Origin of the sequence: Haemophilus haemolyticus (assembly GCF_003493605.1) — a bacterium.
GTDB lineage: Bacteria > Pseudomonadota > Gammaproteobacteria > Enterobacterales > Pasteurellaceae > Haemophilus > Haemophilus haemolyticus_J.
Genome location: NZ_QQKA01000009.1, coordinates 1 through 57,204, shown reverse-complemented (window position 1 = coordinate 57,204; position 57,204 = coordinate 1). Strand labels below are relative to the sequence as shown.

61 protein-coding genes, 2 pseudogenes and 1 riboswitch (1 of these 64 only partly in view) are annotated in these 57,204 nt (G+C 38.9%); of the genes and pseudogenes, 34 read left to right on the top strand and 29 right to left on the bottom strand.

Going from position 1 to position 57,204, the window contains the following annotated elements; genetic code table 11:
* The 13 genes from DV424_RS07105 to glmS form a co-directional block, all read left to right on the top strand.
* Window positions 1-721, top strand: the 3' portion of a protein-coding gene (locus DV424_RS07105; protein WP_118859556.1) for a type IV pilus biogenesis protein PilM. Its footprint begins 77 nt before the window's first position; the window shows 721 of its 798 coding nt (coding positions 78-798); its start codon lies beyond the left edge, outside the window; the stop codon is at window positions 719-721.
* A complete protein-coding gene (locus DV424_RS07100) occupies window positions 722-1,228 on the top strand; it encodes a competence protein B (RefSeq protein ID WP_118859555.1) in 507 nt (168 codons plus the stop codon). It abuts the gene before it with no gap.
* Window positions 1,225-1,746 (top strand): competence protein ComC, encoded by a 522-nt coding sequence (gene comC, locus DV424_RS07095; RefSeq protein WP_118859554.1) that lies wholly within the window; start codon window positions 1,225-1,227, stop codon window positions 1,744-1,746. The genes DV424_RS07100 and comC overlap by 4 nt, the downstream gene beginning before the upstream one ends.
* Complete coding sequence (locus DV424_RS07090) at window positions 1,743-2,156, top strand: competence protein (protein WP_118859553.1); 414 nt, start codon at window positions 1,743-1,745, stop codon at window positions 2,154-2,156. The genes comC and DV424_RS07090 overlap by 4 nt, the downstream gene beginning before the upstream one ends.
* Window positions 2,157-2,165: 9 nt before the next feature.
* Window positions 2,166-3,509 (top strand): type IV pilus secretin PilQ family protein, encoded by a 1,344-nt coding sequence (locus DV424_RS07085; protein ID WP_118859552.1) that lies wholly within the window; start codon window positions 2,166-2,168, stop codon window positions 3,507-3,509.
* Window positions 3,506-3,961, top strand: a complete 456-nt coding sequence (gene tnpA / locus DV424_RS07080; protein ID WP_065245617.1) for an IS200/IS605 family transposase — start codon at window positions 3,506-3,508, stop codon at window positions 3,959-3,961. Before DV424_RS07085 ends, tnpA begins: the two co-directional genes overlap by 4 nt.
* Before the next feature lie 307 nt (window positions 3,962-4,268).
* Window positions 4,269-4,955: a ComF family protein gene (locus DV424_RS07075; protein WP_118859551.1), complete on the top strand. Its 687-nt coding sequence runs from the start codon at window positions 4,269-4,271 to the stop codon at window positions 4,953-4,955.
* Between the two features lie 75 nt (window positions 4,956-5,030).
* Window positions 5,031-5,627 (top strand): Fe-S biogenesis protein NfuA, encoded by a 597-nt coding sequence (nfuA, locus tag DV424_RS07070; protein ID WP_046939969.1) that lies wholly within the window; start codon window positions 5,031-5,033, stop codon window positions 5,625-5,627.
* Window positions 5,628-5,694: 67 nt separating this feature from the next.
* A complete protein-coding gene (nudC, locus tag DV424_RS07065) occupies window positions 5,695-6,489 on the top strand; it encodes an NAD(+) diphosphatase (RefSeq protein WP_118859550.1) in 795 nt (264 codons plus the stop codon).
* A 35-nt stretch (window positions 6,490-6,524) separates the two neighbouring features.
* Window positions 6,525-7,115 (top strand): YjaG family protein, encoded by a 591-nt coding sequence (locus tag DV424_RS07060; RefSeq protein WP_118859549.1) that lies wholly within the window; start codon window positions 6,525-6,527, stop codon window positions 7,113-7,115.
* A gap of 137 nt (window positions 7,116-7,252) precedes the next feature.
* The gene (locus DV424_RS07055; protein ID WP_005634530.1) at window positions 7,253-7,525 is read left to right on the top strand and encodes an HU family DNA-binding protein; all 273 of its coding nucleotides are present in this window, start codon (window positions 7,253-7,255) and stop codon (window positions 7,523-7,525) included.
* A 128-nt stretch (window positions 7,526-7,653) separates the two neighbouring features.
* Window positions 7,654-8,427, top strand: a complete 774-nt coding sequence (locus DV424_RS07050; RefSeq protein WP_118859548.1) for a DeoR/GlpR family DNA-binding transcription regulator — start codon at window positions 7,654-7,656, stop codon at window positions 8,425-8,427.
* Between the two features lie 55 nt (window positions 8,428-8,482).
* The gene (glmS, locus tag DV424_RS07045) at window positions 8,483-10,315 is read left to right on the top strand and encodes a glutamine--fructose-6-phosphate transaminase (isomerizing) (protein ID WP_118859547.1); all 1,833 of its coding nucleotides are present in this window, start codon (window positions 8,483-8,485) and stop codon (window positions 10,313-10,315) included.
* Between the two features lie 117 nt (window positions 10,316-10,432).
* Here glmS and fis read toward each other — a convergent pair whose 3' ends face one another.
* The 11 genes from fis to menB all read right to left on the bottom strand — a co-directional run bounded on the left by fis (window position 10,433) and on the right by menB (window position 20,259).
* Complete coding sequence (gene fis, locus DV424_RS07040; RefSeq protein ID WP_005646807.1) at window positions 10,433-10,732, bottom strand: DNA-binding transcriptional regulator Fis; 300 nt, start codon at window positions 10,730-10,732, stop codon at window positions 10,433-10,435.
* Window positions 10,726-11,706 (bottom strand): tRNA dihydrouridine synthase DusB, encoded by a 981-nt coding sequence (dusB, locus tag DV424_RS07035; protein WP_118789968.1) that lies wholly within the window; start codon window positions 11,704-11,706, stop codon window positions 10,726-10,728. Before dusB ends, fis begins: the two co-directional genes overlap by 7 nt.
* A gap of 146 nt (window positions 11,707-11,852) precedes the next feature.
* Window positions 11,853-12,740 carry a 50S ribosomal protein L11 methyltransferase gene (gene prmA, locus DV424_RS07030; RefSeq protein WP_118859546.1) on the bottom strand — a complete coding sequence of 296 codons (888 nt, stop codon included), beginning with the start codon at window positions 12,738-12,740 and terminating at the stop codon, window positions 11,853-11,855.
* A gap of 34 nt (window positions 12,741-12,774) precedes the next feature.
* Entirely contained in the window at window positions 12,775-13,647 is an 873-nt protein-coding gene (locus DV424_RS07025; protein ID WP_105899118.1) for a DMT family transporter, read from the bottom strand.
* A 135-nt stretch (window positions 13,648-13,782) separates the two neighbouring features.
* Complete coding sequence (gene panF / locus DV424_RS07020; RefSeq protein WP_105899045.1) at window positions 13,783-15,237, bottom strand: sodium/pantothenate symporter; 1,455 nt, start codon at window positions 15,235-15,237, stop codon at window positions 13,783-13,785.
* Window positions 15,234-15,491 carry a YhdT family protein gene (locus DV424_RS07015; RefSeq protein WP_118859545.1) on the bottom strand — a complete coding sequence of 86 codons (258 nt, stop codon included), beginning with the start codon at window positions 15,489-15,491 and terminating at the stop codon, window positions 15,234-15,236. The genes panF and DV424_RS07015 overlap by 4 nt, the downstream gene beginning before the upstream one ends.
* 203 nt (window positions 15,492-15,694) lie before the next feature.
* Window positions 15,695-17,041, bottom strand: coding sequence for an acetyl-CoA carboxylase biotin carboxylase subunit (gene accC, locus DV424_RS07010; RefSeq protein WP_118859544.1), 1,347 nt, complete (start codon window positions 17,039-17,041; stop codon window positions 15,695-15,697).
* 176 nt (window positions 17,042-17,217) lie between these two features.
* A complete protein-coding gene (gene accB / locus DV424_RS07005) occupies window positions 17,218-17,685 on the bottom strand; it encodes an acetyl-CoA carboxylase biotin carboxyl carrier protein (RefSeq protein ID WP_118789965.1) in 468 nt (155 codons plus the stop codon).
* Window positions 17,686-17,837: 152 nt separating this feature from the next.
* Entirely contained in the window at window positions 17,838-18,287 is a 450-nt protein-coding gene (aroQ, locus tag DV424_RS07000; protein WP_118859543.1) for a type II 3-dehydroquinate dehydratase, read from the bottom strand.
* Between the two features lie 56 nt (window positions 18,288-18,343).
* Entirely contained in the window at window positions 18,344-19,333 is a 990-nt protein-coding gene (gene menC / locus DV424_RS06995) for an o-succinylbenzoate synthase (protein WP_192880665.1), read from the bottom strand.
* A 68-nt stretch (window positions 19,334-19,401) separates the two neighbouring features.
* Window positions 19,402-20,259: a 1,4-dihydroxy-2-naphthoyl-CoA synthase gene (menB, locus tag DV424_RS06990; RefSeq protein ID WP_005630980.1), complete on the bottom strand. Its 858-nt coding sequence runs from the start codon at window positions 20,257-20,259 to the stop codon at window positions 19,402-19,404.
* Between the two features lie 145 nt (window positions 20,260-20,404).
* Between menB and DV424_RS06980 the strand changes: the two genes are divergently transcribed.
* On the top strand, window positions 20,405-20,971 hold the full coding sequence (locus DV424_RS06980; protein ID WP_114892411.1) for a DUF5358 domain-containing protein: 567 nt from the start codon (window positions 20,405-20,407) through the stop codon (window positions 20,969-20,971).
* 71 nt (window positions 20,972-21,042) lie between these two features.
* Here DV424_RS06980 and rpsT read toward each other — a convergent pair whose 3' ends face one another.
* Window positions 21,043-21,306 carry a 30S ribosomal protein S20 gene (gene rpsT / locus DV424_RS06975; RefSeq protein WP_005548279.1) on the bottom strand — a complete coding sequence of 88 codons (264 nt, stop codon included), beginning with the start codon at window positions 21,304-21,306 and terminating at the stop codon, window positions 21,043-21,045.
* Between the two features lie 266 nt (window positions 21,307-21,572).
* On the opposite strand from rpsT, the gene murJ reads away from it, so the two are divergent.
* The 9 genes from murJ to DV424_RS06925 all read left to right on the top strand — a co-directional run bounded on the left by murJ (window position 21,573) and on the right by DV424_RS06925 (window position 31,128).
* The gene (gene murJ / locus DV424_RS06965; RefSeq protein ID WP_118859541.1) at window positions 21,573-23,147 is read left to right on the top strand and encodes a murein biosynthesis integral membrane protein MurJ; all 1,575 of its coding nucleotides are present in this window, start codon (window positions 21,573-21,575) and stop codon (window positions 23,145-23,147) included.
* 46 nt (window positions 23,148-23,193) lie between these two features.
* Window positions 23,194-24,120 carry a bifunctional riboflavin kinase/FAD synthetase gene (gene ribF, locus DV424_RS06960; RefSeq protein WP_192880664.1) on the top strand — a complete coding sequence of 309 codons (927 nt, stop codon included), beginning with the start codon at window positions 23,194-23,196 and terminating at the stop codon, window positions 24,118-24,120.
* 85 nt (window positions 24,121-24,205) lie between these two features.
* Entirely contained in the window at window positions 24,206-24,364 is a 159-nt protein-coding gene (locus tag DV424_RS06955; RefSeq protein ID WP_239989742.1) for a DUF4160 domain-containing protein, read from the top strand.
* The gene (locus tag DV424_RS06950) at window positions 24,348-24,596 is read left to right on the top strand and encodes a DUF2442 domain-containing protein (RefSeq protein WP_005639170.1); all 249 of its coding nucleotides are present in this window, start codon (window positions 24,348-24,350) and stop codon (window positions 24,594-24,596) included. Before DV424_RS06955 ends, DV424_RS06950 begins: the two co-directional genes overlap by 17 nt.
* Before the next feature lie 26 nt (window positions 24,597-24,622).
* Window positions 24,623-27,448 carry an isoleucine--tRNA ligase gene (ileS, locus tag DV424_RS06945; protein ID WP_118859539.1) on the top strand — a complete coding sequence of 942 codons (2,826 nt, stop codon included), beginning with the start codon at window positions 24,623-24,625 and terminating at the stop codon, window positions 27,446-27,448.
* A 79-nt stretch (window positions 27,449-27,527) separates the two neighbouring features.
* Window positions 27,528-29,084 carry a phosphoethanolamine transferase gene (locus DV424_RS06940; RefSeq protein WP_192880663.1) on the top strand — a complete coding sequence of 519 codons (1,557 nt, stop codon included), beginning with the start codon at window positions 27,528-27,530 and terminating at the stop codon, window positions 29,082-29,084.
* A gap of 68 nt (window positions 29,085-29,152) precedes the next feature.
* Entirely contained in the window at window positions 29,153-29,668 is a 516-nt protein-coding gene (gene lspA / locus DV424_RS06935) for a signal peptidase II (protein ID WP_005639176.1), read from the top strand.
* Window positions 29,665-30,609, top strand: coding sequence for a 4-hydroxy-3-methylbut-2-enyl diphosphate reductase (ispH, locus tag DV424_RS06930; RefSeq protein WP_005634483.1), 945 nt, complete (start codon window positions 29,665-29,667; stop codon window positions 30,607-30,609). The genes lspA and ispH overlap by 4 nt, the downstream gene beginning before the upstream one ends.
* Window positions 30,610-30,780: 171 nt before the next feature.
* A complete protein-coding gene (locus DV424_RS06925; RefSeq protein WP_065250343.1) occupies window positions 30,781-31,128 on the top strand; it encodes a ComEA family DNA-binding protein in 348 nt (115 codons plus the stop codon).
* Between the two features lie 28 nt (window positions 31,129-31,156).
* Here the strand turns inward: DV424_RS06925 and copM are convergent, their stop codons facing one another.
* A complete protein-coding gene (gene copM / locus DV424_RS06920) occupies window positions 31,157-31,534 on the bottom strand; it encodes a CopM family metallochaperone (RefSeq protein WP_053465274.1) in 378 nt (125 codons plus the stop codon).
* Between the two features lie 107 nt (window positions 31,535-31,641).
* Here copM and DV424_RS06915 point away from each other — a divergent pair, with 107 nt between their 5' ends.
* The 5 genes from DV424_RS06915 to bioB all read left to right on the top strand — a co-directional run bounded on the left by DV424_RS06915 (window position 31,642) and on the right by bioB (window position 36,435).
* The gene (locus DV424_RS06915; RefSeq protein ID WP_118859537.1) at window positions 31,642-31,866 is read left to right on the top strand and encodes a hypothetical protein; all 225 of its coding nucleotides are present in this window, start codon (window positions 31,642-31,644) and stop codon (window positions 31,864-31,866) included.
* Window positions 31,867-31,920: 54 nt separating this feature from the next.
* Window positions 31,921-32,008: riboswitch (TPP riboswitch) on the top strand.
* Between the two features lie 51 nt (window positions 32,009-32,059).
* Window positions 32,060-33,058 carry a thiamine ABC transporter substrate binding subunit gene (gene thiB / locus DV424_RS06910; protein WP_118859536.1) on the top strand — a complete coding sequence of 333 codons (999 nt, stop codon included), beginning with the start codon at window positions 32,060-32,062 and terminating at the stop codon, window positions 33,056-33,058.
* A 4-nt stretch (window positions 33,059-33,062) separates the two neighbouring features.
* The gene (thiP, locus tag DV424_RS06905; RefSeq protein WP_118859535.1) at window positions 33,063-34,679 is read left to right on the top strand and encodes a thiamine/thiamine pyrophosphate ABC transporter permease; all 1,617 of its coding nucleotides are present in this window, start codon (window positions 33,063-33,065) and stop codon (window positions 34,677-34,679) included.
* Window positions 34,663-35,310, top strand: coding sequence for a thiamine ABC transporter ATP-binding protein (gene thiQ / locus DV424_RS06900; protein WP_118859534.1), 648 nt, complete (start codon window positions 34,663-34,665; stop codon window positions 35,308-35,310). Before thiP ends, thiQ begins: the two co-directional genes overlap by 17 nt.
* Window positions 35,311-35,430: 120 nt before the next feature.
* Window positions 35,431-36,435: a biotin synthase BioB gene (gene bioB / locus DV424_RS06895; RefSeq protein ID WP_118859533.1), complete on the top strand. Its 1,005-nt coding sequence runs from the start codon at window positions 35,431-35,433 to the stop codon at window positions 36,433-36,435.
* A gap of 53 nt (window positions 36,436-36,488) precedes the next feature.
* Here the strand turns inward: bioB and DV424_RS06890 are convergent, their stop codons facing one another.
* The 5 genes from DV424_RS06890 to DV424_RS06870 all read right to left on the bottom strand — a co-directional run bounded on the left by DV424_RS06890 (window position 36,489) and on the right by DV424_RS06870 (window position 41,062).
* Window positions 36,489-37,166, bottom strand: coding sequence for a DUF799 domain-containing protein (locus tag DV424_RS06890; RefSeq protein WP_118782045.1), 678 nt, complete (start codon window positions 37,164-37,166; stop codon window positions 36,489-36,491).
* A complete protein-coding gene (locus DV424_RS06885; protein WP_065250336.1) occupies window positions 37,163-37,573 on the bottom strand; it encodes a DUF4810 domain-containing protein in 411 nt (136 codons plus the stop codon). The genes DV424_RS06890 and DV424_RS06885 overlap by 4 nt, the downstream gene beginning before the upstream one ends.
* A 10-nt stretch (window positions 37,574-37,583) precedes the next feature.
* Window positions 37,584-38,252, bottom strand: a complete 669-nt coding sequence (locus tag DV424_RS06880; protein ID WP_118859532.1) for a CsgG/HfaB family protein — start codon at window positions 38,250-38,252, stop codon at window positions 37,584-37,586.
* A 62-nt stretch (window positions 38,253-38,314) separates the two neighbouring features.
* Window positions 38,315-40,312, bottom strand: coding sequence for a transketolase (tkt, locus tag DV424_RS06875; RefSeq protein ID WP_118859531.1), 1,998 nt, complete (start codon window positions 40,310-40,312; stop codon window positions 38,315-38,317).
* A gap of 111 nt (window positions 40,313-40,423) precedes the next feature.
* Window positions 40,424-41,062 carry a YtjB family periplasmic protein gene (locus DV424_RS06870; protein WP_118859530.1) on the bottom strand — a complete coding sequence of 213 codons (639 nt, stop codon included), beginning with the start codon at window positions 41,060-41,062 and terminating at the stop codon, window positions 40,424-40,426.
* Window positions 41,063-41,118: 56 nt separating this feature from the next.
* Between DV424_RS06870 and serB the strand changes: the two genes are divergently transcribed.
* From serB to DV424_RS06850, 4 genes are all read left to right on the top strand, one after another.
* A complete protein-coding gene (gene serB, locus DV424_RS06865; protein ID WP_118859529.1) occupies window positions 41,119-42,063 on the top strand; it encodes a phosphoserine phosphatase in 945 nt (314 codons plus the stop codon).
* Window positions 42,064-42,080: 17 nt separating this feature from the next.
* A complete protein-coding gene (locus tag DV424_RS06860) occupies window positions 42,081-42,572 on the top strand; it encodes a YajQ family cyclic di-GMP-binding protein (RefSeq protein ID WP_118859528.1) in 492 nt (163 codons plus the stop codon).
* A 295-nt stretch (window positions 42,573-42,867) separates the two neighbouring features.
* Window positions 42,868-43,815 carry a magnesium/cobalt transporter CorA gene (corA, locus tag DV424_RS06855; protein ID WP_118859527.1) on the top strand — a complete coding sequence of 316 codons (948 nt, stop codon included), beginning with the start codon at window positions 42,868-42,870 and terminating at the stop codon, window positions 43,813-43,815.
* Complete coding sequence (locus DV424_RS06850; protein ID WP_118859526.1) at window positions 43,815-44,360, top strand: YggT family protein; 546 nt, start codon at window positions 43,815-43,817, stop codon at window positions 44,358-44,360. Before corA ends, DV424_RS06850 begins: the two co-directional genes overlap by 1 nt.
* A gap of 73 nt (window positions 44,361-44,433) precedes the next feature.
* On the opposite strand, the gene nrfD is transcribed toward DV424_RS06850, so the two are convergent.
* The 5 genes and pseudogenes from nrfD to DV424_RS09065 all read right to left on the bottom strand — a co-directional run.
* Window positions 44,434-45,399 carry a cytochrome c nitrite reductase subunit NrfD gene (gene nrfD, locus DV424_RS06845; RefSeq protein WP_118859525.1) on the bottom strand — a complete coding sequence of 322 codons (966 nt, stop codon included), beginning with the start codon at window positions 45,397-45,399 and terminating at the stop codon, window positions 44,434-44,436.
* Complete coding sequence (gene nrfC / locus DV424_RS06840; RefSeq protein ID WP_118859524.1) at window positions 45,396-46,073, bottom strand: cytochrome c nitrite reductase Fe-S protein; 678 nt, start codon at window positions 46,071-46,073, stop codon at window positions 45,396-45,398. The genes nrfD and nrfC overlap by 4 nt, the downstream gene beginning before the upstream one ends.
* Window positions 46,070-46,720, bottom strand: a complete 651-nt coding sequence (gene nrfB, locus DV424_RS06835) for a cytochrome c nitrite reductase pentaheme subunit (protein WP_118859523.1) — start codon at window positions 46,718-46,720, stop codon at window positions 46,070-46,072. Before nrfB ends, nrfC begins: the two co-directional genes overlap by 4 nt.
* Before the next feature lie 76 nt (window positions 46,721-46,796).
* Complete coding sequence (gene nrfA, locus DV424_RS06830; protein WP_118859522.1) at window positions 46,797-48,323, bottom strand: ammonia-forming nitrite reductase cytochrome c552 subunit; 1,527 nt, start codon at window positions 48,321-48,323, stop codon at window positions 46,797-46,799.
* Between the two features lie 255 nt (window positions 48,324-48,578).
* A pseudogene (locus tag DV424_RS09065) lies at window positions 48,579-48,677 on the bottom strand (DUF3418 domain-containing protein); the annotation flags it as partial.
* A 20-nt stretch (window positions 48,678-48,697) separates the two neighbouring features.
* On the opposite strand from DV424_RS09065, the gene DV424_RS09060 reads away from it, so the two are divergent.
* Window positions 48,698-48,868, top strand: coding sequence for a helix-turn-helix domain-containing protein (locus DV424_RS09060; protein ID WP_118859569.1), 171 nt, complete (start codon window positions 48,698-48,700; stop codon window positions 48,866-48,868).
* Between the two features lie 160 nt (window positions 48,869-49,028).
* On the opposite strand, the gene DV424_RS06815 is transcribed toward DV424_RS09060, so the two are convergent.
* The 5 genes from DV424_RS06815 to DV424_RS06795 are packed head-to-tail and all read right to left on the bottom strand — an operon-like array spanning window position 49,029 to window position 54,988.
* The gene (locus DV424_RS06815; RefSeq protein WP_192880662.1) at window positions 49,029-49,637 is read right to left on the bottom strand and encodes a transglycosylase domain-containing protein; all 609 of its coding nucleotides are present in this window, start codon (window positions 49,635-49,637) and stop codon (window positions 49,029-49,031) included.
* A 16-nt stretch (window positions 49,638-49,653) separates the two neighbouring features.
* On the bottom strand, window positions 49,654-50,220 hold the full coding sequence (locus tag DV424_RS06810; RefSeq protein ID WP_118859519.1) for a hypothetical protein: 567 nt from the start codon (window positions 50,218-50,220) through the stop codon (window positions 49,654-49,656).
* Between the two features lie 32 nt (window positions 50,221-50,252).
* Window positions 50,253-54,164, bottom strand: a complete 3,912-nt coding sequence (gene hrpA, locus DV424_RS06805; RefSeq protein ID WP_118859518.1) for an ATP-dependent RNA helicase HrpA — start codon at window positions 54,162-54,164, stop codon at window positions 50,253-50,255.
* Entirely contained in the window at window positions 54,161-54,535 is a 375-nt protein-coding gene (locus DV424_RS06800; protein WP_118859517.1) for a DUF423 domain-containing protein, read from the bottom strand. The genes hrpA and DV424_RS06800 overlap by 4 nt, the downstream gene beginning before the upstream one ends.
* A complete protein-coding gene (locus DV424_RS06795) occupies window positions 54,536-54,988 on the bottom strand; it encodes a DUF441 domain-containing protein (protein ID WP_118859516.1) in 453 nt (150 codons plus the stop codon).
* Between the two features lie 122 nt (window positions 54,989-55,110).
* Here DV424_RS06795 and DV424_RS06790 point away from each other — a divergent pair, with 122 nt between their 5' ends.
* Window positions 55,111-56,973 carry a monovalent cation:proton antiporter-2 (CPA2) family protein gene (locus tag DV424_RS06790; protein WP_118859515.1) on the top strand — a complete coding sequence of 621 codons (1,863 nt, stop codon included), beginning with the start codon at window positions 55,111-55,113 and terminating at the stop codon, window positions 56,971-56,973.
* 66 nt (window positions 56,974-57,039) lie between these two features.
* On the opposite strand, the pseudogene DV424_RS06785 reads toward DV424_RS06790, so the two are convergent.
* Window positions 57,040-57,204: pseudogene (locus DV424_RS06785) on the bottom strand (IS3 family transposase); the annotation flags it as partial.

The following is a 57,204-nucleotide window of genomic DNA, read 5'->3' as shown; positions in this document are numbered from 1 at the left end:
GCTTGATGAACTTGAACAGCCACAATGTTATCAAGCCTCTATCAATGATAGCGATTTAAAAAATCGTTTTTTGCGATATTTAAAAACACAATTTCAAGGGAAAACCTTTTCTTTGCGGTTTGTGGCAAGTATTTCTGCTCACTTGACTTGGTCGAAAGTATTAATGTTGCCACAAGTGTTAAATGCACAAGAATGTCATCAACAATGTAAATTTGTGATTGAGAAAGAGTTGCCCATTCCTTTAGAGGAATTGTGGTTTGATTATATTTCTACTCCGTTAAAGCAAGGTTTTCGTTTAGAGATTACAGCAATTCGAGAGGCAAGTGCTCAAACTTACTTGCAAGATTTTCAGCCATTTAAAATTAGTGTGTTAGATGTTGTTCCTCATACCATCTTGCGTGCATTTCAATATTTGTTAAATGAACAAGTGCGGTCAGAAAATACCTTATTTTTATTTCAAGAAGATGACTATTGTTTGGCGATTTGTGAAAGATCTCAGCAATCGCAAATTTTACAGTCTCACGAAAATTTGACCGCACTTTATGAGCAATTTACCGAACGTTTTGAAGGGCAAATTGAAAAAGTTTTTGTGTATCAAATTCCCTCAAGTCATACGCCATTACCAGAAAACTGGCAGCGAGTAGAAACGGATTTACCTTTTATCGCACTTGGCAATGCGCTGTGGCAAAAAGATTCACATCAACAAAAAGTGAGTAGCTAAATGTCGATGAATTTATTGCCTTGGCGTACTAATCAACATCAAAAGCGTTTGCGTCGTTTAGCTTTTTATATCGCTTTATTTATCTTGCTTGCTATTAATTTAATGTTGGCTTTTAGCAATTTGATTGAACAACAGAAACAAAATTTGCAGGCACAGCAAAAGTCGTTTGAACAACTTAATCAACAGCTTCATAAAACTACCATGCAAATTGATCAGTTACGCAGTGCGGTGAAAGTTGGTGAAGTTTTGCAATCTCTCACGAATGGGCAAGTCCAAAATAGTTTGCTGCGATTAAGTGAATTGCCTCTTCAGACAGGCGAATTAAACCGATTTAAACAAGATGCCCATAACTTAAGTTTGGAAGGTCGAGCGCAAGATCAAACGGAATTTGAGTCGGTACATCAATTTTTAAAGAAACATTTTCCCAATGTGAAATTAAGTCAGGTTCAGCCTGAACAACATACATTGTTTTTTCGCTTTGATATGGAACAAGGAGAGGAAAAGTGAAAGCCTTTTTTAACGATCCTTTTACACCTTTTGGAAAATGGCTAAGCCAGCCTTTTTATGTTCATGGCTTAACCTTTTTATTGTTATTAAGTGCGGTGATTTTTCGCCCTATTTTAGATTATATCGAGGGGAACTCGCGTTTCCATGAAATCGAAAGTGAATTAGCAGGGAAAAGATCAGAATTGTTGCATCAACAGAAAATTTTAACTTCTTTACAGCAGCAATCGCAAAGCAGAAAACTTTCTCCAGAACTGGCTGCACAAATTATGCCGTTGAATAAACAAATTCAACGTTTAGCTGCGCGTAACGGATTATCTCAGAATTTACGTTGGGAAATGGGGCAACAGCCTATTTTGCATTTACAGCTTACTGGGCATTTTGAAAAAACGAAGACATTTTTAACCACACTTTTGGCTAATACGTCACAGCTTTCAGTGAGTCGATTGCAGTTTATCAAACCCGAAGACAGCCCATTGCAAACCGAGATCATTTTTCAGCTAGATAAGGAGGCAAAATGAAGTATTGGTTTTTCCTAGTTGCATTATTTTTTATGAATTGCAGTTGGGGACAAGATCCTTTCGATAAAACACAGCGCACCCATTCTCAGTTTGATAACGCACAAACAGTAATGGAGCAGACAGAAATAATTTCCTCAGATGTACCTAATAATCTATGCGGAGTGGATGAAAATCGCCAAGCGGCTGAAATTCCTTTGAACGCTTTAAAATTGGTGGGCATAGTGATTTCTAAAGATAAAGCGTTTGCGTTATTGCTGGATCAGGATTTGCAAATTTACAGCGTTTTAGAGGGCGTTGATGTGGCTAAAGAGGGTTATCTAGTGGAAAAAATTCATCAAAATAAAGTGAAGTTTATGCGTAAGCTCGGTGAGCAATGTGATAGCGCTGAACAGAAAGAATTAAGTTTTTAAAGGAAGATTATGAAGAAATATCTTTTTAAGTGCGGTTGTTTTTTAATGTGTTTTTGGTTGCCATTAATCGTTTTTGCTAATCCCAAAACTGATAACGAACGTTTTTTTATTCGTTTATCGCAAGCGCCTTTAGCTCAAACACTGGATCAATTAGCTTTTCAACATGATGTCAATTTAGTGATGGATGAGACGTTAGAAGGCAATATTTCGTTGAAATTAGACAATATTGATATGCCACGTTTACTACAAATAATCGCTAAAAGTAAGAAGCTTACTTTGAATAAAGATGAGGGTATTTACTATCTGAATGGAGGGCTATCAGGCAAAGGTCAAGTTGCAGGAAATCTTGCTACAAATGAACCGCACTTAGTGAGTCATACGGTAAAACTCCATTTTGCTAAAGCCTCTGAATTAATGAAATCCTTAACGACAGGAAGTGGCTCTTTGCTTTCTCCTGCTGGGAGTATTACCTTTGATGATCGCAGTAATTTACTGGTTATTCAGGATGAGCCTCGTTCTGTGCAAAATATCAAAAAACTAATTTCTGAAATGGATAAACCTATTGAGCAGATTGCTATTGAAGCACGTATTGTGACAATTACGGATGAGAGTTTGAAAGAACTTGGCGTTCGGTGGGGGATTTTTAATCCAACGGAAAATGCGGGGCGTGTAGCAGGTAGCCTCGCAGGCAATGGCTTTGAAAATATTGCGGATAATCTTAATGTAAATTTTGCGACAACGGCGACACCTGCTGGCTCGATAGCATTACAAGTCGCGAAAATTAATGGGCGATTGCTTGATTTAGAATTGAGCGCTTTGGAGCGTGAAAATAATGTAGAAATTATTGCAAGTCCCCGCTTACTCACTACGAATAAGAAAAGTGCGAGCATTAAACAGGGGACAGAAATTCCTTATGTTGTGAGCAATACTCGTAACGATACGCAATCTGTCGAATTTCGTGAGGCAGTACTTGGTTTGGAAGTGACGCCACATATTTCTAAAGATAACAATATTTTGCTTGATTTATTAGTGAGCCAAAACTCACCAGGTTCTCGTGTCGCTTATGGACAAAACGAGGTGGTGTCTATTGATAAGCAAGAAATTAATACTCAGGTTTTTGCCAAAGATGGGGAAACCATTGTGCTTGGCGGAGTGTTCCACGATACGATCACGAAAAGCGAAGATAAAGTGCCATTACTTGGCGATATACCTGGCATTAAACGATTGTTTGGTAAAGAAAGTGAACGACATCAAAAACGTGAGCTAGTGATTTTCGTGACGCCGCATATTTTAAAAGCAGGAGAAACGTTAGAGGCGTTGAAGCAAAAAAGTGCAGGGAAAAAGTTACAATGAGTTACTGCCGTTTATTTTATCACATTGTTTTTAGGACAAAAGACAGTGTTTATGCCATTAATGAAGAAAATGAGAAAATTCTCTATGATTACATTTGGGGATTTGTTAAATCACACCATTCTATACTTCATCGAATTAATGGTATGCCAGATCATCTACATTTATTTGTTGAATTACACCAAACGATTTCAGTAGCTGAATTTGTGCGTAAATTAAAAAAATCGACACACCGTTTTTTAGATGAAAATAAATCATTATTTCCAGAATTTACGGCTTGGTCAGTAGGATATTGCGCATTAACTTATAGCGACAGGGATAAATATCAACTTATTAATTATATTAAGAATCAAAAACAGCATCACAAAGAAACCCATTTCAATGATGAAATGAAGAGCCTATTTCAACGTGAAGGAATTGATTTTAACGTAGAATGGCTTGAGAGAAATGTTTAGTTGTTTTTGGGGAACACTTACACCTACCCTAGGTTTGTAAGCCGTGGGTAGGTATACCCACGGTTAGTGATGATAATCGTGGTTCCCCTTTGGGGAACGTTTACATCTACCCCAGCGGGGTAGCATTGTGATTAGCCTAGGGTAAACCTACCCTAGGCTTGTAAGCCGCGGGTAAGTATACCCACGGTTAGTGATGGTAATCGTAGTTCCCCTTTGGGGTACTCTTATGTCTACCCCAACGGGGTAGCATTACAATTAGCCTAGGGTATACCTACCCTAGGTTGCAGTAATCACTAATAAGGATCAAATGAACTTCTTCAATTTTCGCTGTATCCACTGCCGTGGTAATCTTCATATCGCAAAAAATGGGCTATGTTCAGGTTGCCAAAAACAAATTAAATCTTTTCCTTATTGCGGTCATTGTGGTGTGGAATTGCAATATTATGCAAAGCATTGTGGTAATTGTCTTAAACAAGAACCTAGCTGGGATAAGATGGTCATTATAGGGCATTATGTTGAGCCACTTTCAGTGTTAATTCATCGTTTTAAATTTCAAAATCAATTTTGGATTGACCGCACTTTAGCTCGGCTTTTATATCTTGCGGTGCGTGATGCTAAGCGAACACATCAACTTAAATTGCCAGAAGCAATCATTCCCGTGCCTTTATATCATTTTCGTCAGTGGCGACGGGGTTATAATCAGGCTGATTTATTATCTCGGCAATTAAGTCGTTGGCTGGATATTCCTAATTTGAACAATATCGTAAAACGTGTGAGACATACCCATACTCAACGTGGTCTGAGTGCAAAAGATCGTCGTCAGAATTTAAAAAATGCCTTTTCTCTTGCGGTTTCAAAAAATACATTTCCTTATCGTCGCATAGCATTAGTGGATGATGTGATTACTACTGGTTCTACACTCAATGAAATCTCAAAATTATTGAGAAAATTAGGAGTGGAGGAGATCCAAGTTTGGGGGCTGGCGCGGGCTTAATATAAAGCACTGGAAAAAAAAGCGCGATGAGCGTATTATTCCCGATACTTTCTCTCAAGTATTTAGGACATAATTATGGAACAAGCAACCCAGCAAATCGCTATTTCTGATGCCGCACAAGCGCATTTTCGAAAACTTTTAGACACCCAAGAAGAAGGAACGAATATTCGTATTTTCGTGGTTAATCCTGGCACACCTAATGCGGAATGTGGTGTATCTTATTGCCCACCGAATGCCGTGGAAGAAAGCGATGTTGAAATGAAATACGACACTTTTTCTGCATTTATTGATGAGGTCAGTCTGCCTTTCTTAGAAGAAGCAGAAATTGATTATGTTACCGAAGAGCTTGGTGCACAACTTACCTTAAAAGCACCAAATGCTAAAATGCGTAAGGTGGCTGATGATGCGCCATTAATTGAACGTGTTGAATATGTGATTCAAACTCAAATTAATCCACAGCTTGCAAGTCATGGTGGACGCATAACCTTAATTGAAATTACTGAAGATGGTTACGCAATTTTACAATTCGGTGGTGGCTGTAATGGTTGCTCAATGGTGGATGTTACGTTAAAAGATGGCGTAGAAAAACAACTTATTAGCCTATTCCCGAATGAATTAAAAGGTGCAAAAGATGTAACCGAACATCAGCGTGGAGAGCACTCTTATTATTAGTGAGTGGTAAAAAGAAGATTTATAATAGCCGCACTTTGAAAGTGCGGTTATTTTTATGGAGTAAAAGATGAAAGCACTTCACCCCGATGATTTTGGTTATTGGTTGTTTACTCAAGGTTCGAATCTTTATTTACTGAATAATGAGTTGCCTTGTGGTACGGCTAAAACCCTTGGAATGGAAGGATTGCAGGCAATACAAATCGGTGAATGGAAAAATCATCCATTGTGGCTTGTGGCTGAGCAAGAAAGTGATGAACGAGAATATGTAAGTTTACGTGGATTACTTTCATTGCCAGAGGATGAATTCCATGTATTAAGCCGAGGTGTGGAAATTAATCATTTCCTGAAAACTCATAAATTTTGTGGAAAGTGCGGTCATAAAACACAACAAATTCAAGAAGAGCTCGCCGTGCAATGTACTCACTGCGGGTATCGAACTTATCCTGTAATCTGTCCATCTATTATTGTAGCGGTTCGACGTGGCAAAGAAATATTGCTTGCTAATCACAAACGTCATTATCACCCGAATGGAGGAATGTATACCACTCTTGCAGGTTTTGTAGAGGTCGGTGAAACATTTGAACAAGCAGTGCGTAGAGAGGTTTTTGAGGAAACAGGGATTTTGATAAAAAATATTCGTTATTTTGGTAGCCAGCCTTGGGCATTTCCGAATTCTCAAATGGTCGGTTTTCTGGCTGATTATGAGAGCGGTGAAATTACGTTGCAGGAAAGTGAAATTCATGATGCGCAGTGGTTTTCTTATGATCAACCCTTGCCAGAATTGCCGCCAACAGGTACTATCGCTCGCAAATTAATTCATGCGACGCTTGAACTTTGTAAAGCGGAACATAAATGCGATTAATAAATACTCCAACCCTTACGAATTAAGGAAATAAGATGCGAAATCCGATTCATAAACGCTTAGAAAACTTAGAAAGTTGGCAACATCTGACTTTTATGGCTGCTTTATGTGAACGTATGGCACCAAATTTTAAATTGTTCTGTCAAATGAACGAGCTTAGCGTTGAAGCTAAAACGTATCAAAATATTCTCAATTTGGTGTGGGAATATTTAACGGTTAAAGATGCCAAGATCAACTTTGAAAATCAGTTGGAGAAATTGGAAACGATTATTCCTGATGTGAATGATTATGAGAGTTTTGGTGTTGTACCAGCGTTAGATGCTTGCCAGGCTTTAGCTGAAATTTTACACGCTATTATCGCGGGTGAAACATTAGAAAGAGCGGTGGAAATTAGCTTAATTTCTTTAGGAACGGTAACGAGTTTATTGGAAACGGAAACGGGGCGAGATTGGTCGGACAGCGAACTTAAAGAAAGTGAAGATATTCAAGCTGAACTTGATGTGCAATGGCAGATTTATCGTTTACTTAAAGAATGTGAAAAACGTGATATTGAATTAATTTTAGATTTAAAAAATGAGATCCGAGCCGAGGGGATATCTAATATTGGTATAGAATTTCATCAATAACGTGAGATTTGTCACAAATTTTAAAAATCTTGCTTTTAATTCATCGTAAGTTAGATTATCCTTTGCACAGCTTTTGTGGTTCGTCCGCAGGCATATTTTGAAGAGTCAAATTTTTATTTAACAGAAGGTACAAATTTATGAACAAAACAGATTTAATTGATGCAATTGCAAGCGCTGCAGAATTAAACAAAAAACAAGCTAAAGCTGCGTTAGAAGCGACTTTAGAAGCGATTACTGCAAGCCTCAAAAAAGGTGAACCTGTACAATTAATCGGTTTCGGTACATTCAAAGTAAATGCACGTGCTGCACGTACTGGTCGTAACCCACAAACTGGTGCTGAAATTAAAATCGCAGCATCTAAAGTACCAGCGTTTGTATCTGGTAAAGCATTAAAAGATGCAATCAAATAATTAATATTTGGATGATTTTAAACCCTGCCAATGAGCAGGGTTTTTTTGTTGCTTAAAATTTACTTTACAAAACAATATTGTTTACATAAACTTTCGAACCGAAATTTATTGCATTTAAGGATAGCTTTATGAAAAAAAGTAGCCAGCCTCGTAATACTAAACAACGTCGCCATACTATTATGCAACTTTTGCAAGAACAAGGTGAGGTGAGTGTAGAACAGCTCGTGCAGCTTTTTGATATATCTGAAGTGACTATTCGTAAAGACTTAAGTGCGCTAGAAACAAATGGTTTTTTATTGCGTAAATATGGCGGCGCAATTTTAATGCCAAAAGAAATTATAGATGAAAACGAAAATGATGAACTTACGAAACGAAAGTTTGTCATAGCGAAAGCCGCCGCCGAACGTATTCGTGATCATAACCGTATTATCGTAGATAGCGGTAGTACTACGGCGGCTTTGATTAAACAACTTAATTTAAAACAAGGCTTAGTTGTAATGACGAACTCACTTTCGGTGGCAACAGAATTGAGAGCATTAGAAAATGAGCCAACGTTGCTGATGACTGGTGGCACTTGGGATACTCGTTCGGAATCGTTTCAAGGGAAAGTAGCAGAGCAGGTGCTACGTTCTTACGATTTTGACCAACTTTTTATTGGCGCCGATGGCATTGATTTAGCGCGAGGTTCTACGACTTTTAATGAACTTGTAGGGTTAAGCCAGGTGATGGCGGAAGTTTCTCGTGAAGTTGTTGTGATGGTGGAATCTCAGAAAATTGGTCGGAAAATGCCCAATTTAGAATTAACTTGGCAACAAATTGATGTGCTTATTACTGATACAGGATTATCAGAACAAGATAAACAAGCCATTTGGGCTCATGGCGTAGAAGTAATTTGCGTATAAAGTGCGGTTAAAAAAATAGACGTATTTTTTATTTAATTAACAATAAGGAAAGCTTATGTGTGGTATTGTCGGCGCGGTAGCGCAACGTGATGTAGCGGAAATCTTAATTAATGGTTTACATCGTTTGGAATATCGTGGTTATGATTCAGCAGGAGTTGCGGTGGTAAATGAACATCATGAATTACAACGCGTGCGCTGTTTAGGTAAAGTTAAAGCTTTAGATGAGGCGGTATCGGAAAAACCATTGATTGGTGGTACAGGGATTGCGCATACGCGTTGGGCAACGCATGGTGAACCATCAGAAACCAATGCGCACCCCCATGCGTCAGGCACTTTTGCCGTAGTACATAATGGTATTATTGAAAATCATGAAGAACTTCGAGAATTATTAAAATCTCGTGGTTATGTATTTTTATCACAAACAGATACTGAAGTGATCGCTCATCTGGTTGAATGGGAAATGCGTAGCACGGATTCACTTTTAGACGCTGTGAAAAAAGCAGTAAAACAACTCACGGGCGCATATGGTATGGTGGTAATGGACAGCCGTCATCCTGAACATTTAGTGGCAGCTCGTTCTGGTAGTCCGCTAGTGATTGGCTTAGGTATTGGTGAAAATTTCTTAGCTTCAGATCAACTTGCGCTATTAAGTGTTACTCGCCGTTTTATCTTTTTAGAAGAAGGGGATATTGCAGAAATTACACGTCGTACAGTTGATATTTATGATACTCACGGTAACAAGGCTAAACGTGAAATTCACGAATCTAATCTTGAAAATGACGCGGCAGAGAAAGGTAAATTCCGCCATTTTATGCAGAAAGAAATTTACGAACAGCCAACCGCACTTATCAATACAATGGAAGGGCGTATCAATCATGAAAATGTGATTGTCGATTCAATTGGTAATAGTGCAAAAGGCATTTTAGAAAAAGTTGAGCATATTCAAATTGTTGCTTGTGGCACATCTTATAATGCAGGTATGGTGGCGCGTTATTGGTTTGAATCTTTGGCTGGCGTGAGCTGTGATGTTGAAATTGCATCAGAATTTCGTTATCGCAAATTTGTTACCCGTCCAAATAGCTTATTAATTACCCTTTCTCAATCTGGCGAAACAGCAGATACTTTAGCTGCACTTCGTTTAGCGAAAGAAAAGGGTTATATGGCGGCATTAACAATTTGTAATGTTGCTGGATCTTCGCTAGTACGCGAATCAGATCTTGCATTTATGACGCGTGCTGGTGTTGAAGTTGGGGTGGCATCAACAAAAGCATTTACGACACAGCTCGCTGCGTTATTAATGTTGGTGACGGCACTTGGTAAAGTTAAAGGTCATATTTCTGCAGAAAAAGAGCATGAGATTATCAAAGCAATGCAATCTTTACCTGCAGAAATTGAAAAAGCATTAGCATTTGATACAGAAATTGAAGCATTGGCTGAGGATTTTGCTGAAAAACATCATGCACTTTTCTTAGGTCGTGGTGCGTTTTATCCAATTGCCGTAGAGGCCTCTTTAAAATTGAAAGAGATTTCTTATATTCATGCTGAAGCGTATGCGGCTGGAGAATTAAAACATGGTCCATTAGCGTTGATTGATGCCGATATGCCGGTAATTGTTGTGGCGCCAAATAATGAATTATTAGAGAAAGTAAAATCGAACATTGAAGAGGTTCGTGCGCGTGGTGGCCAATTATATGTATTTGCCGATAAAGAAGCGGGCTTTACACCAAGTGAAGGAATGAAAATCATCACGATGCCAAAAGTCAATGATATCGTTGCACCGATTTTTTATACTATCCCAATGCAATTGCTTTCTTATCATGTGGCTTTAATTAAAGGTACTGACGTAGATCAACCTCGTAACTTAGCGAAGTCTGTTACCGTAGAATAAAGTGCGGTTGATTTTAAGATAAATTTAAAGCACAGGTTATAGTTTGTGCTTTATCTGATTGAATGAAAAGGGCGAACATTAAAATGTTCGCCCTTTGCTATCTAAAAAAAGTATAACTTAGCCCATACCATATTTTTTTAGTTTTTTACGTAATGTACCACGGTTGATACCAAGCATATTTGCTGCACGGGTTTGATTACCACGAGTATATTGCATAATCATATCTAACATCGGGTGTTCAACTTCCGCTAATACTAATTCGTAAAGATCATTCACATCTTGACCATCTAATTGCGCTAAATAATTACGCAATGCTTGTTTTACTGAATCGCGTAATGGTTTATTGGTCACTTGTGATTGCGCATTTAATACTGATACCGTTAAAGCATCAGCAGGACTACGTTGTTGTTCTAACATTTTTCTTTATCCAAAATTAAATTGAAAAAATCTTCCAATACAATGAGTTGCTCTTTCGGATCACTAATTGCATTAAAAGTCTGTTTAAAAACGGAATCAGGTTGAATTCCCTGTAAATACCAAGCCACGTGTTTACGCGCAATGCGATAGCCTTTTTGTTCGCCATAGAATTGATGTAATTCTTGAATATGACGCAAAATTTGACCGCACTTTTCGTTTAAACTTGGCATTTGGCTTATCGAGTCATGCTCAATTAGGTTTTCCACAGCTTGAAATAGCCAAGGGTTACCTAGCGCAGCACGACCGATCATAATGGCATCCGCTCCAGTATAATCGAGAACGAATTTTGCTTTCCGAGCAGAATCAATATCACCATTGGCTATAACCGGTATGGCAATCGCTTGTTTAACGGCTTTGATGTTGTCATATTCCGCTTCGCCTTCAAAAAGACAAGCACGTGTACGACCATGCACCGTTAATGCTTGTATGCCACATTGTTCTGCAATTTTGCCGATTTGAACGCAGTTTCGATTAGATTTATCCCAGCCTGTACGAATTTTTAAGGTCACTGGCACATTGACGGCTGCCACTACTTCTCGCAAGATTTTTTCCACCAAATCTGGAAATTGCAACAACGCAGAGCCTGCGAGTTTGCGATTTACTTTTTTGGCGGGGCATCCCATATTAATGTCAATGATTTGTGCGCCATATTCCACGTTAATAGCCGCAGCTTGCGCCATCTCGAGTGGATCACTACCTGCAATTTGCACGGCATTGAGACCTAAATCTTCGCTATGTGCCAAACGCAATTTGGATTTTTCGGTATGCCAAACTTGCGGATTTGTGGACATCATTTCTGAAAATGTGAGTCCAGCACCATAATATGCACAAAGACGACGGAAAGGCTGGTCGGTAATACCCGCCATTGGTGCAAGTAAAACACGATTTCTTAATTGGTGTGAACCGATTCGCATTTTACATTACCTTCCTAGCAAGCCTAAATCTAATTAGTGTCGAACTGGTCGACGACCGACAAGGCTGGCTATAATACGCATTTTGCCTTACTTTGCAAAGTGAAATTTGTTTAAAAAATACACTTTTTTTGATTGACAAAAAGAAATTAAAGCGTTTTTAGCTTACCCGTAATTCGGCACCATTCTTCTCTGACCGAGACTGGCTCTAACGCAAATGTTTGCGTATAGGCATCGCATACCGATTGAGCTTGCGTTTCTAAAATGCCCGATAAACCAAGATCGCCATTCGGTTTAACAAGTTGGCTAATGATTGGGTAAAGTTCTTTGAGAGGGCCAGCAAGAATATTTGCCACCACGACGTCCGCTTTTAAATCAGAGGGTTTTTCATCAGATAAGAACAGTTGTAGGCGATCTGCAACGCCATTTTGCTCGGCATTATTGCGACTGGCTAGAATGGCTTGTGGATCGATATCAATTCCCACCGCACTTTTCGCACCAAGTTTTAATGCAGAAATGGCTAAAATGCCTGAGCCACAACCAAAATCAATGACGGTTTTATCTTTTAAATCTAGACCATCTAACCATTCTAAACATAACGCAGTTGTAGGATGCGTGCCTGTCCCAAACGCTAAACCTGGGTCAAGCATAACATTGACGGCATTTTCATCAGGCACATCACGCCAACTTGGACAAATCCATAAACGCTTACCAAATTGCATTGGGTGGAAGTTATCCATCCATTCGCGTTCCCAGTCTTTATCTTCTATTTGTTCAATTTTGTATGCCGTATTGCTATCTAAATGCCCTGCACCTTGCAATAACGCGACAATTTCCGCCATATCTGTTTCTGCATCAAATAGCGCAATTACATCCGTATTGCCCCACAAACGCGTTTCGCCCGGTAAAGGCTCAAAAATCGGGGTATCTTGACTATCCATAAAAGTCACAGAAAGGGATCCGATTTCTTCTAAAAAATCACTAATGTGTTCTGCTTTTTCATTGGTACTATTCAGGCGAATTTGAATCCAAGCCATTTGTTTTTTCCTTTATTTCATAAAATGGGGCGTATTATACCGATTTTTTTAAAAGTTTCGGCAGTAAAGTCGAGCCAAGTGTGGCTAACATAATAATTGTTATGCCAAGTACGGCTGAAAATGACAGCGTTTCGCTAAGTAATGATACGGCAAATAAGATTCCGAATAATGGTTCAAGTGCAAGTAAAATACCAGAGATATTAGCATCAACGGTATTGAGTCCTTTATGCCATAACCAATAAGCAAGCCAGCTACAACCAAGGGCAAGATATAATAAACCTACAATTCCCGTGGAATTTAATGATATTTGCCAGTTTTCTGTGAGTAATAAGGTAAAAGGTAATGTTGTGATAGCACCAAGAACAATACTGATGGCTGTGTAAACTTGCGTTGAAACTTTGGCAACAACTCGCCGCGTCCAACGTAACACAGTCGCGAAAATAATCCCTGCGCTTAGCACTAATAAGCAACCTAATAAACTAACATTATCAATGCCTTCATTATTTTTTCCACCATTGATTAAAATTGCAACGCCAATAAATGCCATTGCACCGAATAGCCAGTGAAACCATTTTGCTTTGTCTTTAAAAAAGAAATGTCCAACAAATATAACAAGTAGCGGTTCTAGCCCAATCATCGTAACGGCACTAGACGCAGAGGTGTATTTCAGACCAATAAATTGTAATAAAAAGACCGCGGTATAATTAAAGAATGCCAACCACCAAAGCTGTTTACGCATTGGTTTATCGATTTTTTTCCAACGACGTAAAAAAAGTGGCATTACCAAAATCATTGCAATAATTAACCGCACTTGCACAACAAGCACAGGATCCATCATCGAATAAGTGAGCTTACCGACGATTAATGAACTGCTCCAAATAAGCAGGGCGAGTATTTGATAAATCATTTCTTTTTCTCGTTTATTATCTTGGCTCCCTGCATTTACGGGAGCTACCGAAAGCTGAGGGGACAACGCACCCTCTGCCCTTATAGAATTTTCCCCTACACGAGCAGGGGAAAGGGCTGTTCCGTTAATTAATATTTAAAGTGCGGTAACTTTTAATTGAGTTTTTTCGATTCGACGTTCGCCCAATTTATTCCCCACTAAAAATGCGATCAATCCAAATACTAATGATGGTACGATTTGATGGAAGTTAAATAATTTGACGCCTAGTTGAGTGAGTAAGATATAACTTCCCAAGCCGATAATCATTGAGCTTAACGCACCATAAGCATTTGCTTTGTCCCAATAAATACCCAGTACAATTACCCACAAAAATGCAGCTTCTAATCCGCCAAAGGCAAATAGGTTTAACCAAATAATCATATCTGGTGGATTAAGTGCGGCAAAGATTAAAAGTGCGGTCAAAATTAGCGTAATAATAGATGAAAAATAACTCACTTTTTTCTCATTTTTTGCGGCTTCTGGTTTCGTAGAAAGGTATAAATCTTTGACAAAAATAGAAGAGGATTGAATAAGTTGCGCATCAATTGTAGACATAATTGCAGACATCGGTGCAGCTAAGAAAATCCCTGCAACAATAGGCGGCAATACTTTTATCATTAATGTTGGAATTACTTGATCTGATACCGTTAAATTTGGAATAACCGCTCTGCCAAGCGCACCAGCTAAATGCATACCTAACATAATTATAGAAAGTACAATGGTTCCAATCAGCATGCCGCGATGTAAGGCTTTACTGTCTTTAAATGCCATACATCGAACTGCGGTATGTGGAAGACCAACCACCCCGAAACAGACAAGTATCCAGAAAGAAGCCATAAATTGGAAATCTAACATTCCATTTGGCCCGTAAGGCGTGACTAAGTCAGGATCAATTTCAGTCAATTTATTGACCGCACTTTCTACACCACCGAGGGCATAAATAGTGCCAACAAGGAGGATTATAGTCCCAAAAATCATTACGGTACCTTGAATGGTATCCGTCAGTACGACGGCACGGAAGCCCCCGATAAAAGTATAGATTCCCACCGTTAAAGCAAATAAGAGTAATGCTTGCGTATAAGAAATACCGATGGTTGTTTCTAATAAACGCGCCCCACCAATAAATTGCACCGTCATCGCAGCAAAAAATGCGAGAAGAAGAGCAAGGCTTGATAGCCAAACTAAATATTTGTTTTTATAACGATAAAAGAAAAGATCATTAATGGTTAAAGCATTGGTTTCTCTTGATAATAGTGCGAATTTTTTACCTAATGCACCTAATGCAAGCCATACAGCTGGGACTTGAATCATCGCAAGTAATACCCAACCTAAGCCGTATTTATAAGCAGCCCCTGGCCCGCCCACAAAAGAACTTGCACTGGCATAAGTAGAGGCTGTGGTCATTGCGAGTACAAACCCTGTCATAGAACGATTTCCTACATAATATTCTGTTAAAAAATCGCCTTTTGTACGTTTTACATAGGCAAAAATTGCCGCACCAAAAACAAAAGTGAGATAAATAATTAAAGGAAGAATAATACCTAAATTCATTTTTGCTTCTCCTGATCGTTAATTTCAAGAGAAATATCCTGAAAAATAATTTTGATAATCCAATAACCAATCACGATGAATAAAATAGGTAAGTAAATACAGGAAAGTTCAAACCAGAGAGGGAAACCAATCGGCCCTTGGGTTCCTTTGGGTAAATAAGCACATAAGCACCAACCTATCACATATAAAATAGATAGGCCTAATGCCCAACTGGCTTCTTTACCAGCTTGTTGATAACGTTGTTTTAATGTCATATTTCTTCCTTAAAATTTTTTATAAGTGAAAGTATATTTTTTGAATGGTATAAGGGGCGCATATATCCTACGCCCCTTATACTTATTCATATTACAACTTTTTTGAATAATTCAAAATGTTTTGCTAGTTTTAATTCTTATTATTAAATAAATGTCAGCATATATAAAAAATGGCTAACCTTTGTTAGCCATTTAAAATTTGATTATTCATTCATACCTAATTTTTTCTCCAAATAGTGGATGTTTGTTCCGCCTTTTTGGAAATTTTCATCTTCAAGAATTAATTCATGAAGTGGGATATTGGTTTTTATACCATCAATAATTGTTTCAGATAAGGCATTTTGCATACGACGGATTGCAACTTCACGTGTATCGCCATAAGTGATAAGTTTTGCGATCATTGAGTCGTAATGTGGAGGCACCGTATAACCGCCATAAACGTGAGAATCCCAACGAACGCCCAAACCGCCCGGTGAATGTAAGTGATTTACTTTACCCGGAGACGGTAAGAATGTTTTTGGATCTTCTGCGTTAATGCGGCATTCCATTGCATGGCCTTTAACTTTGATATCTTCTTGTTTAAAGGAAATAGGCAAGCCTGCTGCAATGCGTAATTGCTCTTTCACTAAATCTACACCTGTAATCATTTCAGTTACTGGGTGTTCCACTTGGATACGCGTATTCATTTCAATGAAATAGAATTCGCCATTTTCATATAAGAATTCAAACGTACCTGCTCCGCGATAGCCGATTTCTACACAAGCTTTTGCACAGCGTGAGCCAATATCGCGGCGAACTTCTTCTGTGATACCTGGCGCTGGTGCTTCTTCCACCACTTTTTGGTGACGACGCTGCATTGAGCAGTCACGTTCAGCTAAATAAACTGCATTGCCATGGGTATCTGCTAATACTTGAATTTCCACGTGACGTGGATTTTCTAAGTATTTTTCCATATAGACCATATCATTATTGAATGCTGCTTTCGCTTCTGCTTTTGTCATCGCAATAGATTCTTCTAATGTGTCTTCACTACGAACAACACGCATTCCTCGGCCGCCACCACCGCCTGATGCTTTGATGATGATTGGATAGCCAATACGTTTAGCAATTTCTTTATTTTTAGCAATGTCGTTACCTACAGGGCCATCAGAACCCGGTACACAAGGCACGCCTGCTTTTTTCATCGCTTTAATAGCTGAAACTTTATCACCCATTAAACGGATGACATCTGCAGTTGGGCCGATGAAAGTGAAACCTGAACGTTCAACTTGTTCAGCAAAGTCAGCATTTTCAGATAAGAAACCGTATCCTGGATGAATTGCATCCGCACCTGTGACTTCGGCTGCAGCAATGATAGCTGGAATATTTAAATAACTTTTTGCGGAAGGTGCTGGACCGATACAAATGGTTTCATCAGCGAGCAAAACGTGTTTTAAATCACGATCAGCGGTGGAGTGAACCGCCACAGTTTTAATACCTAATTCTTTACAAGCACGTAAAATGCGTAGTGCAATTTCACCGCGGTTAGCAATCACAACTTTTTCTAACATAAAAGAGTCCGTTTAGTCAGATAGACGTGAATTTTTATGTAGGTTCTTGAAATATTGTTCTCCCTATAAAATTTGGTGTGAACAGATTTCAATTTATATTGCCTACGATAAATTCGCTCTAATTGTTTGTATATGAAATAGGCGGACTAAAGTCCGCCCGACGAAAATATTGGAAATTATTCAATAACGATTAATGGTTCGTCGAATTCAACAGCATCACCGTCGTTGATAAGAATTGCTTTTACTACGCCAGCTTTGTCCGCTTCAATGCGGTTCATCATTTTCATTGCTTCAACGATACAAAGCGCGTCGCCAACTTTCACAGATTGACCGACTTCAACAAATGCTTTTGCTTCTGGGCTCGGACTGCGATAGAACGTTCCCACCATTGGAGAGCGTACAAGATGACCTGATAATTCATCAGATGCGACTGGCGCTGGTGTTGCAGCTGCTGGCGCTTGAGCTGGTGTAGCGGCAGGAGTAGGTGCTACTACTGGTGCAGCAGCGTATTGAACTGCTGCTGGAGCAACTGCTGGCGCTGCACGGCTAATACGTACCGTACCTTCTTCTTCTTGCACTTCTAATTCAGTAATGCCAGATTCTTCTACTAATTCGATTAATTTTTTGATTTTACGAATGTCCATACGTTCTTCCTAAAAAGATTGAAATTTTAACCGCACTTTTAAAGGAAAAAGTGCGGTTATGAATAAACTTATTTTTGTGTTGCAAAGATTACCTTAAATTTTGCAAATTTGCGATAAAATTCTGTGAATTTCGCCAAAAATGCTCGATTTTCTTATTTTTTAGCAAGGCAATCGATGGCAAATAAAAAGGCAAACTCGTAACCTTTTGCGCCCAAACCGCAAATAACGCCTTCAGCCACATCGCTAAAATAAGAATGATGACGAAATGGTTCACGTTTATGTACGTTGGATAAATGAATCTCCACAAAAGGAATTGAAACAGCTAAAAGTGCATCGCGCAATGCTACACTGGTATGGGTGTAAGCAGCAGGATTAATTAAAATAAAATCGACTTGTTGGAAACTTTCGTGGATCTTATTAATTAATTTTTCTTCACTATTGGCTTGAAAACATTCCACTTTTACATTGTGCTGAGTGGCTAAAGTTTGTATTTTCTCTTCAATGGATGCAAGAGAAATACTGCCATAATGTTTTGGCTCGCGAGCCCCTAACATATTTAAGTTCGGGCCATTTAACAGCAAAATTCTGTGTGTTTGCGACATTTTTAATCCTTTTTGTGTGGCGCATTATACTGGTTTTTCGATTTTTGGTGGTCGAATCAGATAATTTTAGTGATAAATTCAGATTCTAAATCCACAATAGGTAAATCAGAACCAGGCCAAGCGCGTAGCACTTGATATTCCATCAAATCTAATGTGTCTAAACCTGGAGTTACATTCGGGGTGTATTGTTGTGCAATTCGCGCAAGCTGAGAGAGCCCTAAACTGCTTTCGATACTTGAACTAATAACCGCTTTTAGACCTAACGAATGTGCTTGGTTAATGAGCTCAGCACAACGTTGAATTGAACCAATTAAAGTGGGTTTGATTACGACAGCCGATAAGTGCGGTTCTTTTTCCAAGCAAAAATTAGGCTCTCGCACGGATTCATCCCATGCAATAGCAATGTCGGTTTGAGCTGCAAATTCACGGCTGAGTTCTTGTGTTTTACAAGGTTCTTCTAAAAATTGAATACGTTTTCTATGTTGCGGTTTGACTTTAGCGGCAAATTGCAACGCTTTTTCTAACGACCAATGGCGGTTTGCATCTAGTCGTAATTGTAAATCGGGAATCGCTTCTAAAAACATATCGGCAATTAATCCATCGCGATTGGCTTCGTATATGCCCACTTTCATCTTTGCCACTTTTTCGCCTTTCATGCTCGCAAGTTTGGCGTACAGTTCATCTGGATCGCCATAACAAAGTGGTGCCGTATGATAATTGCCTTCAGCTTGTAAATAACCTTTCATTTCATCCATTGCGCAACTGATACCAAAAGCAACGGAGGGATAGGTGCCATCTAATGGTACGCGAGGTGCGTCACAGCTTGCATTGCACCATGTCGTTAGCCATTCAATTGTTTGTTCTTGAGCTTGGTCTAAGGTTTCTTCGCTAAAACCAGGTAGCGGGGCGATTTCTCCCCAACCATCTCGGCTGCAACTCACTCTTACGATTAAGCCTTCACGGCGTTTTAAAAAACGATCACGCAGAATAAGTTGGCTATCAACGGGGATGGAATAACGGTAAAGATTAAATGATTTTTCAGCCATGCTAGCTCCCAATACAAAAGTGCGGTCAAAATTCACGAAGATTTTTAACCGCACTTTAGAACGATAAATTAAGGGTTACGTCTGAATTTGCTGAAGTCTGGGGCGCGTTTTTCGTTAAACGCATTGCGACCTTCTTGACCTTCTTCAGTCATGTAGAACAACATTGTTGCGTTACCCGCTAATTCTTGAAGACCTGCTTGGCCATCACAATCCGCATTTAATGCCGCTTTCAAACAACGAATCGCAATTGGGCTATTGCGTAACATTTCACGACACCAGCGTACGGTTTCTTTTTCAAGATCAGCGTAAGGCACAACAGTATTGACTAAGCCCATGTCTAATGCTTCTTGTGCATTATATTGACGGCATAAGAACCAAATTTCACGCGCTTTTTTCTGACCCACTAAACGAGCCATATAGCTTGCGCCCCAACCTCCATCGAATGAACCGACTTTTGGCCCAGTTTGCCCGAAAATGGCATTTTCAGCAGCAATCGTTAAGTCACAAAGCATATGTAATACATGGCCGCCACCAATTGCATAACCTGCTACCATTGCTACAACTGGTTTTGGACAAGAACGAATATCGCGTTGGAAATCTAATACATTTAAGTGATGTACGCCGCTGTCATCTTTGTAACCACCGTAATCGCCACGCACTTTTTGGTCACCACCAGAACAGAATGCTTTTTCGCCTTCGCCGGTTAATACAATGACACCAATGTTTTCATCGAAGCGTGCATCAGAAAATGCAGTGATCATTTCTTTCACTGTTTGTGGGCGGAATGCATTACGAACTTCTGGGCGGTTAATCGTGATTTTAGCAATACCATCAGTGGATTTATGATAGCGAATATCGCTATAGCCTTCACTGTGATCAACCCATTCAACAGGCGCATATAACACATCATCTTTTGGATTTTGCATGAGAATTCCTTTTAATTAACGTAAAAAAGTGCGGTCATTATAGCGGAAGTTTTTCGGATCAGGAAAACTAAATTCATTTGCTGCTTTATCTGTTGTGAAGATATTGCTAGAATTTTGCGCATTCTCACTTTTATAAGGATCAAATGTGAAATTAATTGCAACCTTAGGTGTGGCAGCATTGCTGTCTGGCTGCTCAATGTTTGGTAGCTCTCAATCCGCAATCCCAGGTGAATTTGCAGGGGCGGATTACCAACTTTCCGATCAAGATGCAAAACAATGGGCGATTGCAAGTAAGCAAGCAGAACAATGCGTTTACCCTAATTTAACCCGAATTTTGCAACAGCATTTTTCGAAGGAAGATAGCTATATTCACTCACAATATGTCTTTTTCTATCCATTGGAAAAAATTATTGGCGAGCAATATGTGAAGATTATTCAAGGTGATGAAAAATCGATGAATTACGCAAGCTATCAGTTTAAAAAATTCCGCACTGAAGTAGGTAATGTTGAGCCTTTAACTGAACAGGCGTGTTTAAAATTACGTAATGAAGCGCGCGATGATTTGGCTGTCGTGAAAGGTCAATATAAAAATGGCATGGTGGAAGTGCAGAAAAATGAAGATGGCACACCGAAAAATCCTGATGGTATCGCGACGAATGAAAATAAATTCTTCTTTGATATTATCAAATGGGGATCGATGTTGTTGCTTTAGTCTAAAATTCGATGAAATAAAAAACCGCACTTTAAAGTGCGGTTTTATTTTTGATTCTTTATAGCTAAAAATTACGCTAATTTTTTGATTTGTGCAGCTAATTTAGATTTGTGGTTTGCTGCTTTGTTAGCGTGGATTAAGCCTTTAGAAGCCATACGGTCAACAACTTTTTGCATTTCAACGAATGCTGCTTCAGCTGCTGCTTTTTCACCTGCTGCTACTTGAGCATATACTTTTTTGATGTAAGTACGCATCATAGAGCGTTGGCTTGCGTTGTGTTGGCGGCGTTTTTCAGATTGAACCGCGCGTTTTTTTGCTGACTTGATATTAGCCAAGGTCAAACTCCTAAAATTTCTGTTGATTGATAGACAAAATAAAGGGCGTCAATATGCCGATTTTTTATACTTTTGTCAATGGAAAATTTGTGTTGATTTCGGTGAGACACAACCGAAAGTAAGTATCGTTATTTTTACAAGCTCTTTCAATATGGGCTCACACAAACGATGTGCGGCGGATTTTATCAGTTTTTTTTCACGGAATATAGCGTAAAAACAAAATTTCTATACAATTAGGCAAAAATTTTAGGGTAGAGAAGAATATTTTGAGTAAACGACTTTTAAAATCTAGCATTGTTGTTAGTTCTATGACTTTATTATCTAGAGTGTTAGGCCTTGTGCGCGATGTGGTTATCGCTCATTTCATTGGGGCAGGCGCTGCGGCGGATGTTTTTTTATTTGCTAATCGTATCCCAAATTTTCTTCGCCGTTTATTTGCTGAAGGGGCTTTTTCACAGGCTTTTGTACCTGTTCTCGCAGAATATCAAAAATCTGGTGATATTAATAAAACCCGTGAATTTATTGGAAAAGTTTCTGGTACCCTTGGGGGATTGGTCAGCATTGTTACGATCCTAGCAATGGTTGGATCGCCTGTCGTTGCCGCTTTATTTGGGATGGGCTGGTTCACGGATTGGATGAATGATGGCCCTGATGCACATAAATTTGAACAAGCCTCTCTTCTTCTTAAAATAACTTTTCCTTATTTATGGTTTGTCACTTTTGTTGCGCTTTCTGGGGCAGTGCTTAACACGATTGGAAAATTCGGCGTGATGTCCTTTTCACCAGTGTTATTAAATATCGCGATGATTGCCACCGCACTTTTCCTTGCACCACAAATGGACAATCCAGATCTTGCGTTGGCTATCGGGATTTTTCTAGGCGGATTATTACAGTTCTTATTCCAAATTCCATTTATGAAACAAGCCGGTTTACTGGTGAAACCCAAATGGGCTTGGCGGGATGAAGGCGTAACCAAAATTCGTAAATTAATGATCCCTGCGTTATTTGGTGTATCGGTAAGTCAAATTAATCTTTTGCTGGATACAGTGATTGCGAGCTTTTTAATGACGGGCTCAATTAGCTGGTTGTATTACTCCGACCGCTTACTTGAATTTCCTCTTGGTTTATTTGGCATTGCGATTTCTACCGTAATTTTGCCAACGCTTGCTCGCCACCACGTTAATCGTGAAGGCGATTCAGATAAAAGTGCGGTGGATTTTCGTAATACAATGGATTGGGGTGTGCGAATGATTTTATTACTTGGCGTTCCTGCTACCATTGGTATTGCTGTATTGGCTCAACCGATGTTACTTACGCTCTTTATGCGTGGAAATTTCATGCTAAATGATGTTCATGCCGCCTCTTATTCTTTATGGGCCTTTAACGCGGGTTTGCTTAGCTTTATGTTGATTAAAATCCTCGCCAATGGCTATTACGCCCGCCAAGATACCAAAACGCCAGTAAAAATTGGCATTATTGCCATGGTGAGTAATATGGGTTTTAACCTATTGGCAATTCCTTTCAGTTATGTGGGTTTAGCCATTGCTTCAGCGATGTCGGCAACTCTTAACGCCTATTTGCTCTATCGCGGCTTAGCCAAAGCGGATGTCTATCATTTCTCACGTAAAAGTGCGGTCTTTTTTGTCAAAGTTTTATTGGCAGCAATCGCAATGGGTGCAGCAGTTTGGTATTACGTGCCTGAAATCAACCAATGGGCGAAAATGGATTTCTTCATGCGTGTTTATTGGCTTATTTGGTTGATTGTATTAGCCGCAATAGTTTATGGCGCAACGTTGATTTTATTAGGCGTTCGAAAGCACCATTTGCTGACAAAAAACTAACTTCTCGCTATAATGCCGAAATTCTCTTATTTTCATGGATAAGGACATGCAATTAATTCGTGGGCTTCATAATGCAAATCGTGTTTTACAAGGTTGTGCGCTAACGATCGGCAACTTTGATGGTGTGCATTTAGGGCATCAAGCAGTCCTTCGACATTTGCGCCAAAAAGCTGACGAATTAAATTTACCCATGGCAGTATTGTTATTTGAATCACAGCCGCGTGAATATTTTATGGGGGAAAAGGCACCAGCGCGCTTAATGCGTTTGCGTGACAAAATTTATTATCTAGAAAAGGCTAAGGTTGATATCGTAATTGTGGCGAAATTTGACCGCACTTTTGCCGAACAACCAGCTGATGTTTTTATTGAACAAACGCTTGTTAATCATCTACATGTGAAATTTTTAAGTATTGGTGATGATTTCAAGTTTGGTTCAAAACGCCAAGGCAATTTTGCAATGTTGCAAGCAGCAGGTAAACGTTTCGGTTTTATTGTTGAAGATAACCGTAGCTTTTGTCTAGATGAACAGCGAATTAGTAGCACTGCAATTCGCGAAGCGTTAGCGAATGATGACTTACAACTTGCAGAAAATTTACTCGGCAAGCCTTATCGTATTTTTGGACGAGTGATACATGGCAATAAATTAGGGCGAACCATTGGTTTTCCTACCGCGAATGTTCGCTTACATCGCCAAGTGAACCCAGTAAAAGGGGTTTATACGGTGAAAGTGCGGTTAAAATCGGGCGAGATTTTTAACGGCGTCGCCAACATGGGAAAACGCCCAACTATAAATGGGTTAATGCAATTATTAGAAGTTCATTTATTTGATTTTTCTCAGAATATTTATGGCCAAATGGTGGAAGTCGAATTCTGCCACAAGATTAGAAACGAGATTAAATTTCCGTCTTTTGACGCTTTAAAAACTCAAATTGAACGGGATGTAAACACAGCAAAAGGCTTTTTTAAAGGGTAGATATGCCAGTTATTTTACGTTTTAAAGGCTATGTTTTTTCTTTTACTCTAATGAAGGAAATCCTCTTGAACCTGCGCATATTCATGTGCGCAATGCGGAGTCGGAAGCAAAATTTTGGTTGGAACCCGATATTTCTTTAGCAAGAAACGATGGATTTAATTCAAAAGAATTAAAAGAAATTTTTGTTATTGTTGAAACACATAGAATGCAATTCACGGAGGCGTGGTATGACTATTTCAGCTAAAAGCATTCGCTTTGATGAAAACACTATGTGGGTGGAGTTAAATGATGCGCGTATTTTAGGTGTGCCTTTAGTGTGGTTTCCTAAATTATTACATGCTACCCAAAGTGAATTAGAAAACTATGAGTTGAGTCGTAGAGGCATTCATTGGGATTGTCTTGATGAAGATATCTCTATCGATGGTTTACTTGCGGGACGTGGAGATGTCACACATAAACCACAAAAAGTTGCTTAAATTTAATTTAAAAATTGGAAAATAAAATGACAGTCGATTACAAAAACACTCTTAACCTACCGGAAACCAGTTTTCCAATGCGCGGTGATTTAGCCAAGCGCGAACCTGATATGTTGAAAAATTGGTACGAGAAAAATCTTTACCAAAAAATTCGTGAAGCGAGCAAAGGCAAAAAATCTTTTATTCTGCATGATGGTCCTCCGTATGCGAACGGTAACATTCATATTGGTCATGCGGTAAACAAAATTCTGAAAGATATTATTATTAAATCCAAAACGGCATTAGGTTTTGATTCGCCTTATATCCCAGGTTGGGACTGTCATGGTTTACCAATTGAATTAAAGGTAGAAGGTTTAGTAGGCAAACCAAACGAGAAAATTACGGCGGCTGAATTCCGTCAAAAATGTCGTGAATATGCCGCGGAACAAGTTGAAGGGCAGAAAAAAGACTTTATCCGTTTAGGTGTGTTGGGCGATTGGGATAATCCATATCTCACGATGAATTTCGATACCGAAGCGAATATTATCCGCACTTTAGGTAAAGTGATTGAAAACGGCCATTTATATAAAGGTTCAAAACCAGTGCACTGGTGTTTGGATTGTGGCTCTTCTTTAGCAGAAGCAGAGGTGGAATATGAAGACAAAGTTTCTCCATCTATCTATGTGCGTTTTCCTGCAGTAAGTGCGGTTGAAATTGAAGAGAAATTTAACGCAGTAGGCAAAGGCCATGGCAAATTATCTGCAGTCATTTGGACTACCACACCTTGGACAATGCCATCTAACCGTGCGATTGCGGTAAATGCAGACTTAGAATACAACTTGGTACAACTTGGCGATGAGCGTGTGATTTTAGCTGCTGAATTAGTGGAGTCTGTGGCGAAAGCCGTGGGCGTAGAACAAGTTGAAGTTTTAGGTTCAGTAAAAGGTCAAGCACTTGAGTTAGTACGCTTTAACCATCCGTTCTATGATTTCACCGTGCCGGTAATTTTAGGCGATCACGTGACTACCGATGGCGGTACAGGTTTAGTACACACTGCACCAGATCATGGTTTAGACGACTTTGTTGTGGGTAAACAATATGATTTACCGATGGCGGGTCTTGTATCTAATGATGGTAAATTTATTTCAACGACTGAATTCTTTGCAGGCAAAGGCGTATTTGAAGCCAATCCATTGGTTGTTGAAAAATTACAAGAAGTGGGCAACTTATTAAAAGTTGAGAAAATCAAACACAGCTACCCACACTGCTGGCGTCATAAAACCCCGATTATTTTCCGAGCGACACCACAATGGTTTATCGGCATGGAAACACAAGGTTTACGCCAACAAGCATTAGGCGAAATCAAACAAGTTCGCTGGATTCCAGATTGGGGTCAAGCACGTATCGAAAAAATGGTTGAAAACCGCCCAGACTGGTGTATTTCCCGTCAACGTACTTGGGGCGTGCCGATGACGTTATTCGTGCATAAAGAAACCGAAGAACTTCATCCGCGTACCTTAGAGTTACTTGAAGAAGTAGCAAAACGTGTAGAAAAAGCTGGCATTCAAGCATGGTGGGATTTAGACGAAAAAGAATTATTAGGGGCGGATGCTGAAACCTATCGAAAAGTGCCGGATACCCTTGACGTATGGTTTGACTCAGGATCAACCTATTCCTCTGTTGTCGCGAATCGTCTAGAATTTAACGGTCAAGATATCGATATGTATTTAGAAGGTTCTGACCAACACCGTGGCTGGTTTATGTCTTCTTTAATGCTTTCTACCGCAACAGACAGCAAAGCACCATACAAACAAGTATTAACTCATGGTTTTACCGTGGATGGTCAAGGCCGTAAGATGTCAAAATCTATCGGTAACATCGTGACCCCACAAGAAGTCATGGATAAATTCGGTGGTGATATTTTACGTTTATGGGTTGCTTCAACAGATTACACTGGTGAAATGACTGTTTCTGATGAGATCTTAAAACGTGCGGCTGACAGCTATCGTCGTATTCGTAATACCGCGCGTTTCTTATTAGCAAACTTGAATGGTTTTGATCCAAAACGTGATTTAGTCAAACCAGAAGAAATGATTAGTCTAGATCGTTGGGCGGTAGCTTGTGCATTAGATGCACAAAATGAAATTAAAGATGCCTATGATAATTACCAATTCCACACTGTGGTACAACGTTTAATGCGTTTCTGTTCGGTAGAAATGGGCTCATTCTATTTAGATATTATCAAAGATCGTCAATATACAACAAAAGCAGACAGCCTTGCTCGTCGTAGTTGTCAAACTGCGTTATGGCATATTGCTGAAGCATTAGTTCGTTGGATGGCGCCGATTTTATCTTTCACTGCCGATGAAATTTGGCAACACTTGCCACAAACCGAAAGTGGTCGTGCAGAATTCGTATTTACTGAAGAATTCTATCAAGGCTTATTTGGTTTAGGCGAGAATGAAAAATTAGATGATGCTTACTGGCAACAGCTGATTAAAGTTCGTTCAGAAGTGAACCGCGTATTAGAAATTGCGCGTAACGATAAAGTGATCGGTGGTGGTTTAGAAGCAGAAGTGACCGTTTATGCGAATGACGAATATCGTGCATTGTTAGAACAATTAGGCAATGAATTACGTTTCGTGTTAATCACCTCAAAAGCAGAAGTGAAAGCATTAGCAGACAAACCTGCAGATGTGGCTTCGGATGAGTTAGAAGGTATTGCAGTGAATGTAGCTCGTTCTAACGGTGAAAAATGCCCACGTTGCTGGCATTATTCTGACAAAATTGGTGTAAATTCAGAACATCCAACACTTTGTCCACGTTGTGTAGAAAATGTGGCGGGTAATGGTGAAGTGCGCTATTTTGCATAATTAAATTCGTTGTAAAACAGAAAAGTGCGGTTTATTTTAACCGCACTTTTTTACTTTTGTACAAAAGGAAGTAGAGATTATGTTAGAGAAAGAAATGATTCGCTCTAAAACAATGTGGTTTTATCTCTTATTGGTTATTTTCTCCATTTTTACCAATATGGGCTTAGGTAATGTATTAAGTGAGAATATTCCTGTTTCAGACTACGCAATTTTATTTGTTATCACGGTAATTTCTTTTTATTTTACCCCTTGGGTTGGGCGAATATTAATTACTGTATTATTCCTCAGCGCGCTATTTTATTGCTCTGCTGGTTTTTTCTATGGTATTCCATCTTTGGGTATTATCGCTTCTGTTTATGAAACGAATATTAATGAAACCTTGGAATATTATACAACCATTCCTTTTTGGATATTTTTATTTCAAGCTACTTATCTCATCCTATTTGTTGCTTTAATGAAATTGAGTTTTCATGCTAAACGACAAGCATTTAAATGGCTAAATACGGCTGCTATCGGCATATTATTAGTTTTTTCTTACAATCAATTTTCTGATTGGAACTATGCATATAAATTCCGTTTTTATCCGGTTCTTTTCTACTCAGAATTTGACCGTATGAATGATCTGTATTTAGAACAACGAGATTTTCTAAATCAATCTGTCAACGCGCCTTCTCAATGGGATATTCAATCTTTTACGCCAAAATATAAAAATTATATTTTGATTATTGGTGAAAGCATGAGAAAAGATTATATGTCGTTATATGGCTTTCCACTGAAAACCACGCCATTTTTAGAAAGTGTGAAAGGCACAGTTTTTGAAAATTATTATTCTGCAGCACCAAATACGCAACCGTCTTTGCAACGCACCTTATATCGAGCAGATAAAGGGGAAACGGTTTATACGGATAATATTATTTCTTTAGCCAAAAAAGCGGGTGTTAAAACCTATTGGATTTCTAATCAAGGCAAAATTGGGGAATTTGATACGATGGCATCTCGTATTGGTCAAAGTGCGGATGAAACGATTTTTATGAAGCCGTTAGGTTACAATTCTAAAAAAGTTTATGACGATGAAATGTTGCCTGTATTAGATAAAGCCTTAAAAGAAAATATTACGAATCCAAAATTAATTGTGATTCATTTAATGGGCTCACATCCTGCCTTTTGTGAGCGTCTTCCATACGAGGTTAAAAATTATTTTATTAATCAATCTATGTCTTGTTATTTAGAATCGATTAAATATACCGATCAGTTTTTAGAAAAATTAAATTCTCAATTAGTGGCGCAAAATGAACCCTATTCGGTGATTTACTTTTCTGATCATGGGCTTGCTCATTATGAGGATTCTAAAGGTTTATCATTGCATCCAAATAATCTTTATAAACAAGATTATGAAATTCCTTTCGTTATGTTTTCGAGTAATAGCCAAAAGGTAGAAAAAATAAAAACACCACAATCTGCATTTAATTTTGTTTATGGTTTTGCTGATTGGATGGGGATTAAGGAAAAACATTTACAAGGCGTCGATTTCTTCCGTCCTGAAAAACAGGAAATTAAGGTATTTGATTGGAAGAGAGTGGTGAATGTTAAAGAGTTGGCTGATGATCCAGCAAAATTACCAGAAGCCGTTCAGTAAATGAGATCGTGCTTTATCATTTATCAGCTTATGCTAGAATTAGCGGAATTTTTTAGAAGGGAAATATTATGTCCAAAAAATCAGGGCTTTCATTTTTATGGTTAAGTGCGGTCGCTTTCGTGGTTGATTTGCTCACTAAATATATTGTGGTGCAAAAATTTGATTTGTATGAAAGTGTTAATGTGTTGCCTGTTTTCAATCTCACCTATGTTCGCAATTATGGCGCGGCATTTAGTTTCTTAGCGGATCATAGTGGCTGGCAACAATATTTCTTTATTTTGTTAGCATTAGCTATTTCTGGCATGTTGGTTTATTTTTTAGCAAAAAATAATGCCCAACAAAAAATCCAAAATTCTGCTTATGCACTCATTATTGGTGGGGCGTTAGCGAATATGGTGGATCGTGCTTACAATGGTTTCGTCGTGGATTTCTTTGATTTTTACTGGGATATTTACCATTATCCAGTGTTTAATATCGCTGATATTGCTATTTGTATTGGTGCAGGGTTATTAGCATTGGATGCTTTTAAGAGCGAAAAGAAAAAGGTACAAGATAAACAAGCAGAAAAGTGCGGTCAGAAATGAAGATAATTTTAGCGAATCCACGAGGATTTTGTGCCGGTGTAGATCGTGCCATTAGTATTGTTGAACTAGCCTTAGAAATTCATGGCGCACCGATTTATGTTCGTCATGAAGTGGTGCATAACCGATTTGTTGTAAACGGATTGCGTGATCGTGGTGCGATCTTTGTGGAAGAATTAAGCGAAGTACCTGATGGCGCGATCGTGATTTTTTCTGCGCATGGTGTATCTCAAGCCGTTCGACAAGAAGCGAAAGACCGCAATCTCAAAGTATTTGATGCAACCTGTCCTTTGGTAACTAAAGTGCATATGCAGGTTGCGCGTGCAAGTCGAAAGGGTACAAAAGCGATTTTGATTGGGCATAAAGGGCATCCTGAAGTTGAAGGCACAATGGGGCAGTATAGCAATGAAGATGGCGGTATTTTCCTGATTGAAAAAGTAGAAGATATTGCGCGTTTGCCAATGCAAGAAAATGATGATTTAACCTTTATGACGCAAACCACTTTGTCGCTAGATGATACGGCAGAAACCATTGCTGCATTAAAGGAAAAATATCCCGCGATTCAAGGTCCACACAAAAACGATATTTGTTATGCGACAACCAATCGTCAAGAAGCGGTGCGAGAATTGGCAAAATTATCTGATTTGGTATTAGTGGTGGGTTCTAAAAATTCATCAAATTCAAATCGCTTAGCTGAATTGGCTTCTCGTATGGGGGTTAAATCACAGCTTCTTGATGATCCTTCCGATATTCAAGCTGATTGGTTTAATGATGTGAAAACCATTGGGATTACAGCCGGCGCGTCTGCGCCAGAAGAATTAGTCCAATCGATTATTTCCCGCTTAAAAGAGTTTGGTGCGAATACCATAGAAGAACTACAAGGGTTAGAGGAAAATATGTTCTTTGAAGTACCAAAAGAGCTAAGAATAAAAGAAGTTAATTAATACTAAGAGGCTTGTCGTAAATGATAAGCCCTTTGTTTTTTCATGCAAATTAAGAATTTTTGCGATCTGAATCGCAGAAGTGCGGTAAGAATCTTGAGCGTTTTCTTGAAAGCATAAAAAATGGCTCTGTTGATATGCTCATCAACATGTTTATATTAAAAGGAAACCTCTATGAAATTAATGAAAACATTATTTACTTCAGTTGTATTGTGTGGCGCGCTGGTTGCCTCTTCGGCTTTTGCGGAGGAAAAAACTGCAGAGCAGGCTGTTCAACCTGTTGTGGCTACTCAAACTGAGGCTCAAGTTGCACCGGCTACTGTGAGCGATAAATTGAATATCAATACGGCAACCGTTAGTGAAATTCAAAAAGCCTTAACAGGAATCGGTGCAAAAAAAGCAGAAGCGATAGTGCAATATCGTGAAAAACACGGTAATTTCACGAGTGCTGAACAACTATTAGAAGTGCAAGGGATTGGTAAAGCAACGCTTGAAAGAAACCGCGATCGAATCACTTTTTAATTTTAAAACCTCTTATGGATGCCCTGTTTTACAGGGCTTTTTTATTGTGCACTTTAAGCCATTTTTGCATTTGTTCAATTTCCGCTTGTTGTGCGTTAATAATATTCTCAGCAAGCTTACGCATCTCAGGATCTTTTCCGTATTTTAATTCAACTTCCGCCATTTTTACTGCGCCAATATGGTGTGGCAACATACCTGCTGCAAAAGCAACATCAGGATCTTTATATTGCATGGCTGCCATCATGTTTTGGTGCATTTGATTCATACCTTGCATTAATTCTTGTTGCATTGCAGAATCTGTCGGCATTGGCATATTCATGTGTGCTTGATGCGGTTGTTCATTAGCTTGGGCACAAATTGAAACTGCAGCAGCGCTAAGTGTGATAAAAGTCATAAGTTTTTTCATGTTTTTCTCCTATGTGATAACTGAATGAGCACGAATCATAAACCTTAACCTAAGGTTAAGGTCAATACTTATTCCGAAAATTTTTGGTGAGATATTAAAATAAGACAATGTTTGATATGAGGAACAGAATTACGAAGCAAAGATTTGTACTTGCCACGGGCAATAAAGGCAAAGTAAAAGAAATGGCAGATGTGTTAGCTGATTTCGGTTTTGAAGTCATTGCTCAGACAGATTTAGGCATTGAAAGCCGAATCGAATCACTTTTTAATTTTAAAACCGCTTATGGATGCCCTGTTTTACAGGGCTTTTTTATTTTTTCAGTAATTAGGTGAGTTTATTTCTTTTTAAAAATCCGTTGGCAAGCCTAATAAATTTTAATACACTAAAAAGCCTAGTCGGGGTGCAATATGCTGAGATCATACCCGTGAACCTGAAACAGTTAATACTGACGTAGGAAACTAGGAATACAACCTTATCTCCTTCCCGTCATTATTGCTGCCTTTTGATATAAATAAGGATGTAATAATGAAACTTCTTAAATTAACCTTAATTTCTACCGCACTTTTTTCCACTGCTGCATTAGCTCAAGCACAGCAAAGTGTAAACGTATATAGCTACGACTCTTTCACTTCTGAATGGGGTGCTGGGCCAAAAGTAAAACAAGATTTTGAAAAAGCCCATCCACAATGCGCTATTAATTTTACGCCTTTTGAAAGTGGTGGTGTGTTGCTCAACCGTGTTCGTTTGGAAGGAAAGAAAACAAAAGCGGATATTGTGCTAGGTTTAGATAACTTTGTTTTAGAACAAGCTGAAAAAACAGGTATTTTTGCGCCAAATAAAGTGGATTTAACTCAACTGGATTTACCAACAAAATGGACGAATAAAACCTTCTTACCTTTCGATTTTGGTAACTATGCTTTTGTGTATGATAAAACTAAATTACAAAATCCGCCGAAAAGTTTGAAAGAATTGGTTGAACGTCAAGATATCCGTGTAATTTATCAAGATCCTCGCACCAGCAGTGTGGGTCGTGGTTTATTGGTTTGGATGAATGCAATTTATCCTGCAGATAAAATTCAATCTGCTTGGAAAGAGTTGGATAAGCATACGGTGACCATGGGTAAAGGCTGGTCAGATACTTACGGTGCATTCTTAAAAGGCGAAGCGGATTTAGTGCTAAGTTACAGCACATCGCCACTTTATCACCAACTTTTTGAGAAAAAAGATAATTATGCAGCGACAGATTTTGCGGAAGGGCATATCACTCAAGTGGAATTAGCGGCTCGCGTCGCCAACCATCCAAATCAATGCGCGGATGATTTTATGGCATTTTTAATTTCACCTACGGCACAAAAACATATTGTGACTGCAAACATCATGTTGCCAGTCATTCAAGGTGAAATTGAACCGCACTTTGATGCGCTTAAAGCTGAACAAAAAACTCAAACTCCAATTAATCCAATGGTGAATGCGGAACACTTAAAAAATTGGATTAGCACTTGGCAAACCACATTAACAAAATAGTTTGATGTTTTCGTTATTTCATCATCCACAACTCCGCCCTCGTCATTATGTGGGCGGCGTTGTTGTCATTAGTTTCATTACTCTTTTTTATGTTAGCGCCTTAAGTTCGATCTTTGCATTGGGCGATGAATTACAATGGAAAACTTGGTTCACGGATGATTACCTACAGCATCTGATTTTTTTCAGTTTTGGGCAAGCCTTACTTTCTACCATTTTATCTATTTTTTTGGGTCTGCTCCTCGCTCGAGCATTGTTTTATCAACCATTCTCAGGAAAAAAGTGGCTATTAAAATTAATGTCGCTGACCTTTGTTTTACCTGTTTTAGTGGCAATTTTTGGTTTGATCGGTATTTATGGTTCAAGCGGTTGGTTAGCTAAGTTTGCTAACCTTTTTGGAATGCCGTGGCAGGGACATATTTACGGGCTTTCGGGTATTTTAATTGCCCATCTTTTTTTCAATATCCCACTGGCAGCGCAACTTTTCTTACAAAGTTTGCAAAGTATCCCTTATCAGCAACGTCAGCTTGCTGCGCAACTCAATTTGCAAGGCTGGCAATTCGTTAAATTGGTGGAATGGCCCGTTTTTCGTCAGCAATGTTTGCCCACATTCAGCTTGATTTTTATGCTTTGCTTCACCAGTTTTACTGTTGTTCTTACACTAGGCGGTGGGCCTCAATATACAACATTAGAAACCGCAATCTACCAAGCGATTTTATTTGAATTTGATCTGACCAAAGCCGCACTTTTTGCCATGTTGCAATTTGTATTTTGCTTGGTTTTATTTAGCTTAACATCACGTTTTTCGCCCTCTAATCAAAATGGCTTGAGCAATAGTAATCCTTGGTTTGAGAAGCCTAAAAGTGCGGTCAAAATTTTCCATGTTTTTGTCTTACTTGTTTTTGTATTTTTCCTTTTTTCGCCAGTATTGAACATTCTTATCAGCGCATTGAGTTCACCAAGCTTGCTCACAGTTTGGCATAATTCTCAGCTCTGGCGTGCGTTAGGCTATTCTCTTTCTATTGCGCCATTATCAGCATTGATTGCATTAATGATGGCAATCGCCTTATTGCTTTTATCACGCCGTTTAGAATGGTTGCATTATCAGAAAATTGCGCAATTTATTATTAATGCTGGAATGGTGATTTTGGCAATCCCGATTTTAGTACTCGCAATGGGGTTATTTTTATTATTACAAGAGCGTGATTTTTCGAATGTTGATTTGTTTGCCATTGTTGTATTTTGCAATGCGTTAAGTGCAATGCCTTTTGTTTTACGTATTTTGAGCGCACCTTTCCATAACAATATGCGTTATTACGAAAATCTGTGTAATAGTCTGGGAATTGTGGGTTGGCAACGTTTTTATCTGATTGAGTGGCAAACTTTACGTGCGCCATTGCGCTATGCTTTTGCTTTAGCCTTGGCACTATCTTTAGGGGATTTTACGGCTATTGCGTTGTTCGGCAATCAAGAGTTTACTTCTCTACCGCATTTGTTATATCAGCAGCTAGGGAATTATCGTAATCAAGATGCGGCTGTCACTGCAGGGATTTTATTATTGCTTTGTGGCATATTGTTTGCCTTTATTCATACATATAGGGATGCCGATGATTTATCTAAATAATGTGATTTTGAACGATAAAACCTTACCGATGTGCTTTAATTTGAACGTTAAGGCTGGCGAACGTATCGCGATTATTGGCGAAAGCGGGGCGGGAAAAAGTACGTTATTGAATTTAATCGCTGGATTTGAATTTCCTCATCAAGGAGAAATTTGGTTAAACGATAAAAATCATACGCGTAGCGCACCTTATGAACGACCAGTTTCGATGTTATTTCAAGAAAATAATTTATTTCCTCATTTAACTGTACAGCAAAATCTTGCGTTGGGTTTAAAACCTTCTTTAAAATTAACCGCACTTGAACAGGAAAAAATTGGACAGGTCGCTTGTTCCGTAGGATTGGGCGATTATTTAGAACGTTTACCGAATTCTCTTTCGGGGGGACAAAAACAACGAGTGGCATTGGCACGTTGTTTGTTGCGAGATAAACCCATCTTGTTATTAGATGAGCCTTTTTCCGCATTAGATCAGAAACTTCGTGTAGAAATGCTTGCTTTAATTGCCAAACTTTGTGATGAGAAACATCTGACTCTGTTACTTGTTACTCACCAACCATCGGAATTAGTTGGTACGATAGATCGAGTATTGCTGGTGGAGAATGGTCAGATAAGTCAATTGCAAAAAGAGACGTAAAATTATATAGATTTTATAACTGATGAATCGATTCAATGACTATCTATACCAGCCTATAAACTGAATAAAGATAAGATACAAAAATGCGGTGATTATTCACCGCACTTTCAAAGGAAAAATATGTTAACTGAAAAACTACAAATTAACTCTATTACACCACATCCAAGCGTTGAATATTGGTCTGTTTGCAAAGTTGAGTCGTTATTTGAAACGCCATTTTTGGAATTGGTTTATCGCGCTGCGCAAATTCATCGCAAGTATTTTAATCCTCGAGCGATTCAGTTATCCACGTTAATGTCTATCAAAACGGGAGGATGCCCAGAAGATTGTGGTTATTGTCCTCAATCAGCCCGTTATCACACGGGGGTACAAAATCAGCAGTTATTAGATGTTGATGAGATCGTCGCGAAAGCAAAAATTGCGAAAGCACGTGGTGCAGGGCGCTTTTGTATGGGCGCAGCTTGGCGAGGCCCTAAGCCAAAAGATATTGAGAAAGTCACAGAAATTATTAAAGCGGTGAAATCGCTTGGTTTAGAAACCTGTGGCACTTTTGGTTTATTGCAAGACGGTATGGCGGAAGATTTAAAAGAAGCCGGATTAGATTATTACAATCATAATCTTGATACCGCACCAGAACATTACGCAGAAGTGATTGGTACGCGACGTTTTGATGATCGTCTTAGCACGTTAGGAAAAGTGCGCAAAGCTGGATTAAAGGTGTGTTGTGGTGGCATTGTGGGGATGAATGAAACCCGCAAAGAACGGGCTGGATTAATCGCGAGCCTTGCAAATCTTGATCCGCAACCTGAGTCAGTGCCGATTAATCAACTCGTTAAGGTTGAAGGTACGCCGTTAGAAGATGCGGAAGAATTAGATTGGACAGAGTTTGTGCGCACGATTGCCGTTGCACGTATTACCATGCCAAAAAGCTATGTGCGCCTTTCTGCAGGACGTAGTGGTATGAGTGAAGAAATGCAAGCGATGTGTTTTATGGCGGGTGCAAATTCAATTTTCTATGGCGATAAATTACTTGTCACGGGCAATCCAGAAGAAGATGGCGATCAATTATTAATGGCAAAATTAGATTTAGAGCCAGAAAATGCAGAAAATAAAAAAGCTTCTTGAATATCAAGAAGCTAATTATTTAAGGGGTTGATGTAGATTAGCCCCTAACTTTTTTATTTTTGTTGAGGCTGTAATTGTGGATCTTGTCCATACAATGGATGTCTCGGACCATAAAGCAAACAACCATTGCAAGGTCCATTAAGCATATTTCCTGTTGCCCACGCAGCAACCTTGTACCCTTTATCGGATACATTGTTCGCAATTTGTTTTACTACAGCAGTAATTAGCATTACGATGGCATTACCGTTGTTATTGCGATCTGCATCGTCTGCGTAGCCTTTACCTTCCCATAAGGTTTTACCACTACGTAAATCAACAAGCTTGCCACTTACTCTTACTTTAGTAACACTATCAAATACTTGATAATTCACACCGTAATCATCTACATTAATGTAAAGAACTGCATCAGCCCCAAAAATATCATGTAATTTTTGTGGATTTACATTATGGATTTCTTGAGCTTGTGTTAAACCATTGTGTTTAAAAGTTTCATACACAAGCGCAGGAGGGAAAACATAATACCCTTCTTCCGCCAATGGATAAATTGTATGTGCTAATACAGCAGGAGAACCTTTAACATCATTCGTTGTATCCGTAGGAAGTAATACCAAGATAGAACGTGGTTTACTTTCTTGATAGTTCGTATAGTCATAAGGCGTTGACTTCATTGTTGAACAGGCAGAAAGCAAAAATGTACAAGCCATTACTAAATAGAGAGAGAGTTTTTTCATTTTTTCGCTCCTTTTTTCACTTTTTTACTTCCAGTGCTTTCTGTGCTCGCATCCACTTTTTTCCCTTTATTTAACAAGAAGTTAATATATTGAGTTGATTCAGGAAATAAAGTCATTTCTTTTTGATAGGCTTCTGCCATTTTACCAGCGTTGCCTAATTGACCATATAAAAGACCAATCTGTGCATACAGACCAGGTGGTACTTTTTTACCGCTATCAAGTTGAGCAATTTCTTCTAATTTTTGAAGCTGTTCTTGTGGATCGCCGTCTTGAGTTAGATATTGGTATACGGAAGTTGGATAGGTATCTCCATTCCAAGTATACAATGTATTTGGTTTACTGCCTGATGAACAGGCAGTCACCACAGCAACAGCTGATAAACAAATAAAAAGTTTTAGTTTATTCATAATAAAATCCTTAATTTGAAGGCTTCCATTGACCTGATTCAACACCAGAAACAAGGTTATTTACGGCTTCACGAATGGCTAAATCTAATACTTTACCATTAAGAGTTGAATCATAACCTGCGGTGCCACCAAAACCTAACACTTCACGGTTTGAAAGATTATATTCACCAGCACCTTGAACAGAATAAACCACTTCTGAAGTTTGAGTATTCACCACATTCAATGTTACTTTTGCATAAGCCACTTGTTGTTTGCCGCGACCTAAAATACCAAATAATTGCTGATCGCCTACTGTTTTACGACCAAATTCAGTCACATCGCCAGTCACCACATAATTCGCGCCTTTTAATTTTTGTTTTTGACCTTTGATTTTTGCTTCTGTCGCCGATTCTGACATATTGGTGCGATCCAACACACTAAAACGACCTGATTGTTGTAAGTGAGATACTAAAATGGTTTTGGCTTGATTACCTAATTGATCCACGCCGTCAGAGAATGCGCCATTGTTATAGCTTGAACGATTATCAAATTTACCCACAGAAATAGGGGCTTTCACACCGTTATACGCGGTGTTATAGCTCGTTACTTTTTGAACTTCAACAGTACGAGACCCCTCGGTTGCACAACCAGATAAAGCTAAAACGCTGACAGATAATAAGATTGGATAGAGTTTTTTCATTACAGAATCCTTATAATATAAAGTGATAAAAAAGCTCCTTGAGTTATCAAGGAGCTTCCATTTTAAAGAATTTCTTTAGCTTTCGCTACCACGTTTTCAACAGTGAAACCAAAGAGTTTGAATAATTGATCCGCTGGTGCAGATTCACCGAAACTATTCATACCTACTACACAGCCGTTGAAACCAACGTATTTATACCAGAAGTCAGAAATACCCGCTTCAATTGCAACACGTTTGGTTACAGCTGCAGGTAATACGCTTTCACGGTAAGCTGCATCTTGTTTATCAAAACGGTTAGTGCTTGGCATAGAGACTACACGTACTTTTTTACCTTCTACACTTAATGCTTCAGCCGCTTTCACCGCTAATTCAACTTCAGAACCTGTTGCAATGAAGATTAACTCAGGTGTGCCATCACAGTCTTTTAACACATAAGCACCACGTTTAACCGCATCTAATTGTGCAGAAGTGCGGTCCATTTGGGCTAAGTTTTGACGGGTAAAGATCAACGCACTTGGGCCATCTTGACGTTCAACCGCTTGTTGCCATGCGATAGCTGATTCCACTTGGTCACATGGACGCCATGTTTCAAGGTTTGGAATTAAGCGTAGCGAAGCCGTTTGTTCCACAGGTTGATGAGTTGGACCATCTTCACCTAAACCGATCGAGTCGTGTGTATAAACAAAGAGTGAACGTTGTTTCATTAATGCCGCCATACGTACTGCGTTGTGAGCATATTCGTAGAACATTAAGAAGGTTGCGCCGTAAGGAATGAAACCGCCATGTAATGCAATACCGTTCATAATGGCAGACATACCAAATTCACGCACACCGTAGTTGATGTAGTTACCACCTACATTTTCATGCGCACGGAGCGGTTTAGAACCACTCCATAATGTTAAGTTAGAGCTTGCTAAGTCTGCTGAGCCACCTAAGAATTCAGGTAACACATGAGCATATGCTTCGATTGCATTTTGTGATGCTTTACGGCTTGCAATGCTTGCTGGGTTTGCTTGTAATTTTTCAATAAACGATTTAGATTCTGCTGCCCAATTTGCTGGTAATTCACCGTTTACACGACGTGTAAATTCTGCAGCAAGTTCTGGATATGCTTTAGCATAAGCGGCAAATTTTTCTTCCCAAGATTTTTCTGCTGCAGCACCTTTTTCTTTCGCAGACCATTCAGCATAGTATTCAGCTGGAATTTCAAATGGCGCATATTCCCAACCAAGTGCTTTGCGGGTTAAAGCGATTTCTTCATCACCTAATGGTGCACCGTGACAATCATGTGACGCTGATTTATTTGGTGAACCGAAACCGATAATGGTTTTACAAATAATTAACGTTGGTTTTTCTTTTTCTGCTTGAGCAAGAATGGTTGCAGCACGAATTTGTTCTGCATCGTGACCATCTACATTACGAATCACTTGCCAGCCATAAGCTTCAAAACGAGCTGCGGTATCATCGCTGAACCAACCATCAACATGACCATCAATGGAAATGTTGTTGTCATCGTAGAATGCGATTAATTTACCTAGGCCTAATGTTCCTGCTAAAGAGCAAGCCTCGTGAGAAATCCCTTCCATTAAACAACCATCGCCTAAGAACACGTAAGTGTGGTGATCAACGATTTCATAACCTTCACGGTTAAATTGACCTGCTAAGGTTTTCTCAGCAATCGCCATACCTACTGCATTAGTGATACCTTGGCCTAACGGACCCGTTGTGGTTTCAACACCTGGTGCATAACCATATTCTGGATGGCCTGGGGTTTTAGAATGTAATTGACGGAATTGTTTTAAATCTTCGATAGAAAGATCATAGCCAGTTAAATGTAAAAGGCTATAAATCAACATGGAACCGTGGCCGTTAGAAAGCACAAAACGGTCGCGATCAGCCCATTTAGGATTGTTTGGGTTATGTTTTAAGAAATCACGCCATAATACTTCAGCGATATCCGCCATTCCCATTGGTGCACCTGGGTGGCCTGATTTTGCTTTTTGTACTGCATCCATTGATAAGAAACGAATTGCATTGGCTAATTGTCTACGAGTTGCCATTTTGTTCTCCTGTTATAATTCGCTTTGAAAAAATAATCTTGCGCATTCTACCTTATTTCTGAAGGAAATTTAGCAAAAATCCGCACTCAATTTAATAGTTTGTGACAATAATCAAATTCTACGGCGACGCTGGTGAAAACGCGTGCTACTTGATTTTATTTTCAAATTTACCGCACTTTTTTTCTCTTTGGATTTGCGGTAAGTCCGTCGATAGTGACTTAAAAAATAATGAATAGAGCTTGCCATCACCGCGCCAAGCAAAAAGATAATAATGAGATCACCATATAATTGGTGAAAAATTTGATTAATTTTTGATTGGTTAGATTGCGTATATTGAGCATCAATGGTGACGCGTAAAAATCCTTTAATGCCGCTTTGGGCGTAAAGTGGCTCTACAATTTGTTGGTTATTTTCATCGGGTGAATTGCGAGTTTCGCGACTTTGAGCCAATAATTTTCCTTCGCCATCATATAAGCTCGCATCTAAAATAAAGTCTTCTTTGACTATTTGATCAAGATTATCCGTTAATTGCTCTGTTTTGGCATTATTTGTAAGTAAAACTGAAAATAAATTGGCTTGTTGACGAACCAAAATATGTGAGATGTTCGCCACTTGATTTACGCTCGCAAATTGTGAACTCAGCTTAAATTGCTTCACACCAAATAAGATAACGCCAAGTGCAGTTAGGCTTAGCACAATAATCGTTGCAAGCATGGTTGATTTGATTAGTTTTTCTTTAATTATTTGCACTTTTTCAACTCACATCGGTTAAAATCTTTTCAGTCGCCACAATTTACAGGATTTTTATGCAAATTCAACGTTTCAAAAGCATTACACAAAAATACCCACAATTTCCTACCGCACTTTTAGCTAATGAGGAATCTATACAGAACGGAGAACCTTTTATCTTATACGGCACAAAGTTGGACATAACTAAGTTGGAAAAATTTCAACAAAAGTGCGGTCAAAATTTTCAGATTTTTGATGTTTGGATGGTAGCGCAAAATATTGTCGTTTTATTGAAAGGTAGATGGTTTGCTGACTTCATTAAATTTGCTCATGATGTTGAAGTGGATATTGCTAAATTAGATTTTAGCCCTAAATTGTCTCAAGCAGGATTGTTGGTGATGGATATGGATTCTACCGCTATTCAAATTGAATGTATTGATGAAATTGCGAAATTAGCGGGTGTTGGTGAACTTGTTTCTGCGATTACGGAAAGCGCAATGAGAGGTGAATTAGATTTCGAGCAAAGTTTGCGTCGTCGAGTGGGTACATTAAAAGGTGCACCAGAAAGCATTTTGCAGCAAGTTAGAAAGAATTTACCGCTAATGTCTGGACTAATCGAAACTATCCAAACCTTACAAAAATATGGTTGGAAAACCGCAATTGCTTCAGGTGGATTTACTTATTTTGCGGATTATTTGAAAGCCTTATTACAGCTTGATTTTGCTGCATCAAATCAATTTGATATTGAAGATAGAAAACTCACTGGCTTAGTTAAAGGCGATGTGGTTGATGCCCAATACAAAGCTAAAACATTGCAACATTTGTTAGAGGAATACGGTATTGATTCACAATATTCTATTGCTATTGGTGACGGGGCAAATGACTTGGCAATGATGAATGTGGCAGGATTAGGCGTGGCATTCCATGCCAAACCGAAAGTGCAACAACAAGCGCAAATTGTGGTAAACTTCGCCGACTTAACCGCACTTTTATGCCTTTTAAGTGCCAATGATAGAATTTAATAAAATGGGAGAAGACTATGCCATCTTTTGATATTGTTTCTGAAATTACTTTACACGAAGTCCGTAATGCGGTGGAAAATGCCAACCGTGTGCTTAGCACGCGTTATGATTTCCGTGGCGTGGAAGCGATCGTTGAATTAAATGAAAAAAGCGAAACCGTGAAAGTGACGACCGAATCTGATTTCCAATTAGAGCAATTAATTGAAATCTTAATTGGTGCGTTTGTAAAACGTGGTATTGAGCATAGCTCGTTGGATATTCCAACCGAAAGTGAACACCACGGTAAACTTTACAGTAAAGAAATCAAACTTAAACAGGGTATTGAAACAGAGATGGCGAAGAAAATTACTAAATTAGTAAAAGATTCTAAAATCAAAGTTCAAACTCAAATTCAAGGTGAGCAAGTGCGTGTGACAGGTAAGTCACGCGATGACTTACAGGCAGTCATTCAACTTGTTAAAGGCGCTGAATTAGGCCAACCATTCCAATTTAATAATTTTAGAGATTAGTTTTCAAAGAAGGGCGAAATGTTGTCATCGTTTTTTGATAAAACTTGACGAGCACCGCTTTCAAGCGTAACATTCGCCCGATTTTTTAACGAGAAGGACACACACTTTGGACAGTCATAGTCGATACCGAATATCGCTCTAGACGCCCGCCTTTTTATTATCGGCGCGCGTTCGCCGGTAAATTTACCGTTGTTTCGGCATCTCTTAACGAAAACTTTGCGATTTTTCACCGCACTTTCGTTTCTTCTTTAATTTGTTCACTGTTAGCTGTTCATAATCCTATAAGGAGTATGAAATGATCAACGCGTTTGCTATCAATGATTCCCGCTTGGTTCGCATTGACGAAGACCAAACTGATCTCAATACTGCCATTTGGCTTGATTTACTTGAGCCAACAGGCGAAGAACGTGAAATGCTACAAGAAGGCTTAGGCCAAAGCTTAGCATCTTTTCTAGAATTGGAGGATATCGAAGCTTCCGCCCGTTTCTTTGAAGATGAAGACGGTTTACACCTTCACTCATTTTTTTATTGCGAAGATGAAGACAATTATGCTGATTTAGCGAGCGTTGCTTTTACTATTCGTGATGGCCGTTTATTTACGTTGCGTGATCGCGAGCTACCAGCATTTCGTTTATACCGTATGCGTTCACGTAGCCAGCGTTTGTTAGAATGTAATTCCTATGAAGTTTTACTGGATTTATTTGAAACGAAAATTGAGCAATTAGCGGACGTGATTGAAAACGTTTATGCAGATTTGGAAGAGTTGAGTCGCGTTATTTTAAACGGAAAACAAGATGAAGCCTTTGATGAAGCATTAAATACGCTCACGGAACAAGAAGACACCAGCTCAAAAGTTCGTTTGTGCTTGATGGATACTCAACGTGCATTAGGTTTCTTAGTTCGCAAAACGCGCTTACCAGCAAACCAGTTAGAACAAGCACGAGAAATCTTACGAGATATTGAATCTTTGCAACCGCATAATGAATCTTTATTCCAAAAAGTAAACTTTTTAATGCAAGCTGCAATGGGTTACATCAATATTGAACAGAACAAAATTATGAAATTCTTCTCAGTTGTTTCTGTGATGTTCCTTCCGGCAACATTAGTTGCATCCACTTATGGTATGAACTTTGATTTTATGCCTGAATTACATTTTAAATATGGTTATCCAATGGCAATTGGGTTAATGATCGCAGCAGCATTGACGCCATATATTTATTTTAAAAGAAAAGGATGGTTATGATGGAATTATCCCAAACCGCATTATTTATTGGATCAATTATTAATCTTTATGCACTTGTCTTAATCTTACGGGCTTGGTTACAGTTTGCTCGAGTAGATTATTACAACCCTGTTTCAACATTTGCAGTCAAAATGACTGATCCAGTATTAAAACCTCTGCGTAAAATTGCGCCTACAGTGAAAAATATCGATACTTCTGCTTTACTGTTCGTATTTATTATCGGTATGTTGAAAGGTATTATTTATTTTGGTTTATCAGTAAATGTACTCTTAGTATTGGGTGTGTTAACTATATTGAAAAGCATTGGTTTAGCAATTTTTTATGTGCTTTTTATTGGGGTTGTTTTAAGTTGGTTTAATCGTGGAAATAGTCCTGTGATTTATGCGTTTTATCAACTCTCAGAACCTCTTTTAAAACCTATCCGTCGATTCTTACCAACATTAGGCATGATTGATTTTTCCCCTATGGTCGTTGTATTTATCTTATTGTTCTTAAATAACCTAATGCTTGATATGTTAGGTGGACTTTGGATGATTGCTGGTTAGAGACCAATAGGTTATTTTAAACAAGAAAAAGGCGTATTTATTAATACGCCTTTCTTATACACATAATTCTGATTTATGCTACTGTTAATTGTCCCGCATATAAAACAAAGAAACGTAAACAGAATACCCCAATTAAGTCAAAAATTGACACCAAGATAATAAAGTTACGGTTGTATTTTAAACGGTCATTAACAAACATATTGGCGATTAATGGGATCAAGATACCAATAAAGAATACCCCAATCCAGAATACCGCACCCCAGAAACCAGATAATGCATTATGTAACGCAACTGTTTTTTGGCCGCCACCAAAATGTAAGCCAACGAAGAAACACACAAGCAAACCAAGCTCTGTCACCATAATTGGTACTTCAAATTTATGGATGAAGTGCGATTCGTGAGAATCACCTTTTAATTTTCCCGCAATCAAGATAATTAAGAAGGTTGCGGCAATACCTGATGATGTACCAGAAGCTAAGAATAATGCCGGTAATACTGGGTTATTCAACATTGGATAGCTAATTAATGCAGAAAGTAAGAACCCTGTGTATGCACCAAGCACTGCAGCCAATACGAAAAGAACAACTTCGACTGGACTTGCAATACGTTCTGCAATACCGATGAGTTTCATCACAAATTGCAGTTTTGGCATAAAGCGATTAATTAATGCTTCGATTTCTTTTTTGAAAATCACCACTCCCCAAACTACTAAAAACAACATATAGATTTGGAAGAGCATGACCCCCATCGACATTACGGAATTAAATTGATAGTTAAACATCAATTTCCAGAATGTCCAAGGTCGAGCCAAGTGGAAAATTAATAGCGTTAAACCAATTAATGTTGGTACTGACCCTAAAATTACCCCAGATCGAATAATCCAGTTTTGGCTTAGATTTTCTATTTTATTGCTGCGTTTATACGCAATTGCTAACTGTACCGCACCAGATGAGATCCCCAATAAGAACAAGTAGATCGCAATGGTAGAATCCCACACTAGATTAGGCGTATGAAATGGAACTGGATAATCTAATGTCATCTTCTAGGCTCCCCATGTTGGAATGGAATGTGGTACAAGTTTGGTTGTGTACCTAATTCCACTTTTGTGCGATAAACCGGTTTTTCTTTCACTTTACGTGAAACTGCACTCATTGGATCATTCATATCGCCAAAGGTTAATGCTTTGGTTGGACACGCTTCCACACAAGCCGGTTGTTTACCATTGGCTAAATTTGTATCGCGGCAGAAGTTACATTTATCTGCGGTACGATGTACTGGATGAATAAAACGTACACGATATGGGCAAACTGCTATACAGTATTGGCAGCCTACACATAAATCTTTATGTACATCTACAATGCCAGTCTCTTTATCAATAAAAGATGCACCAGTTGGACAAACTGCTACGCAAGGTGCATTTGTACAATGTTGGCAAGATTGACGGAAGAACTCATATTCCTGATTTGGAAATTCACCGTAAGGTTCACTGCGTAGAATCTCTAAGCGAGAAACGCCTTCTGGCACTTGGTTTACATCACGGCATGCATTCATACAGGCTGTACAGCCGATACACGAATTTTCATCGTGTATCATTGCGTAACGTTTAGGTTTATCCGCCTTGTCTTCTTTCGCAAAAGAAGTTAAAGATGTCCCCGTCATAAGGATTACTGCCCCCATGCCGGAAACAAAGTTTCGGCGTGAGCAGGCTGTCATTGTTTATCCTTTTGTTCGGTTAGTTTATCTTGTTCAGCTTTACGTTTTTGTTGTTCACTATGGCAATCTACGCAAAGTTTAACGCGTTGTTTTGGTTGAATACCTTTCATTGCGTCTTCTTTAGGGTGAAGAGTATGGCAACTTGCACAAGGCAATTTCATTGCGTGTACATCATGAGCCCATAGTTTTTCACGAAGTTTGTCAGGTTGGTGACAAGCAAAACAAACTTGGTTTTGTTCTTGAACTGAATACATCGGTTTTTTATTACCGAAAATATCCCCTTCAAAACGCATAACATCTTTAGCACCACGACGGTGGTTTTCAGAAACGTTACCGTGACAGCTTACACAAGTAATTGCTTTACCGTTATTTGGATTTTTCTTATCTAAGTGTGCACCATGGAATTTACCAAAGTGGAGTTCGCCACCAGACTGATCTGCAGTTTGGTTTTTATCTACTTTGTCGAATTTATGGCATTTAGCACAATATTGATTAGGATCGCGTTGGTTATCTAATTGCGGTTCATAAGTAAAATGATCCGCAGGTTTTTGTGCATCATCAGCATGAGCCAAAAATGGCGCTGCTACAAATGCCGCACTTAACGCTAACGCTTTTGCAGATTTGTTGATTAAAGAAGTTAAATTCATTTGGGTTACCTCAAATTTGACCTTGAAAATCACCGCACTTTCCAATTTGCACTTAAAAGTGCGGTGGATTTTTCATTTATTTTTGTGCTGGTGGATCAACTAATAAGCCTTTTTCTTTAGCTTGTTGTTCCCATTGTGGTACCACAGTTTTTAAGAATTCTTCTTTAGCTTTGCGTTCTTTTTCAATATCAATACCCATTACTTTCCACGCTTTATCAGCTGTTGAAATATCTGGGATTTGAACTGGAGTTTTCACACCGTGTTTAGTTAAGATTGCTGCAAGTTTAGTACGAGCATCCGCTGCTTTATCTAAGCCAGAGCCTAATACACGAAGCATTACTTCAGGTGCGTGCATATGGCCACCGTGGCTTGCTGCAGCATAATCCCAACGCCATTGAGCATGACGAATATCCATTAATGCCGCTTCCATTTCTTCTTTAGTTGCACCTGCATCCCAAGCAGCTTTCGCTTCAAAGTGAGCTTTAACAACTTGCTCTTCTAAACGACCCATTACATCTTTCACTTCTTTTTTACGTGAAGTGACGATATCGCGTAATTTTTCTTTGCTTTGATCGTGACAGTTTGCACAAGTGCGGTCAAATGCATCAAATGGATTTTGGATTTGGTGATCAGTATAAACTTTACCGTCTTTACCTTGTACTTTCGGCATGTGACAGTCCACACAAGTTACCCCATTTTTACCATGCATACCTAAAGACCAAATTTCAAAGTCAGGGTGTTGAGCTTTTAACATTGGTGCTTTAGAAAGACTGTGAGTCCAATCAGAGAAACCAATATCATCATAATATTTTTCAATATCATCTACAGTTTGACCATTATCCCAAGGGAAAGTCACTTGTTTAATGTCGCCTGCGAAGTAGTATTCTACATGGCAGTTTGCACAAATTTCTGCACGTTTTTCGGTACGTTCTGCCGTATTAAAACTTAAGTTAGGTGTGGTTTTACCCTCAGCTTTTGCTTTAGCTTGAACGGCATTATTTAAGTGATCTAATGCACGTAACACATGTGGACGAGCAATACGTAATGCAGGTTTGCCTTCAGCAAAATCTTTAGAGATCGTATCGTGACAGTCAGCACAACCGATTGAGTTCACGATTTCTGGACCACCTTTTGCCCATTTCGCATTGAAATAATCTTTTTCGCCCCATTCCGCGATTAAACGAGGAACATCTGGGCCTTTACATGTCCAACATGCCATTGGTTGTGGACCATCATTTGCAGTTTTTGGTGCACCAGTTCGTAGAATGTTACGAACATCAGTGACTGCATAAACGTGGCCGCGTGGTGCGTTGTATTCTTTTGCAAATGCATAACCGCCCCAAAGAACGATTAAGCGTGGATTTTCTTCATCGGCATAAATAATTTTTTCGCCGTTGCCGTTTGCAGTTGAACGCCAGCTGTTATATTGATTTGGATATTTTTCTGCAAATTTTTCATTTACAGATTCAATTTTCAAATCTGGTTTTACTGGTTCAACAGGTTGTTCTAATGGCTTATAAACCATATCAGCTACCGCTGAGTTAAATAAGCTTAAACTCGCGAAAGACGCTGCCACAATGAGGCTTTTTTTGAATGCGTTCACGATAATCACTCCATTTGTTGTAATAAAAAGGTTAGGTTAAGTAGAAAGTTGAGAATTATTCTTAATCCCACAAAGAATATGTGGATATAGATTCATTCGCGCGTAAGATACCAAAAGAAAAAAGTTTTTCTACTCGCAGAATTAAAAAATGTGAGATTGATCAAACTTATTTCTCAAAATACTTACAAAGAGGTATTCGTTATTTGGAATAAATTAAGGCGGTTTATGCCGCCTTAATTTTGAGTATTATTATCATTAATATTGACTAATAATATTTGCTATTCTTTTATCCGATATTTGATATTTTGTTCCTATCTGTTGAGCAAATAAACTGACTCGTAATTTTTCTATCAAGCATTAAATTTATTCGTTAAATCATTAAATTACGCCAAGAACAGCAGCTCACCCAAAAGGGTTTAGCCGAAAAAACCGGCATCGCCCAAAGTGCTATCAGCCGTTTTGAATCAGGCAACCACAACCCGTCACTTGCCTTTTTACAACGTATTGCAGAAGGATTGAGGAAGAAGGTTTATGTGGAGTTTTGATAAGCAAAAGTGCGGTGGATTTTGAAAGTGTTTTTGAGGTTGAAAAACGTTTGAAAAAATGACCGCACTTTTTGAGTAAATATTACCGATTACGCTGGTGTGCATCTCCTGACGCGAGCCTCTTAAATTGAAGATACAAGCACGCGTCAGGAGACGCGTGCTATCGTGGGGCTCTATCTAAGTGGTATCTATAATACCTTGCTTTTGTATAGTTTATCCTTGCCAATATTTTAGAATTCCATTTATCGGAATATGTCAAAGGTTCAGGATATTTTAGTCTAGATACAAGAGACAACATTTCATTCTCAGTTAATTCAATTTTGTTTAGCCTTTTTCTTACTAGAAAATTATCCAAACCAATTAATCCTAAGCCATAAAATGCTACATTTATATAACTTCTTGCAATAGAATCCTTATCTTTAACATAAAAATCTAAAAGCAGAGCTAGCAATTGTTCTCTAAATTTACGTCGCTTAGTCCTTTCATACCTACAGGTTACAGTCCTAATAAATTGTTGCTCAATAGTACTTGCACCTTGATATTTCCTATATCTTATATAAATATAGACAGCCCTTAAAATAGCAATAGGATCAACTCCTGTATGGTATCTAAACCGATGATCCTCAGCCGAAATTAAAAAATTTATGAGCTTAACATCATAATAGGTAGAATCGTTAGCTATACAAATCATAAGGCTACGAAAATCCTTCTTTAAACTAGCATTTAGTTTAAGTAAAACTAGCGCTAAAAAAAGAAAAGGTGTATTCATTAATAAATATAATATTTTAAGCAGAATATTTTGCATCTTTCTTATCAAATTCATTCCTACTAATTTCAAAGATACCTGTTTGTTTTGCAATGGTAGAACTAAATAATCCATTATAAAATAATACGTTGCCACAGAAATAATATTTCTTGCGCAACTTCACATAGTAATATGTGGTTGATTTACGTTTTTCATTTTCTTCAAATGACTGAAATACTAGGATATCATAAGGAGATAAATATCGTTTTTGTATTATTCCTTCAATCTTACATATGCTTCTATTTTTTCCTTCATAGTGAATTATATGCTCTTTCCCCTTACCCACGGATGCATTTTCATAAATTTTTTCTGCCGAACCATAAACTTTATTTTCCTCAAGTCGTAAAGATAGCATATATTGCAGCTCCATTTCTTTGTAAGGGTTATATACTGTATTTTTTGTTCTTTGTCTCAAATAGAAAATTCCACCTATATTAGGTATGCGAAAGATCTTCTCTTTAAAAATAAAAAACAGAAATGCAATCATCAAACCTGCTAATAAATTAGCAAAAAAGCTATCTTGAAATCCTTCTCTAAATAAAAACATTCTAGAAACTCCTACGTTAAAAAATCTTAATTTTATATAGCCATAATCACATTCAAAATCCTTTTATCCGACACCTGATACTTAGTGCCTAACTGCTGCGCAAATAAGCTCACGCGTAGCTCCTCAATCATATATCGAATCTCCACCACCTCATCAGAAATCGGTTTAGATTTTGGTAGTTTAGTGAGCAATTGTTGGTAAGCTTGTTGTACTTGTTCTACGCGTAGCATAGCCGCACGGTCTCGATTTATATCTTGAGCCAGTTTATCAATGCGTTTATCAACGGCTTGCAGATAGCGCTGTAAATCCGGTAGGCGATCATAACCGCTCTTTTGCACAAAACCTGGGTAAATCAGCCCGCTTAATTGCGCCTTAATATCAGAAAAGGCAAAAGCCATGGTAAAATCCATTTTGCCTTTTAAACGTTGGTTTAAGGCGTGATTGAGAGATAGGATTTGTTCCACTTTCTGCGCAATATCCACGGTCACTTCGTTAAGGTTTTCTCGAACGAAATCACGCAATTTTTCAAAGCCTGCTTCATCCCATACAAACCCGCCAAAATCAGCAATCAGTTTATCCACGGCACAAGTGATACAGTCATCAATCAAATCCAACACGCGACCAAACGGGGTAAAATACAGCCCCAATTTGGCTTTATTCGGCAATTTTTCATGCAGATATTTAATCGGTGACGGTACATTGAGTAACAACAATCGACGTAAACCTTGTTGCATTGCCACAGCTTGTTCAAATTCCGTTTCAAACAGTTTGATACCCACCGCGTCTTTTTCGTCCACAATGGCAGGAAAGGCTTTCACACTGAAACCACGTTGTTTTTGTTCGTAACATTGTGGTAAATCTGCAAAGCTCCAAATATGCAGCCCGCTCTGCTCAATGCCATCATCTGCCACAGCAGAAATACTTTCCTGCACATGATCTTTTAAGTTGAATTTCAGCTCGTCCAAATTCATGGATTCGGCAATTTTCTTGCCATTTTCATCCACCACGCGGAACGTCATTTTCAAATGGCTTGGAATTTGTTCCCAATTCCAATATTCCACTTCTACGGTGACGCCCGTCATGCGACGCAATTCATGAATCAACGTATCCAATAACGGCTTTTCCAACGGCACGGCACGCCCTAAAAAGGCTTGGGCATAATTAGGTGCAGGCACAAAATTACGACGATAAGATTTCGGCAGAGATTTAATCAGCGCAATCACCAATTCTTCACGCAAGCCTGGAATTTGCCAGTCAAACCCCGTCATTTCCACTTGATTGAGCAACGGCAACGGAATATGCACGGTCACCCCGTCCGCATCGGTACCTGGTTCAAATTGATAAGTTAATTTAAGTTTCAAATTGCCTTGATGCCAGAAATTCGGAAAATCCAGCTTGCTCACTTGTTCCGCATCATCATTAATCAAGAATGAACGTTCAAAATTAAGTAATTCAGGATCTTTTTGCTGTGCCTTTTTCCACCACGTATCAAAATACTTTTGCGACACCACTTCTGTGCCAATACGCTGATCGTAAAATTCAAAAAGCGCGCGCTCGTCCACTAAAATATCGCGGCGACGGCTTTTGTGTTCCAATTCCTCTACTTCTCGAACGAGTCGTTGATTTTCTTTGAAGAATTTATGTTTAGTATTCCAATCCCCTTCCACTAAGGCAGATTGAATAAAGATCTCGCGGCTCACCGTTGGATCGATAGAGCCGTAATTCACTGGTCGCGCTGCTACAATCGGCACACCGTAAAGCGTGACTTTCTCATCTGCAATCACGGCACCACGAGATTTCGACCAACGCGGTTCTGAATAGGATTTTTTAATTAAATGCTCGGCAAGTGGCTCAATCCATTCTGGCTCGATTTCCGCCACCATACGCCCCCAAAGTTTGGAGGTTTCCACTAACTCTGCCGCCATCACCCATTTCGGTTGTTTTTTGAAAAGTACAGAATTGGGGAAAATTGCAAAATGGGCATTACGTGCGCCAAGATATTGTTGTTTCTCCGCTTCTTTTAAACCGATATGAGAAAGCAAACCGCTTAAAAGTGCGGTATGAATTTGCTGATATTCTGCTTTTTCAGAATTAATCGGCAAGCCCATTTCACGCACGGTTAAACGAATTTGATGATAAATATCCTGCCATTCGCGAATACGTAAATAATTTAAGAAATCCTTTTGGCATTGGCGGCGGAATTGGTTTTTACTCAATTCTTTTTGTTGTTCTTGTAGATAACACCAAAGATTGAGGAAAGCCAAGAAATCTGATTTTTTATCAGCAAAACGACGATGTTTTTCATCAGAAGCTTGCTGTTTTTCTTGTGGACGCTCGCGCGGATCTTGAATGGATAAAGCAGCGACAATAATCATCACTTCATGCAACGCACCTTGTGAGACAGCACTCAACAACATTTTCGCTAAACGTGGATCCACTGGGAGTTGAGCTAATTGACGGCCTACTGCCGTTAATTGACGTTTCTCACCTGATTTGGTGCGAACCATTTCAAACGCACCTAATTCTTCCAACAGTTTTATCCCATCTTGAATATGGCGTTTATCCGGCGCATCAACAAATGGGAACGCTTCAATATCATCCAAACCCAATGCCGTCATTTGCAAAATAACGGACGCTAAATTGGTGCGCAGGATTTCAGGATCGGTAAACTCTGGACGAGAATTAAAATCCTCTTCCGAATATAAACGAATACAAATCCCTTCGCTCACACGACCACAACGACCTTTACGCTGATTAGCAGATGCCTGTGAAATGGGTTCAATCGGTAAACGTTGTACTTTGGTGCGATAGCTATAACGGGAAATTCGCGCAGTACCTGGGTCAATCACATATTTAATGCCAGGCACAGTCAATGAGGTTTCTGCGACATTGGTGGCTAATACAATGCGATTTAAACCGCTTGGATGGAAAATTTTATTTTGTTCTTGCGCAGACAATCGAGCAAAGAGCGGTAGAATTTCCGTGTGTTTTAGATTTTGTTTTTGTAAGGCTTCGGCGGTATCACGAATTTCACGCTCTCCGTTCATAAAGATCAAGATATCGCCACGACCTTCTGCTTGCAGTTCATCCACTGCGTTGAGAATGCCTTGTAGCTGATCTTGATCGTCTTCTTCCACTACGGGACGATAACGCACTTCAACAGGATAGGTTCTGCCCGAGACTTCAATAATCGGTGCATTGTTAAAGTGTTTAGAAAAGCGTTCCACATCAATAGTCGCGGAAGTGATGATAAGTTTTAAATCACGACGACGTGGTAAAAGCTGTTTCAGATAACCGAGAATAAAATCGTTGTTTAGGCTACGTTCATGGGCTTCATCGATAATCAAACAAGAATATTGATTGAGAAAACGATCGTTTTGAATTTCCGCTAACAGGATCCCGTCAGTCATCAATTTAATTTGTGTATCATCACTAATTTGATCGTTAAAACGAACCTTATAACCAACTAAACCGCCAAGATCCGTTTCCAGTTCTTCTGCAATACGTGCCGCCACCGAACGAGCGGCAATACGGCGAGGCTGAGTATGACCAATCATACCCAGATTGCCGAAACCTAATTCCAAACACATTTTCGGTAATTGAGTGGTTTTACCTGAACCAGTTTCCCCTGCCACTACGATTACTTGATGCTCAGAAAGCAGTTTTTGAATTTCTGCTTTGCGTTGGCTAACGGGCAGGCTTTCTGGAAAAACGATAGGATTTTCTACCGCACTTTTACGACTTTCTACACGCAATTGAGCCTGTTCAATCTGCAGTTGGATTTCTTCAGCAACGGCTTGTTGTGCTTCTTGGTTTTTAATTTTTCCGATGCCGTGAATACGGGCAGATAAACGGCGTTTATCCACCAACATGATGTCATTTAATTGAGAAAAAAGCGATTGTTGTAAGGGAGTTAATTCGTGTTTTACTGATCTGTTTTTCATAGTGATTTATTTTTGAAACTTCCGTAAGCTAAGCTAATCCATCCGATTAAAAATAAAGTTCCGCCAATAGGCGTAATCCACACGATTACATTGCTTGCTCCGAAAGCGAGGGCGTACAAACTCCCACTAAATAATAAGATTCCAATTAACCAAGAAGACATAGATAATCGGGCGAATTTGTTATCACGTAAAGCAGATAATGCAACGGCAAGTACTGCAATGGTATGGAACATTTGATATTTTAAACCCGTATCAATCCACGCTAATTCTTTAGGTTCTAAAACTTTACTTAATCCATGTGCCGCAAAAGCACCAATCATCACACATAAAAAACCGCTTAATCCCGTGATAAATAACCATTTGTTTTTCATTTAAATTTTCCCTAAAAATAAAGCTAATATCCCTGCGGCAATAAGTGGCCCGACAGGAATTCCACCCAAAAATGCTACACCAATAATTGTACCGATAAGCAAGCCAGTGACTAAAATCGGTTGTTCGCCCATTAAAGGAACACCCTTGCCCGCAAGCCAAGCCACAAGCACACCAACGGAAATGGAAAGTGCCATTTTCCAACTAAGAAAACCAGATAAATCAGGCAACTGAATTTTTCCTGAAACTAAGGGGCTTAAAACCCCAATGGTCAGAATAATAATGCCGATTTTAACGCCATATTTTTCGAGCAAAGGAATGTGAGAAGATAAAAAAGTTTGCTGCATAATAAGTAATACGGCGGCAGAAATGGTAATTGCGCTGTTGTGACTGAGTAACCCGAGAATAATTAAAATCACCAATAACAAGGCGATTATATTGAATTGTAACGACATACTTGAAAAGTGCGGTGAAAAATTGTGACGAATTATATCAAGTTTAAGTTATCGATGTGTTTTTTTATTTAGTAAAAACAAGCTAGAATGTAAGCTATATTTCCTCTTATTCGAGAATGCCTATGTCAAATGCTGTTGCTCACCTTGCCGATTCAGATCTGATTAAAACCGTAATTTTGCTTGCGTCGAGCGTGACTATTGTGCCGTTATTTAAACGCCTAGGGCTTGGTAGTGTGCTAGGGTATTTAGTGGCGGGTTGTATGATTGGACCTTCAGTTTTCGGTGTCATTCAAGATCCGGCTTCAGTCGTGCATTTGGCTGAATTGGGTGTCGTGATGTTCTTGTTCATTATTGGGCTTGAAATGCACCCTGAACGGCTTTGGTCTATGAAAAAAGCAATTTTTGGTCGGGGCTTGCTGCAAGTTGGGTTCTGTGGTGTATTGCTTACTTTTGCGGGGATTTATTTACTTGATTTACCGAAAGAAGTCGCATTTATAGCGGGCATGGGATTTACACTTTCTTCAACCGCCATTGTGATGCAAACGTTAGAAGAACGTTGTATTACCAGCACATCTAAAGGTCAGCGAATTATTTCGACTTTAATTTTTGAAGATATTGCTATTGTGCCGTTATTGGCATCAGTGGCGTTTCTTGCGCCTCATTCTGAAGAAAGCACTCATACCGATTGGATGTCAATCGGCATCGCATTAGGTGCGGTAATCGGCTTAATTGTCGCGGGTAAATGGTTAATGAATCCGTTATTCCGATTAATTTCTAAAGCACATATTCGTGAGATGATGACGGCGGCTGCTTTATTAGTTGTACTTGGCGCAGCATTAGCCATGGAAATAGGCGGACTTTCAATGGCAATGGGGGCATTTGTAGCGGGCGTTATGCTGTCAGAATCTTCGTTCCGCCATCAATTAGAAGCGGATATCGAGCCATTTCGAGGTCTATTGCTTGGCCTGTTTTTTATGGGCGTGGGCATGTCATTGGATTTGAGCTTAGTGTTTAATCACTGGTTATTACTACTCGGAATTGTATTCCTTTATATTATTGGTAAAGGACTTTCTGTGTATGTTGTTGCTCGAATTACTCGCTTAGAACATAGAGAAGCAGTGGGAAGAATGTCACTCTTGGCGCACGGTGGTGAATTTGCTTTCGTGCTTTTCTCTGCCGCAACAACAGCAGGCGTAATGAGCAACCATGAAAACGCTACTTTTACTGCTGCAGTAATTATTTCCATGTTGTTTTCTCCATTTATTACACAAATTACTCGTAAATTAGCGCAATCTGGAGAGAGAAAATCAGCGACTCAACCAGATACGAGCGATCTGTCGCCTATTGATGATTTAGAAGATAACGTGCTTGTAATTGGTTTTGGCCGCTTTAGCCAGATCGTATGTCAAACATTATTAATCCGTGGCATCAGCGTTTCAGTGATTGATCGTAATATAGAAAATATCCGTGCTGCGGCAAAATTTGGTTTTAAAGTCTATTATGGTGACGGTATTCGTTTAGATGTACTTTACGCTGCGGGAATTGAAAAAGCTAAATGTGTCGTGATTGGCATTAATGATACAGATCGCATTGAAACGATTGTGAGCCAACTTAAAGGGGCTTATCCAAACTTGCCGATTTTAACCCGCACTTATGATAGAAAAACGACGGTGAGCCTAATTAAGCAAGATGTGGATTTTATTGTGCGTGAAACTTTTGAATCCGCCATTGCCCTTAGCCAAGCAACATTGATGAAACTTGGCATTGATAAGATTGAGGCAGATGAAGTCATTAAAGAAGTTCGCTCATTGGATCAAGAACGTCTAAATGAAGAAGTTCTGCATGGTTTTTCTAATGAAATCTTAAAAAAATATTGGACACCAAAACCATTTATTAAACCTCATATCGATGCTCAAGCATTAAATGATGAAACAGCAGGAATATTGATTGAGGAATCTGAAGAAACGTTAAATAATAATTCGTAAAATGATTTCAATGCATTTCAACTAAAAAAGGAAGCAAATGATCTGACCCCAAAAAGTTAGACTGATTTAGTTCAAGGACTGAGTTCTGTAATTCACAGGGCTGAGAGTCCTTTTAGTTTCCCCTGAATGCGCTCATGGTTGTAATAATGAATATATTCATGAATCGTTTTTTCCAGTTGTTCGAACGTCTCAAATCGTTTGCCGTAATAACATTCCGTTTTTAATCGCCCA

What these genes read in the sequence shown, in the direction of transcription:
- DV424_RS06880 (WP_118859532.1), bottom strand. Translation starts at nt 38,252, where the DNA reads ATGAAAAAACTCTATCCAATCTTATTATCTGTCAGCGTTTTAGCTTTA.
- DV424_RS07055 (WP_005634530.1), top strand. Translation starts at nt 7,253, where the DNA reads ATGAACAAAACAGATTTAATTGATGCAATTGCAAGCGCTGCAGAATTA.
- thiB (WP_118859536.1), top strand. Translation starts at nt 32,060, where the DNA reads ATGAAACTTCTTAAATTAACCTTAATTTCTACCGCACTTTTTTCCACT.
- nrfD (WP_118859525.1), bottom strand. Translation starts at nt 45,399, where the DNA reads ATGACATTAGATTATCCAGTTCCATTTCATACGCCTAATCTAGTGTGG.
- lspA (WP_005639176.1), top strand. Translation starts at nt 29,153, where the DNA reads ATGTCCAAAAAATCAGGGCTTTCATTTTTATGGTTAAGTGCGGTCGCT.
- DV424_RS06795 (WP_118859516.1), bottom strand. Translation starts at nt 54,988, where the DNA reads ATGTCGTTACAATTCAATATAATCGCCTTGTTATTGGTGATTTTAATT.
- menC (WP_192880665.1), bottom strand. Translation starts at nt 19,333, where the DNA reads ATGGCTGAAAAATCATTTAATCTTTACCGTTATTCCATCCCCGTTGAT.
- ispH (WP_005634483.1), top strand. Translation starts at nt 29,665, where the DNA reads ATGAAGATAATTTTAGCGAATCCACGAGGATTTTGTGCCGGTGTAGAT.
- DV424_RS07090 (WP_118859553.1), top strand. Translation starts at nt 1,743, where the DNA reads ATGAAGTATTGGTTTTTCCTAGTTGCATTATTTTTTATGAATTGCAGT.
- serB (WP_118859529.1), top strand. Translation starts at nt 41,119, where the DNA reads ATGCAAATTCAACGTTTCAAAAGCATTACACAAAAATACCCACAATTT.
- DV424_RS06925 (WP_065250343.1), top strand. Translation starts at nt 30,781, where the DNA reads ATGAAATTAATGAAAACATTATTTACTTCAGTTGTATTGTGTGGCGCG.
- DV424_RS06915 (WP_118859537.1), top strand. Translation starts at nt 31,642, where the DNA reads ATGTTTGATATGAGGAACAGAATTACGAAGCAAAGATTTGTACTTGCC.
- corA (WP_118859527.1), top strand. Translation starts at nt 42,868, where the DNA reads ATGATCAACGCGTTTGCTATCAATGATTCCCGCTTGGTTCGCATTGAC.
- nfuA (WP_046939969.1), top strand. Translation starts at nt 5,031, where the DNA reads ATGGAACAAGCAACCCAGCAAATCGCTATTTCTGATGCCGCACAAGCG.
- DV424_RS07085 (WP_118859552.1), top strand. Translation starts at nt 2,166, where the DNA reads ATGAAGAAATATCTTTTTAAGTGCGGTTGTTTTTTAATGTGTTTTTGG.
- DV424_RS06940 (WP_192880663.1), top strand. Translation starts at nt 27,528, where the DNA reads ATGTTAGAGAAAGAAATGATTCGCTCTAAAACAATGTGGTTTTATCTC.
- bioB (WP_118859533.1), top strand. Translation starts at nt 35,431, where the DNA reads ATGTTAACTGAAAAACTACAAATTAACTCTATTACACCACATCCAAGC.
- hrpA (WP_118859518.1), bottom strand. Translation starts at nt 54,164, where the DNA reads ATGAAAAACAGATCAGTAAAACACGAATTAACTCCCTTACAACAATCG.
- nudC (WP_118859550.1), top strand. Translation starts at nt 5,695, where the DNA reads ATGAAAGCACTTCACCCCGATGATTTTGGTTATTGGTTGTTTACTCAA.
- DV424_RS06800 (WP_118859517.1), bottom strand. Translation starts at nt 54,535, where the DNA reads ATGAAAAACAAATGGTTATTTATCACGGGATTAAGCGGTTTTTTATGT.
- DV424_RS07060 (WP_118859549.1), top strand. Translation starts at nt 6,525, where the DNA reads ATGCGAAATCCGATTCATAAACGCTTAGAAAACTTAGAAAGTTGGCAA.
- tnpA (WP_065245617.1), top strand. Translation starts at nt 3,506, where the DNA reads ATGAGTTACTGCCGTTTATTTTATCACATTGTTTTTAGGACAAAAGAC.
- copM (WP_053465274.1), bottom strand. Translation starts at nt 31,534, where the DNA reads ATGAAAAAACTTATGACTTTTATCACACTTAGCGCTGCTGCAGTTTCA.
- accC (WP_118859544.1), bottom strand. Translation starts at nt 17,041, where the DNA reads ATGTTAGAAAAAGTTGTGATTGCTAACCGCGGTGAAATTGCACTACGC.
- nrfB (WP_118859523.1), bottom strand. Translation starts at nt 46,720, where the DNA reads ATGAATTTAACTTCTTTAATCAACAAATCTGCAAAAGCGTTAGCGTTA.
- dusB (WP_118789968.1), bottom strand. Translation starts at nt 11,706, where the DNA reads ATGCGAATCGGTTCACACCAATTAAGAAATCGTGTTTTACTTGCACCA.
- DV424_RS06950 (WP_005639170.1), top strand. Translation starts at nt 24,348, where the DNA reads ATGACTATTTCAGCTAAAAGCATTCGCTTTGATGAAAACACTATGTGG.
- DV424_RS07050 (WP_118859548.1), top strand. Translation starts at nt 7,654, where the DNA reads ATGAAAAAAAGTAGCCAGCCTCGTAATACTAAACAACGTCGCCATACT.
- prmA (WP_118859546.1), bottom strand. Translation starts at nt 12,740, where the DNA reads ATGGCTTGGATTCAAATTCGCCTGAATAGTACCAATGAAAAAGCAGAA.
- thiP (WP_118859535.1), top strand. Translation starts at nt 33,063, where the DNA reads ATGTTTTCGTTATTTCATCATCCACAACTCCGCCCTCGTCATTATGTG.
- aroQ (WP_118859543.1), bottom strand. Translation starts at nt 18,287, where the DNA reads ATGTCGCAAACACACAGAATTTTGCTGTTAAATGGCCCGAACTTAAAT.
- fis (WP_005646807.1), bottom strand. Translation starts at nt 10,732, where the DNA reads ATGTTAGAACAACAACGTAGTCCTGCTGATGCTTTAACGGTATCAGTA.
- DV424_RS07025 (WP_105899118.1), bottom strand. Translation starts at nt 13,647, where the DNA reads ATGATTTATCAAATACTCGCCCTGCTTATTTGGAGCAGTTCATTAATC.
- DV424_RS06885 (WP_065250336.1), bottom strand. Translation starts at nt 37,573, where the DNA reads ATGAATAAACTAAAACTTTTTATTTGTTTATCAGCTGTTGCTGTGGTG.
- DV424_RS07015 (WP_118859545.1), bottom strand. Translation starts at nt 15,491, where the DNA reads ATGACATTAAAACAACGTTATCAACAAGCTGGTAAAGAAGCCAGTTGG.
- DV424_RS06810 (WP_118859519.1), bottom strand. Translation starts at nt 50,220, where the DNA reads ATGTTTTTATTTAGAGAAGGATTTCAAGATAGCTTTTTTGCTAATTTA.
- accB (WP_118789965.1), bottom strand. Translation starts at nt 17,685, where the DNA reads ATGGACATTCGTAAAATCAAAAAATTAATCGAATTAGTAGAAGAATCT.
- panF (WP_105899045.1), bottom strand. Translation starts at nt 15,237, where the DNA reads ATGAATTTAGGTATTATTCTTCCTTTAATTATTTATCTCACTTTTGTT.
- ribF (WP_192880664.1), top strand. Translation starts at nt 23,194, where the DNA reads ATGCAATTAATTCGTGGGCTTCATAATGCAAATCGTGTTTTACAAGGT.
- tkt (WP_118859531.1), bottom strand. Translation starts at nt 40,312, where the DNA reads ATGGCAACTCGTAGACAATTAGCCAATGCAATTCGTTTCTTATCAATG.
- menB (WP_005630980.1), bottom strand. Translation starts at nt 20,259, where the DNA reads ATGCAAAATCCAAAAGATGATGTGTTATATGCGCCTGTTGAATGGGTT.
- nrfC (WP_118859524.1), bottom strand. Translation starts at nt 46,073, where the DNA reads ATGACAGCCTGCTCACGCCGAAACTTTGTTTCCGGCATGGGGGCAGTA.
- ileS (WP_118859539.1), top strand. Translation starts at nt 24,623, where the DNA reads ATGACAGTCGATTACAAAAACACTCTTAACCTACCGGAAACCAGTTTT.
- DV424_RS06850 (WP_118859526.1), top strand. Translation starts at nt 43,815, where the DNA reads ATGGAATTATCCCAAACCGCATTATTTATTGGATCAATTATTAATCTT.
- glmS (WP_118859547.1), top strand. Translation starts at nt 8,483, where the DNA reads ATGTGTGGTATTGTCGGCGCGGTAGCGCAACGTGATGTAGCGGAAATC.
- DV424_RS06790 (WP_118859515.1), top strand. Translation starts at nt 55,111, where the DNA reads ATGTCAAATGCTGTTGCTCACCTTGCCGATTCAGATCTGATTAAAACC.
- thiQ (WP_118859534.1), top strand. Translation starts at nt 34,663, where the DNA reads ATGATTTATCTAAATAATGTGATTTTGAACGATAAAACCTTACCGATG.
- DV424_RS06890 (WP_118782045.1), bottom strand. Translation starts at nt 37,166, where the DNA reads ATGAAAAAACTCTCTCTCTATTTAGTAATGGCTTGTACATTTTTGCTT.
- DV424_RS07075 (WP_118859551.1), top strand. Translation starts at nt 4,269, where the DNA reads ATGAACTTCTTCAATTTTCGCTGTATCCACTGCCGTGGTAATCTTCAT.
- DV424_RS06815 (WP_192880662.1), bottom strand. Translation starts at nt 49,637, where the DNA reads ATGAATACACCTTTTCTTTTTTTAGCGCTAGTTTTACTTAAACTAAAT.
- DV424_RS07100 (WP_118859555.1), top strand. Translation starts at nt 722, where the DNA reads ATGTCGATGAATTTATTGCCTTGGCGTACTAATCAACATCAAAAGCGT.
- DV424_RS06860 (WP_118859528.1), top strand. Translation starts at nt 42,081, where the DNA reads ATGCCATCTTTTGATATTGTTTCTGAAATTACTTTACACGAAGTCCGT.